Origin of the sequence: Oceanobacter sp. 3_MG-2023 (assembly GCF_030688925.1) — a bacterium.
Classification (GTDB): domain Bacteria; phylum Pseudomonadota; class Gammaproteobacteria; order Pseudomonadales; family Oceanobacteraceae; genus Oceanobacter.
The window spans coordinates 1-40,648 of the sequence record NZ_JAUYVX010000021.1; the positions used below are offsets into that span (position 1 = coordinate 1).

General features: G+C 53.3%; 43 protein-coding genes, 3 tRNA genes and 1 pseudogene. 38 read left to right on the plus strand and 9 right to left on the minus strand.

Annotation, left to right across the window (positions count from 1 at the left end; all coding sequences use genetic code 11):
* Positions 1-117 precede the first annotated feature (117 nt).
* Positions 118-552, plus strand: coding sequence for a universal stress protein (locus tag Q8W32_RS15805; RefSeq protein ID WP_303433619.1), 435 nt, complete (start codon positions 118-120; stop codon positions 550-552).
* 30 nt (positions 553-582) lie between these two features.
* On the opposite strand, the gene Q8W32_RS15810 is transcribed toward Q8W32_RS15805, so the two are convergent.
* Positions 583-1,158 carry a TetR/AcrR family transcriptional regulator gene (locus Q8W32_RS15810; protein WP_303433620.1) on the minus strand — a complete coding sequence of 192 codons (576 nt, stop codon included), beginning with the start codon at positions 1,156-1,158 and terminating at the stop codon, positions 583-585.
* An 80-nt stretch (positions 1,159-1,238) separates the two neighbouring features.
* Positions 1,239-1,739, minus strand: coding sequence for a winged helix-turn-helix transcriptional regulator (locus tag Q8W32_RS15815; RefSeq protein WP_303433622.1), 501 nt, complete (start codon positions 1,737-1,739; stop codon positions 1,239-1,241).
* A gap of 241 nt (positions 1,740-1,980) precedes the next feature.
* Here Q8W32_RS15815 and Q8W32_RS15820 point away from each other — a divergent pair, with 241 nt between their 5' ends.
* The 9 genes from Q8W32_RS15820 (at position 1,981) to Q8W32_RS15860 (ending at position 11,727) form a co-directional block, all read left to right on the plus strand.
* Positions 1,981-3,237, plus strand: a complete 1,257-nt coding sequence (locus Q8W32_RS15820) for a D-amino acid dehydrogenase (protein WP_303433624.1) — start codon at positions 1,981-1,983, stop codon at positions 3,235-3,237.
* 168 nt (positions 3,238-3,405) lie between these two features.
* Entirely contained in the window at positions 3,406-3,789 is a 384-nt protein-coding gene (locus Q8W32_RS15825) for a RidA family protein (RefSeq protein WP_303433626.1), read from the plus strand.
* Positions 3,790-3,823: 34 nt separating this feature from the next.
* Positions 3,824-4,912 carry an alanine racemase gene (gene alr / locus Q8W32_RS15830; protein ID WP_305415611.1) on the plus strand — a complete coding sequence of 363 codons (1,089 nt, stop codon included), beginning with the start codon at positions 3,824-3,826 and terminating at the stop codon, positions 4,910-4,912.
* A 265-nt stretch (positions 4,913-5,177) separates the two neighbouring features.
* Complete coding sequence (locus Q8W32_RS15835) at positions 5,178-6,299, plus strand: extracellular solute-binding protein (protein WP_303433629.1); 1,122 nt, start codon at positions 5,178-5,180, stop codon at positions 6,297-6,299.
* 156 nt (positions 6,300-6,455) lie between these two features.
* The gene (locus Q8W32_RS15840; RefSeq protein ID WP_305415612.1) at positions 6,456-7,223 is read left to right on the plus strand and encodes an ATP-dependent zinc protease; all 768 of its coding nucleotides are present in this window, start codon (positions 6,456-6,458) and stop codon (positions 7,221-7,223) included.
* Positions 7,220-8,749 carry an inactive transglutaminase family protein gene (locus Q8W32_RS15845; RefSeq protein ID WP_303433632.1) on the plus strand — a complete coding sequence of 510 codons (1,530 nt, stop codon included), beginning with the start codon at positions 7,220-7,222 and terminating at the stop codon, positions 8,747-8,749. The genes Q8W32_RS15840 and Q8W32_RS15845 overlap by 4 nt, the downstream gene beginning before the upstream one ends.
* The gene (locus Q8W32_RS15850; RefSeq protein ID WP_370693695.1) at positions 8,742-9,794 is read left to right on the plus strand and encodes an alpha-L-glutamate ligase-like protein; all 1,053 of its coding nucleotides are present in this window, start codon (positions 8,742-8,744) and stop codon (positions 9,792-9,794) included. Before Q8W32_RS15845 ends, Q8W32_RS15850 begins: the two co-directional genes overlap by 8 nt.
* 267 nt (positions 9,795-10,061) lie before the next feature.
* Entirely contained in the window at positions 10,062-10,952 is an 891-nt protein-coding gene (locus Q8W32_RS15855) for an NAD(P)-dependent oxidoreductase (RefSeq protein WP_305415613.1), read from the plus strand.
* A 31-nt stretch (positions 10,953-10,983) separates the two neighbouring features.
* Positions 10,984-11,727, plus strand: a complete 744-nt coding sequence (locus tag Q8W32_RS15860; RefSeq protein ID WP_303433635.1) for a hydroxypyruvate isomerase family protein — start codon at positions 10,984-10,986, stop codon at positions 11,725-11,727.
* 30 nt (positions 11,728-11,757) lie between these two features.
* Here the strand turns inward: Q8W32_RS15860 and Q8W32_RS16655 are convergent, their stop codons facing one another.
* Entirely contained in the window at positions 11,758-12,174 is a 417-nt protein-coding gene (locus Q8W32_RS16655) for a DUF1289 domain-containing protein (RefSeq protein ID WP_368501384.1), read from the minus strand.
* A 185-nt stretch (positions 12,175-12,359) separates the two neighbouring features.
* Entirely contained in the window at positions 12,360-12,569 is a 210-nt protein-coding gene (locus tag Q8W32_RS15870) for a cold-shock protein (RefSeq protein ID WP_303433637.1), read from the minus strand.
* A gap of 443 nt (positions 12,570-13,012) precedes the next feature.
* Between Q8W32_RS15870 and Q8W32_RS15875 the strand changes: the two genes are divergently transcribed.
* Positions 13,013-13,897 (plus strand): class I SAM-dependent methyltransferase, encoded by an 885-nt coding sequence (locus Q8W32_RS15875; RefSeq protein ID WP_305415614.1) that lies wholly within the window; start codon positions 13,013-13,015, stop codon positions 13,895-13,897.
* On the opposite strand, the gene Q8W32_RS15880 is transcribed toward Q8W32_RS15875, so the two are convergent.
* Entirely contained in the window at positions 13,885-14,835 is a 951-nt protein-coding gene (locus Q8W32_RS15880) for a bile acid:sodium symporter family protein (RefSeq protein WP_303433641.1), read from the minus strand. The genes Q8W32_RS15875 and Q8W32_RS15880 overlap by 13 nt on opposite strands.
* A gap of 191 nt (positions 14,836-15,026) precedes the next feature.
* Between Q8W32_RS15880 and Q8W32_RS15885 the strand changes: the two genes are divergently transcribed.
* Positions 15,027-15,638: a flavin reductase family protein gene (locus tag Q8W32_RS15885; protein WP_305415615.1), complete on the plus strand. Its 612-nt coding sequence runs from the start codon at positions 15,027-15,029 to the stop codon at positions 15,636-15,638.
* An 18-nt stretch (positions 15,639-15,656) separates the two neighbouring features.
* Here Q8W32_RS15885 and feoB read toward each other — a convergent pair whose 3' ends face one another.
* Together feoB and Q8W32_RS15895 are read right to left on the minus strand one after the other, a co-directional pair.
* Positions 15,657-17,957, minus strand: a complete 2,301-nt coding sequence (gene feoB / locus Q8W32_RS15890; RefSeq protein WP_303433644.1) for a Fe(2+) transporter permease subunit FeoB — start codon at positions 17,955-17,957, stop codon at positions 15,657-15,659.
* Entirely contained in the window at positions 17,954-18,190 is a 237-nt protein-coding gene (locus Q8W32_RS15895; RefSeq protein ID WP_303433646.1) for a FeoA family protein, read from the minus strand. Before Q8W32_RS15895 ends, feoB begins: the two co-directional genes overlap by 4 nt.
* Positions 18,191-18,576: 386 nt before the next feature.
* Here Q8W32_RS15895 and Q8W32_RS15900 point away from each other — a divergent pair, with 386 nt between their 5' ends.
* The 19 genes and pseudogenes from Q8W32_RS15900 to clpX all read left to right on the plus strand — a co-directional run.
* Positions 18,577-19,035: a hypothetical protein gene (locus Q8W32_RS15900; protein WP_303433649.1), complete on the plus strand. Its 459-nt coding sequence runs from the start codon at positions 18,577-18,579 to the stop codon at positions 19,033-19,035.
* 394 nt (positions 19,036-19,429) lie between these two features.
* The gene (gene nifE / locus Q8W32_RS15905) at positions 19,430-20,857 is read left to right on the plus strand and encodes a nitrogenase iron-molybdenum cofactor biosynthesis protein NifE (protein ID WP_305415616.1); all 1,428 of its coding nucleotides are present in this window, start codon (positions 19,430-19,432) and stop codon (positions 20,855-20,857) included.
* Positions 20,854-22,290, plus strand: coding sequence for a nitrogenase iron-molybdenum cofactor biosynthesis protein NifN (gene nifN, locus Q8W32_RS15910; protein ID WP_305415617.1), 1,437 nt, complete (start codon positions 20,854-20,856; stop codon positions 22,288-22,290). Before nifE ends, nifN begins: the two co-directional genes overlap by 4 nt.
* A gap of 28 nt (positions 22,291-22,318) precedes the next feature.
* Entirely contained in the window at positions 22,319-22,792 is a 474-nt protein-coding gene (locus Q8W32_RS15915; protein ID WP_303433654.1) for a NifB/NifX family molybdenum-iron cluster-binding protein, read from the plus strand.
* Positions 22,793-22,828: 36 nt separating this feature from the next.
* The gene (locus tag Q8W32_RS15920; protein WP_303433656.1) at positions 22,829-23,296 is read left to right on the plus strand and encodes a NifX-associated nitrogen fixation protein; all 468 of its coding nucleotides are present in this window, start codon (positions 22,829-22,831) and stop codon (positions 23,294-23,296) included.
* Positions 23,297-23,357: 61 nt separating this feature from the next.
* Positions 23,358-23,579, plus strand: coding sequence for a CCE_0567 family metalloprotein (locus tag Q8W32_RS15925; RefSeq protein WP_303433658.1), 222 nt, complete (start codon positions 23,358-23,360; stop codon positions 23,577-23,579).
* A gap of 190 nt (positions 23,580-23,769) precedes the next feature.
* A complete protein-coding gene (gene fdxB / locus Q8W32_RS15930; protein WP_303433660.1) occupies positions 23,770-24,075 on the plus strand; it encodes a ferredoxin III, nif-specific in 306 nt (101 codons plus the stop codon).
* A gap of 5 nt (positions 24,076-24,080) precedes the next feature.
* Positions 24,081-24,407 (plus strand): ferredoxin, encoded by a 327-nt coding sequence (locus tag Q8W32_RS15935; RefSeq protein ID WP_303433662.1) that lies wholly within the window; start codon positions 24,081-24,083, stop codon positions 24,405-24,407.
* The gene (locus Q8W32_RS15940; protein WP_303433663.1) at positions 24,398-24,808 is read left to right on the plus strand and encodes a hypothetical protein; all 411 of its coding nucleotides are present in this window, start codon (positions 24,398-24,400) and stop codon (positions 24,806-24,808) included. Before Q8W32_RS15935 ends, Q8W32_RS15940 begins: the two co-directional genes overlap by 10 nt.
* 437 nt (positions 24,809-25,245) lie before the next feature.
* Positions 25,246-25,569, plus strand: coding sequence for an iron-sulfur cluster assembly accessory protein (locus Q8W32_RS15945; RefSeq protein ID WP_303433665.1), 324 nt, complete (start codon positions 25,246-25,248; stop codon positions 25,567-25,569).
* A gap of 67 nt (positions 25,570-25,636) precedes the next feature.
* The gene (gene nifU, locus Q8W32_RS15950) at positions 25,637-26,557 is read left to right on the plus strand and encodes a Fe-S cluster assembly protein NifU (RefSeq protein ID WP_305415618.1); all 921 of its coding nucleotides are present in this window, start codon (positions 25,637-25,639) and stop codon (positions 26,555-26,557) included.
* A gap of 2 nt (positions 26,558-26,559) precedes the next feature.
* Positions 26,560-27,768 (plus strand): cysteine desulfurase NifS, encoded by a 1,209-nt coding sequence (gene nifS, locus Q8W32_RS15955; protein WP_303433669.1) that lies wholly within the window; start codon positions 26,560-26,562, stop codon positions 27,766-27,768.
* Positions 27,769-27,794: 26 nt separating this feature from the next.
* A complete protein-coding gene (gene nifV, locus Q8W32_RS15960) occupies positions 27,795-29,000 on the plus strand; it encodes a homocitrate synthase (RefSeq protein ID WP_303433670.1) in 1,206 nt (401 codons plus the stop codon).
* Positions 29,001-29,014: 14 nt separating this feature from the next.
* Positions 29,015-29,764 (plus strand): serine O-acetyltransferase, encoded by a 750-nt coding sequence (gene cysE, locus Q8W32_RS15965; protein WP_368501386.1) that lies wholly within the window; start codon positions 29,015-29,017, stop codon positions 29,762-29,764.
* Between the two features lie 5 nt (positions 29,765-29,769).
* Complete coding sequence (locus tag Q8W32_RS15970) at positions 29,770-30,297, plus strand: hypothetical protein (protein WP_303433673.1); 528 nt, start codon at positions 29,770-29,772, stop codon at positions 30,295-30,297.
* Between the two features lie 158 nt (positions 30,298-30,455).
* Positions 30,456-30,794 (plus strand): nitrogenase-stabilizing/protective protein NifW, encoded by a 339-nt coding sequence (gene nifW, locus Q8W32_RS15975; protein WP_303433674.1) that lies wholly within the window; start codon positions 30,456-30,458, stop codon positions 30,792-30,794.
* A gap of 21 nt (positions 30,795-30,815) precedes the next feature.
* A complete protein-coding gene (locus Q8W32_RS15980; protein WP_303433676.1) occupies positions 30,816-31,304 on the plus strand; it encodes a nitrogen fixation protein NifZ in 489 nt (162 codons plus the stop codon).
* Positions 31,301-32,170, plus strand: a complete 870-nt coding sequence (nifM, locus tag Q8W32_RS15985; protein WP_305415619.1) for a nitrogen fixation protein NifM — start codon at positions 31,301-31,303, stop codon at positions 32,168-32,170. Before Q8W32_RS15980 ends, nifM begins: the two co-directional genes overlap by 4 nt.
* A 58-nt stretch (positions 32,171-32,228) precedes the next feature.
* Positions 32,229-33,458, plus strand: a pseudogene (gene clpX, locus Q8W32_RS15990) (ATP-dependent Clp protease ATP-binding subunit ClpX); the annotation flags it as partial.
* 327 nt (positions 33,459-33,785) lie between these two features.
* On the opposite strand, the gene Q8W32_RS15995 reads toward clpX, so the two are convergent.
* Both Q8W32_RS15995 and Q8W32_RS16000 read right to left on the minus strand, forming a co-directional pair.
* Positions 33,786-34,328 (minus strand): flavodoxin, encoded by a 543-nt coding sequence (locus Q8W32_RS15995; RefSeq protein WP_305415621.1) that lies wholly within the window; start codon positions 34,326-34,328, stop codon positions 33,786-33,788.
* A gap of 951 nt (positions 34,329-35,279) precedes the next feature.
* On the minus strand, positions 35,280-36,275 hold the full coding sequence (locus tag Q8W32_RS16000) for an adenosine kinase (RefSeq protein ID WP_305415622.1): 996 nt from the start codon (positions 36,273-36,275) through the stop codon (positions 35,280-35,282).
* Between the two features lie 165 nt (positions 36,276-36,440).
* Between Q8W32_RS16000 and Q8W32_RS16005 the strand changes: the two genes are divergently transcribed.
* From Q8W32_RS16005 to Q8W32_RS16035, 7 genes are all read left to right on the plus strand, one after another.
* Complete coding sequence (locus Q8W32_RS16005) at positions 36,441-37,568, plus strand: potassium channel family protein (RefSeq protein ID WP_305415623.1); 1,128 nt, start codon at positions 36,441-36,443, stop codon at positions 37,566-37,568.
* A 210-nt stretch (positions 37,569-37,778) separates the two neighbouring features.
* Complete coding sequence (locus Q8W32_RS16010) at positions 37,779-38,735, plus strand: biotin--[acetyl-CoA-carboxylase] ligase (protein WP_305415624.1); 957 nt, start codon at positions 37,779-37,781, stop codon at positions 38,733-38,735.
* Positions 38,716-39,429, plus strand: coding sequence for a type III pantothenate kinase (locus tag Q8W32_RS16015; RefSeq protein ID WP_303433689.1), 714 nt, complete (start codon positions 38,716-38,718; stop codon positions 39,427-39,429). The genes Q8W32_RS16010 and Q8W32_RS16015 overlap by 20 nt, the downstream gene beginning before the upstream one ends.
* Positions 39,402-40,058, plus strand: coding sequence for a hypothetical protein (locus Q8W32_RS16020; RefSeq protein WP_303433691.1), 657 nt, complete (start codon positions 39,402-39,404; stop codon positions 40,056-40,058). Before Q8W32_RS16015 ends, Q8W32_RS16020 begins: the two co-directional genes overlap by 28 nt.
* Before the next feature lie 104 nt (positions 40,059-40,162).
* Positions 40,163-40,246 (plus strand) — tRNA-Tyr (locus Q8W32_RS16025).
* Positions 40,247-40,319: 73 nt separating this feature from the next.
* Positions 40,320-40,393 (plus strand) — tRNA-Gly (locus Q8W32_RS16030).
* Between the two features lie 13 nt (positions 40,394-40,406).
* Positions 40,407-40,482: transfer RNA gene (locus Q8W32_RS16035), tRNA-Thr, on the plus strand.
* Positions 40,483-40,648 lie beyond the last annotated feature (166 nt).

A 40,648-nucleotide genomic window follows, 5' to 3' on the forward strand; every position in this document is an offset into this window, starting at 1 on the left:
ACGAATTTGAAAAGGACTCGTCATTTCGCTGCATTCGTCGCCTTGCCCTGAACAACGGCAACACTCGCGCAGAGCCGCGCAGGATTAAATAGATGTCCCCATTAGGAAGAAGGGCTTATGTTTTACAAAGTATTGATTCCTGTGGATCTTGCCTATCCGCAGGAACTGCCGTTGTTGATTGAGGCGGCAAGAGAACTGACCAGTGACAATCCTCATGTGGATTTTATTTTTCTGTATATCGATGACAGCAAAGACAATAACGTGGTGGTGCTGTACCCGGATCAGCAATTTAACTCGTTGCGCCAACGTGATAACGAAGACAAGTTGCTGGCCTTGCTGCGTAATTTGATGCCAGCAACCCTGCATTACAGCAGTCGGGTTCGTCGTGGTGTGGTGCATCAAAAGATTCTTGAGGAAGCGGGTAGCCGCTATGCCGATATTATTGTGATGATGGCGCAGAAACCCGGTCAGGGTCGTTATAGTATCGGTTCGAATGCTGAGCGTGTGGTGCGTCATGCCAAGTGCAGCGTGATGGTGGTACGAGAAGGCTAGTGCCTGTACCGCCCAGGTTGTCGGCCAGTTCTAGAGCAGGCGATGGCCAATACCGTTGTAGATCATATCTGCCAGTTGCTGCGCCAGTTCGGCTGGTTGCTGGCGGATGTTACCGGAGATAATGCCGGAAATAATGCCGATGGTGGCGGAGCCATAGAAGGTAGAAATCAGCAGGATATCATCTTCGCTGGGTGGTTCGTTGAAGCTGCGACTGGCCCCGCGGCGGAAGAAATCGGTGTTCTGGTTCAGGATCCGCTGCAGGGCCTGCTCTCCGGCCCTGCCGGACAATGCCAGTTGTAGCAGGGTATCGTCCGGGCAAAGGGTTTCCAGCAGATGCTGGATAAAGTCTACCAGGCGATCCGGTTCCGGGGTGCCTTCATCTTCGAGAAAGTTCTGGAACAGTTGCTCGCGCCGCGCCAGCCACTGTTCAATATGTTCAATGATAATGTCCTGGCGATTTTGATAATTGGAATAAAAGGTCGGGCGGGTGACACCGGCCTTGTCGGCAATTTGTTCAATGCTGATCTGTTCCAGAGGCCGCTTCTTGAGTAGCTCTGCCAGTGCATTTCTTAACTTTTTTCGACTTTTTTCTCTGCGAATATCCATCCCAAACCATCCTGCGTAGCGGGTAAAAACGGGTCTGTCGGTAGCAACTGTGTGGGGTTGTCGGCACGGCACAACCAGAATCAGCTTTGTTGCAGTTGTACCGGTAATTGGGCTGTTTCTTTGACTTCTTCCATAACAATGTAACTTCTGGAGTTTTTTACGCCGGGAAGGGTCAGTAACATATCGCCGAGTAAGGCTCGGTATTCGGACATGTCATTGATACGTGCCTTGATCAGGTAGTCGGCGTCGCCGGAGACAAGATGACATTCGAGTAAGTAAGGCAGGGTATCGACGGCCTGATTAAAGCGCTGGAAGGCGTCTGGTGACTGGTAAGACAATGAAATTTCGACAAAGACCAGCATGCCGTAACCCATCAGCGCCGGGTTCAGTCGGGCGTAATAACCCTCGATATAACCGTCTTTTTCCAGGCGTTTGACGCGCTCGATACAGGGAGTGGAGCTGAGGCTGACTCGTTCGGCCAGGTCAACGTAGCTGATGCGGCCTTCTTTTTGCAGTTCTTGCAGAATGCGGCGGTCGAGCCTGTCGAGTGGTTTGCGCTTGTAATCACTGGTGGCTGCCATCGGGCTGATCTCCCTGAAATTAGATTGTCATGAATGTTATTTATTCAGGGTTATCTTCTGAATAGTCTTTAATTTCCAGTGGAATATACTGTATTTGAGTAAATATTAAAGGCTTTTTCTATGATTTTATCGCTAGAATTTCACCATTAAACGCGGTGATGTTTTCCTGTCGGTGTTGCTATCGCAGCGCGGAATAACGCACCGGACTTTGTGATGCAGTGATCTTGTGGGGGCAGTCGTTATGAAAATTCTGGTGTTGGGCGCGGGTGTGTTGGGCGTCTCGTCTGCCTGGTATCTGGCCAAGTCTGGGCATGAGGTGACGGTGGTGGAACGCCGCTCTGGTGTGGCAGATGAAACCAGTTACGGTAATGCCGGCATGTTGTCTTATGGCTATTGCAACCCATGGGCAGCACCGGGTATCCCTTTTAAGGCGGTTAAATGGATGATGCAGGATCTGGCACCGATTATGGTCAGTCCATCGGCATTTAATGTCAGCACCTCGGCCTGGATGCTGAAGATGCTCGGCCAGTGTGGTGAAGATGCTTATCGCATTAACAAGAATCGTATGCTGCGTATCACGGAGTACAGCCGCATTTGTTTTGATCAGTTGCAGCAGGACCGCCCGATCCATTACGACCAGCGCCATCAGGGCACGGTTGAGCTGTTCCGGGATCAGGAAAAAATGGATTCCATCGGTGCCGACCTTGAGTCCCTGCGTGAGTGCGGTGTGGAGCACCAGGTGATTGATCATGCGACTTGTATCCAGCATGAACCGGCGCTGGCGAATGTTTCCCAGAAGTTTGTTGGTGGCTTGATGTTCCCGAACGACGGTACCGGTGACTGTCGCAAGTTTACCCAGGGGCTGGCGGCGGCTTGCCGTGACCTCGGGGTGATTTTCATGATGGATACCGAGGTCAAGGGACTGGAAGCGTCTGGTGGTGAAATCCATGGGGTCGTGACTTCCAAAGGACGTTTGACCGCTGATAAGTATGTGGTTGCGATGGGCAGCTATTCTCCGATGTTGATGAATCCATTAGGCATCAAGTTACCGATCTATCCGATCAAGGGCTACTCACTGACGCTGCCATTGCTGGATGAAAGCAAGGCTCCCCAATCCACGGTGATGGATGAAGAGTACAAGGTGGCGGTGACCCGTTTTGATGAGCGTATCCGGGTTGGTGGTACGGCTGAGATTGCCTCCTTCGACCTGAGCCTGAAAGAAAGCCGTCGCAAGGCTGCGGATTTTGTTGTCAGCGATCTGTTTCCAGGGGCCGGGGATCTGGAGAAGGCCGAGTTCTGGTGTGGTCTGCGGCCAATGACACCAGACAGTGTGCCGATTATCGGTAAAACGCCGTTTAATAATCTGTATCTGAATACCGGTCATGGCACCCTGGGCTGGACCATGTCACAAGGCTCGGCACGTTTGTTGGCCGATATTGTGAATGAGCGTGATCCTGATATCAGCACCGAAGGCTTGTCAGTCCATCGCTATCTCTAGTCGCGCCCTGAGCGGGTATTTCCGAGCTGGCTCTGGCGCCGGTCTGCAGTAAGCAAGTTAACGGCCGTTACCTTGTTTTTACTGCGGCCGGTGGCTTTATGGCAGTACTATTTGTCCTGGTCGCCGGATGTTCGATCAGGCGACGTTCAATGAATAATGAGGTTTTTTATGAGCAACAAGAAGATTATTGCAACCAATCAGGCTCCGGCTGCCATCGGCACTTACTCACAAGCCGTTCAGGTGGGCGATACGCTGTACATGTCCGGTCAGATTCCGCTGGACCCTGCCACCATGGAAATGGTGACCGAGTCGTTTGAAGCTCAGGCTGTACGGGTGTTCGAGAACCTGAAAGCGGTAGCCGAAGCAGCTGGTGGTTCTTTGAATGATGCCGCCAAGCTGACCATTTTGCTGTCGGATATGGATTTCTTCCCGCAAGTGAATGAAGTGATGGCGCGTTATTTTGATGAGCCATATCCCGCTCGTGCGGCGTATGCCGTAAAGGCGCTGCCAAAAGCAGCTGATATTGAAGTTGAGGCGATTCTGGCGCTGTAACCAGCCGCTGATCGTCACTGTGGAGTAGTTATACATGTCTCGTCCTGCGCAGGCCCGGATTCGTCTGGATCATATTATTGCCAACTACCAGTTGGCGTGTTCATTACATCCCGCCGGTCAGGCGTTGGCAGTGGTCAAGGCGGATGCCTATGGTCATGGCGCTGTCCCGGTGGCTCAGGCACTGGCTCCTTACGCTCCGGCGTTTGCGGTGGCCTGTATTGAGGAGGCGCTGGAACTGCGTGCGGCGGGAATGACTCAGCCGGTCTTGTTGCTGGAAGGTTTTTTCAGCAATGACGAATTACCGGTGATCGCTGAACAGAATTTCTGGACCGCAGTTCATCGGTACGACCAGATCCAGGCGCTGGCAGCGACTCGTGTCGCTGAACCGCTGCATATCTGGTTGAAGGTAGATACCGGCATGCATCGCCTGGGGTTTGCGCTGGATGAGGTGGCTGATGTGAGTCGGCAGCTGTTGGCCTTGCCCCAGGTGGGGCAGGTCACATTGATGACCCACTTTGCCAATGCCGATACCCGGGTCACCCCCGGTATTGATGTACCGACTCAATTGACGGGTCTGACTGAAGTTGCTCAGGCGCTGGGTCTGGATATGAGTGTGGCCAATTCGGCGGCACTGATGGTGCACCCGATGGCGCACAAGCAGTGGCAGCGGCCAGGTATCATTCTTTATGGTGCTTCACCATTGGATTTTGATAACCAGACTGCGTTGCAGTTACAGCCTGCGATGTCGCTGGTTACCGAGGTGATTGCGACCCGCTGGGTTCAGAATGGCGACAGTGTCGGCTACGGCAGTCGTTTTGTGGCAACCAAACCAACCCGGATCGGGACGATTGCGATGGGTTATGCCGATGGGTATCCACGTCAGGCAGAAGAGGGGACGCCGGTGATCGTGAACGGTCAGCGCACGCGTCTTCTGGGTCGGGTGTCGATGGATATGATGACCGTTGATTTGACCGATGTGGACGGTGCGGCGGTAGGTAATGCCGTTGAACTATGGGGCTCTCAGCTGGATGCCAATGAAGTGGCCGCTCATTGCGATACCATTTCCTATCACCTGTTTACGGGTGTTACCCGACGTGTCCCACGTATTTATTTGACCAGTTAAAAACCCTGTTGCAGCGCAAGTTGGCTCTCTGACAGCCAACGGCTTGCGGCTTGGCGGCTTCCTGTCCCCGGCCTTTTCTGGCCAGGGGAAATATCTACCCTCTAGGGGGTATGTCTTTTTACCTGTCTGAGCCACAACACTTGGCTCCGGGTGGATAGAGGTCAAGTGCTGTGGTGTTGTAATCACACCGCTTGATCCTCTCTCTGTTCCATCTCTTGGTGCTATGCCAGCACCGGTAAAAACGATGAACCATGGAATAAAAATCATGATGCTAGCGAGATTGGCCGGTTGGCTGTTGGTGTGCGCTTTGTCATTGGGCGGATTGGCTGTACAGGCCCAGGAAGAAACACCAGTGTTACGGGTGTTGAACTGGAGTGATTATATTGAACCGGGTGTATTGGAAGCTTTTGAGAAAGAATTCAATATCGAGATAGATTACGTCGAGTTCGACAGTCTGGATAAGTTCGCTACTTTGTATTTTGATGATCGTCAGCAATTTGATCTGATTTTCCCACCCAGCCGTATCATGAACACGCTGGCTAGCAAGTCGCTGGTTCGGCCTCTGATGACTCAGCAGCTGCCGGACTGGGATTCATTGCGTCCGGATATTCTGAGTGACTACAGCCAGCAGGATGACGGTGTCTTGAACGGCGTGCCGTATATGTGGGGGACGACCGGATTGGGCGTGAACCGCAAGGCGCTGGCGGAGCTGGGCCTGGCTGATTATGAAAATTCCTGGGCCTTGCTGTTTGATCCGGATGTGCGGCAAAAAGTGGCCCAGTGTGGTATCGGGTTGCTGAATGAGCGGGATGAGATTTTTGCGGCAGCGCTGTCGTATCTGGGGTATTCCGTCAACAGTCTGAGTAAAGAGCAGCTGCAACAGGCTGGTCAATTGCTGAAAGATTCGTTGGGTGAGGTCAGCTATTTACACACAACCCAGTATCTGGATGACCTGGCCAGCGGCAAGATCTGTGTGGCTGTGGGGTATTCCGGTGATTTGCTGACAGCGGCAGCGGGCAATGCCGATTTGTCGTATTTTATTCCCCGGGAGGGGGCGGCGTTATGGATTGATGTGATGGCGATTCCGACCAACGCCAATTCGCCAGAGTTGGCGTACCAACTGATCCGTTTCCTGATGCGAGGTAACATCGCTGCAAAGAATTCCAACTATCTGGAATATCCCACCGCGATGGCATCGGCTAATCGTTTTGTGGAGCCGGAGATCCTGAACAATCCGGTGATCTATCCGGCCATGGCTCAATTGCACGAAATGGAAGCACTGGCCCCCCGAGGCCGCAGCAGTAGCCGGGTGATGCAGCGCTTATGGGTGGATGCCATTTGTGCCCGGGGTAACTGGTGTTCGGTGCCGATGAGCTCGATGTTCTGAGGCAAATATTTTGTGAAATAAAAACCGCACCGCGCGTGTGATACTGGCCAGCGGGTGGGCCAACGGTTATTTATGACAGTCTGGGTAACAGTAGAACGCAACTTTATCTGCCTTTATGGTTCAATACTGGATTTTTGTGCGGTGGAGTAGTTCTGTATGTCCAGCTGGGTCAGGCGGGTAGGGTTGATAGCGATGATCGGTGGGCTCTTGTCCGCTTGCAGTCATTGGCCGGGGCCTGAGCATCGAGCCGTTAACATGGCGGCGATTGAAGAGGTGGTTGCTCGACATAATCCGGATATTGACTTGAGCTGCCCGGAACTGGATCCGGTGCTGGCCGGGCAGCAGGAGCAACAGGCCCAGCTGAAGGCATTACAGCGGCAGGTGCGGCGTCTGACCGCCGCTAACCCGGCTCCGGTCAGCTGTCCAACCACTGGTGCTGAGACCACAACCGATACCCATACTGATAAGCTGGTCGTCGGCGCCACCGAATGGATTTATCTCACTCCGCCAGGGCATCATTATCGTGCCCGCGTTGACAGTGGTGCGGCGACGTCGTCACTGAGTGCTCGCAATATCACCCGCTTTGAACGTAACGGTCAGCCTTGGGTGCGATTTCTGCTACAACACGATGATGAATCGGAACCCCGGAAGATCGAAGCCAAACTGGTACGTAACGTGTTGATCCGGCAGGCGTCAAATGCCGATCTGGATCGGCGGCCGGTGGTGGAGTTGACGGTGCACCTGGGGCAACAACTACAGCAAAAAGCCGAATTCTCATTGGCTGATCGCTCGCAAATGACATATCCGATTTTGCTGGGGCGGTCATTTCTGCAAGATGTCACCTTGATTGATGTTGGGAAAAAATTTCTATTGGGTAAATATCAGCCCGATTTGCAGATACCTGTTGTGAGTGAAGAGCAATGAACGGATCTCGCTGGCCTTATATTGCATTGATACTGCTGCTGTTAAGTGCAGGAATTGCACAGATTCTTCATCGTCACTGGGTGTATGACGTGCCCCTGCTACCAGGGAAATCACAAGTGGTCTGGTCGGTTGAAGCCCGGGTTGAGCTCAGTACTGACGGTGATCCGGTGCGGGCTGTTCTGGCTCGGCCGTCCAATCAGCCCGGATTTATGCTGCTGCGTGAAAGTGGTGCTTCTCCCGGTTATGGCTTGAATTTTATCGATGGGGGCAATCCGGTTGCCGAGTGGACCAAGCGTACCGCCAGCGGGCGGCAGACCTTGTTCTATCGTGCGGATGTGCTGGAAAGTGATGCTTACGAATTGATGCCAGAGCCAGCACCGGCGGTAACGGAAAGCAGCTGGCCGGAACCTTACGCCAGTGCCGTGGGGCAATTGCTGGCGCTGGCACATCGGACGTCAGCGGATAATTTCAGTCTGGCGCGAGAGTTACTGAAAGCTTTTGCAGCGGAACCTCGTGCCCAGCATGTGGAGTTGTTGATCAGTGAATTTGATCAGAGCCTGCCGCAGTTGCTGGTAGACATGCTCAACAAGGCGGGTGTGCCAGCACGGCTGGTATATGGCCTGCGCTTGCAGGACGGTCGTCGACAACAGCAGCTGTTGCCTTATATTCGGGTCTGGCAAGACAACCGCAGCCAGGTGTTTGATATCCCCTTACAGGCCCGCAACCCGGCCTTGTTTGATCGGAATGCGCCGCTGCTGCTGTGGGAGCAGCGCGGGGAACCGGTGCTGGAAGTGTCGGGTGGTTATGATTCGCAGGTGCGTTTTGCCATGATTCGGCGCGAGGAGTCGACCTTTGCCAGTGTGGCCAACCGGTTGTCGGATCAGCACGAGTTACTGAATTTTTCCATACACAGTCTGCCGGTAGAAGAGCAGGCCATGTTCAAGACCATTCTGCTGTTGCCGATAGGGGCGTTAGTGGTGTGTCTGTTGCGCATTCTGGTGGGCATCCGTACTTCGGGTACTTTTATGCCGGTACTGATTGCGGTGGCCTTTATTCAGACCTCATTGGTTACCGGGCTGGTGGGATTCCTGCTGGTGGTGGCTACCGGGTTGGTGATTCGCAGTTACCTGTCGCGCCTTAACCTGCTACTGGTGGCGCGTATATCGGCGGTGATTATTACGGTGATTGCCATTATCGGCTTGTTCAGTGTGGCATCTTACAAGTTGGGTCTGACCGAAGGTTTAAAAATCACTTTCTTCCCGATGATTATTCTGTCGTGGACGATTGAGCGGATGTCGATTCTGTGGGAAGAAGAAGGCGGCAGAGAAGTGATGCGTCAAGGCGGAGGCAGCTTGCTGACCGCGGTTGTTGCCTATTGGGCAATGAGTGACCCGCTGATACGCCACCTGACGTTTAACTATATTGGTGTGCAGTTGGTGATTCTGGCACTGGTATTGATGCTGGGCACCTACACTGGCTATCGCCTGTTGGAGTTACGTCGTTTTGTGGCACTGCGCCATGAGTAAGCTGGCGTTTCGGCCGCTTTGGCAGGCACTGCGGCGACGCTTGATGCTGCCGTTGCAATTGCATCAGGCAGGGGTTCTGGGCATGAATGCCCGTAATCGTTTGTATATCAGCCGTTATAATCCACGTACGTTGTACCCACTGGTGGATAACAAATTAAAAACCAAGCGCCTGGCAGAGCAGGCGGGCATTGCGGTACCAGAGTTGATTGGCACCATTCAGTCACAACATGAAGTCGAGACATTGGGGCAGCAGTTATCCGGAATCCCGGCTTTTGTGATCAAACCGGCCAAAGGCTCTGGCGGTAAAGGAATTGTGGTGGTTCAGAGCTGTGAGGGGGATTATTGGGTGCGGGCCAATGGCAGTCCGATTATGCTGAGTGAGCTCAAGCGCCATGCCTCCAACATTCTTGCCGGCCTCCACAGTCTGGGCGGATCACCGGATGTCGCCATTATTGAGCGTTGCATCCAGTTTGATGACTCCTTGCAACGGTTTTCCTATGAAGGGGTACCGGATGTCCGGGTGATTGTCTGTCGTGGTTATCCGGTGATGGCGATGACCCGATTGGCGACCCGAGCCTCGGATGGCAAGGCCAACCTGCACCAGGGTGCCGTCGGTGTCGGTCTTGGGTTGGCAAATGGACAGGCGTTACATGGAGTACAGAATGGCCTGCCTATGATGCAACATCCGGATACCCAGGAGAAGCTGTCAGAGCTGTTTATTCCCCAATGGCAAGATCTGCTGGTACTGGCCGCCCGTTGTTATGATATGACCGGGTTGGGTTATCTCGGTGCCGATATTGTTATCGATCGCCAGCATGGCCCGTTATTGCTGGAGCTAAACGCGCGTCCGGGGCTGGCGATACAGCTGGCGAATGGTGCCGGGCTATTGCCTCGCTTGAAAGTTATTGATGCATTAGCTGCTGCAGATTTGCAGCGCCCGGCAGAAGAGCGGGTGGCGCTCTGTCAGCAGTGGTTCGGTGCTGGTCATCTAGGCGCCGCCTGCGGTATGGAAGATCACTTCGAATCAGGCACCGATAGACTGTAACATGCAGCAGGTACAAGCACATGACACACGGCTGAATGGCCTGTGGATCAGGCGGTAGCGTGAGTATGCCGGATGAACAAAGAGGTTGATTGTTCCGGCTTGTGATTGTTGAGTGCGGGTCGATCCGACGGCTGTCAAGAATGTTGAAAAGGGTCCTTTGACCGACACTGTTTTCAGATCAAGTCTGCTGATAATAATCCGTTGGAAGCGGGTTTAAACTCGATAAGTCTTTGATAGTATTGATGGTTATTTTTCGAGGATGAGGCAGTGAAGATCGGATTTGTCGGGCTGGGTCTCATGGGTACCCCTATGGTGTTACGGCTGCTACAGGCTGGCTATTCCGTACGGGTCTGGAACCGAACGCCTGAAAAAATGGCGACAGTGGTAGCAGCAGGTGCCCAGCAAGCGACATCGGTAGCAGAACTGACACAACAATGTGATGTGTTAATGGTCTGTGTCACCAATACCAGTGCCGTTCGTGATATTGTTTTTGGCCCCCAGGGGGTGACTGCCACCGGACGTCAAGGTCAGGTGTTGGTGGATTTCTCCAGTATTGCACCACAAGCAACCCGGGAAATGGCCACAGAACTCAGCTCTTGCTGTGGTATGAATTGGGTTGATGCTCCGGTATCCGGTGGTGTTGCTGGTGCCGAGCAGGGCACATTGGCAATGATGGCCGGTGGTGATGGAGCCGTTATAGATCAACTGCGGCCTGTCCTGGCTGTGCTGTCGCGGCAACTGACCCATATGGGAGCAACCGGTACCGGGCAGGTTGCCAAGATTTGCAACCAGATGCTGGTCAGCTGCAATGTGCTGGTGATGGCGGAAGTTTTTGCCCTGGCAGAGCAGGCCGGCGTACAAACATCGTTATTGCCGCAGGCTTTACAGGGGGGCTTTGCGGATACGACACCACTGCAACTGACGGGCCCGAAAATGGCAGTCCGCGATTTTGACAATATCAAATGGCGGGTCAACACTTTACTCAAGGATATGAATATGGCCAGTGATCTGGCGCAGTCGTTGGGTAGCGCCGTGCCAATGGCAGGGCTGGGCGTTGAATTATTACGCCAACACGCAGGTAGAGGGTTTGGAGAGCAAGATCCTGCTACATTGATTCACTTGTATATGGAGATATTGTCAGGTGAAGACAAGCGCTAATTTATCCACTTTATATACAGAATTACCCTTTATGAAACGGTTTACCGCGGCTCGTCGGGATGGCTTCCGAGCGGTTGAAATCCAGTTTCCGTATGACTATCCGATCGCTGATCTCAAGCGCCAGTTAAGTGACAACGACCTTGAATGTGTACTGATCAATGTGTCGGCTGGCGATCTGTTGAAGGGCGGCGAAGGCCTGGCCTGTGTGCCGGGCAAAACAGCAGAATACGCAGCAGCGGTTGTTGAATGCCTGTCGTATGCCCGAGCCTTGAAAATTCCTACCGTGAATGTGTTGCCAGGGCGCTGTCGCCATCCTGAGCGTCGCGATGAATATATGGCGACCTTTCTCCGCAATATGCAGGTAACCGCCGACAGCTTTGCTCCATTTGGTATTACCACGACATTTGAAGCGATTAACCGTTTTGATATGCCCGATTTTCTGGTCTGCACCGGGCGGGAAATGCTGGCCATTATGGTGGAACTGAAGCACCCCAACATCAAGGCCCAGTTCGATATTTACCATATGTCGCGTATGGGGGTGGATGTGGCTGGCTTTATCCGTCGTCATGGCCACAAGATTGGTCATATTCAGTTTGCCGATATGCCTGGCAGGCAGGAGCCTGGTACCGGGCGTGTCAAATTTGATGAGGTATTTGCTGCGATCGAGAACAGTCATTATGACGGCTGGGTTGGGGCGGAGTATCGACCCAGTCGGGCAACCTCGACGACTCTGGACTGGATGGCTCGATTTGAAGCCCTGCGCTTGCCGGGCTGAATCCGGGTCAGGATAAGGCGCTGGTGCTGTTTATTCCGTAGCAGATGGCTTCTGGCCATCAAACAGCCCAATCTGACTGGCTTGCTGCGGTGTGGTTCTGGAGGCGCGCTCCAGTGGTGGAGTCTCAGCCTCTACGGCGGGAGTCGGTATTGTGTGTGTATCATCCTGATACAAATTTGTCGCGCTGCTGGCGCTGGCAAACAGATCCTTTTGCGGAGTCTCTTCTGGCTGCGTTGCATCGACCGGTCGGGCTCGTCCGGCTGTTAATTTCAGACGGCGGCGTTCGCATAGATTGATAATCAGCTGTTTTTGAAAATGGGTGAAGTCATTCCAGTGGAAACGTTCCTGCCGGCTGCGTAGGCAACCCTTGCAGTATCCCTTGTTATTCACCGTACAGATGCCGCGGCACGGATTGGGAATGTCGAACAGTTCGCCTTGGTCAATCATGGGGACAATGCGTCACTGAGAATGGCTGGAGAGCGTGGTATGCGAGATAGAAAAGAGGGGTCTGCTGAAGCCAGAGGCTTCAGCGGACTTTTGGCCAGCGAATCTTGAAGGGTGACACGCCTGGTGAAAACACAAAGGGTGACCAAACAGATAACAGGGCCATGGCCGTAGAACGGCCCAGGATGTTACAGAGGGTTGACGTTTTCAGCCTGAGGACCTTTTTGACCCATGGTTACTTCCATGGTCACTTTTTGGCCTTCCTGCAGTGACTTACGGCCTGCACCGTTGATAGCACTGTAGTGAACAAAAACATCTTTACCAGATTCTTGCTCAATAAAGCCGAATCCTTTCTCATCGTTGAACCACTTAACAGTGCCCTGAACTTGATCTGCCATTTGTATTTCCTGAAATTGATGTTGGCCAAAGCCAATTTAATGCGATTTTGCTGGCACTGCGCTACTGGCCGTTCATCCGGTGAGCAATCAATGCCGATATCGACCAGTATCCTGCACACATTGGGTGAATTTGGAGCACTCGCCAATAGAGCTTGAAACGACAAGCTCACCGTCATAGTAGCTCAGTAAGTTCTGCTGACCAAGGACTGATGCAAAATAGTTGGCCATGAATTGAGCCTGAATTGAGAGATTGTCTATCAGAGGAATCTGATTGGCTCAAATTGCCTTGGATTATTGTCTTTTTAGCAAGATAATTGCCAGAATTGCAGCAGAAATGTCTTGTTTATCATGCCTTGGTCGCTGCCTCTCTGGGGTTACACGACAGGCTTTTGGCCTTGTTGCCGTGACCGCTTAAATGGATCGATCCGGATAAAACAGCCTTTATGATTCCTGATTTTCGTTTGCCAGTATCAAAAGAAGCCCAGCGCTTGTTTCATGGCCGGGGTCATAGTGAACCCGGTTTCGAACACATCAATATCGATTGGTATGCCCCTCTGCTGCTGGTGACTGTCTATCGGGAGCCGGCAGACGGCTGGATCGAGCAGTTGTCACGTTGGCTGATCGCCACTCTGCCCCAGGCCGAAGTCATCGGGATACAGTACCGCTGTCGTCCTATGGCACCGATGGAGGCGGTGGTGGGTGAATTGCCTTCCCGTCTGGAAGTGACTGAGCATGGCTTGCGTTATGAACTCAGTTTTGGCCAGTTCCAGAATACCGGCCTGTTTCTGGATATGGCCAATGGCCGTCGTTGGGTCATGGAGCACAGCGCGGGCAAACGGGTATTGAATCTGTTTGCCTATACCTGCGGTTTTTCAGTGGCTGCCGTCGCCGGAGGGGCGCAGCGGGTGGTGAATGTTGATATGAGCCGCCGGGCGTTGGCGATTGGCCGAGAGAATCATCGCCTCAACGGTCATGATCTTGGGGGAGTGGTATTTGAAGGCGTGGATATTTTTCGCTCATTCGGACGCCTGAAAAAACATGGCCCATACGATCTGGTCATCGCCGATCCTCCGACCTTCCAGAAAGGCAGTGTCGATATTCGCAAGGACTATCCCAGGTTATTACGTCGTTTGCGGGAAATGCTCGCCCCTTCTGCCGAGTTGCTGCTGTGTCTGAATGCTCCGGAACTGGGGGAAGCGTTCTTGCGTCAGCAAGTGGCTGATGAATGCCCGGAGTGGCGCTATATCGAGCGCTTGCCGAATCCGTCCGCCTTTATTGAGGTGGATGAAACGGCAGGGCTCAAGGTCTTACGTTATCAGTCGGAGTGACAGCGTTTGCCCGATTGTAGCTGGCGAATCCGGCGACGGGTCTGCCAGCTCCAGAACGACGCCAGCAAGGCACCACTGATGTTATGCCAAACGCTGAACAGAGCGGCGGGCAAGGCAGCCAGTGGGGTAAAGAACTGCAGTGCCAGTGCCGCCCCCAGCCCGGAATTTTGCATGCCGACCTCGATTGCTATGGTGCGGCATTCGACTTCGGTAAACCCGCGCCAGCGCGCCAGTCCATAACCCAGCGCTGTGCCCAGCAGGTTGTGTAGCATCACCGCCAGTAAGGTCATGACGCCTACGGTGGCGATTTCATCGGCATTAAGGGCAACCACAATGGCAATAATCGCGAGGATGGCAATGGTCGCAGCATTGGCCAGGTGTTTATTGACGGCCTGACGGAGTTCCGGCAGGTAATGGCTGACAGCAATCCCGGCGACAATGGGTAAAATAACGATTTTGGCCATGGTGAGCAGAATCGCCAGAATATCGATGCTGACACTCTCTGCGGCATAGAAAACCAGCAACCAGGGCGTGAGCACTACTCCCCATAGGGTCGACAGCAGTGTCATGCTGACCGACAGGGCAACGTCACCACCGGCCAGGTACGTCATGACATTGGAGGCGGTGCCGCCAGCGCAGACTCCTACCAGAATCACTCCCAGTGCAATCTCTGCTGGCAGGGCCAATAGATGCACCAGTAACCAGCCCAGTAGCGGCATCAGTAAATACTGCAGGGTGACCCCCATGGCAACGGGTTCCGGCTTGCGCAAGATACGGCGGAAATCCTGCACTCTCAGCGTTAGTCCCATACAAAACATAATAAACATCAGTAAGGGGATCACTGCGCCGCTCCAGCCCAGTAATGGTTGTGGGTCGCTCCAGGCCAGCCAGCTGACGGCGATAGCAAGGAGAGGAAAGACACTTTGTAATGACAGCATGCTGTGTACCTGAGTAACGCTGATTCAGAAGTCGCGACCATATCAGGAATCCTGGTATGGGTCTTGGTGACAGACGTGTTGCAAGGTGCCATTCTGCCGGTGTAAACCCGTCCGGCAGCGGTCTGCTGCCGGGCTTATGGCTCATTGTTCTGTTGTATTTACCTTATCGCTGCGACCAGAGTGGATCTGACATGATTATTGATTTTGCCGGGATAGAAGCATCACAACGCTATTTTTTAATGACCCAGGCGATACTGCCGCGTCCTATCGCTTGGGTAATGACCCGCAATCCTTCCGGTAGCCTGAACCTGGCACCGTATTCTTTTTTTTCGCCGGTTTGCTCGAACCCGCCAACCCTGGTGGTTTCGATGGGACAAAAGCCGACAGGGGTGGAAAAAGACAGCTATGAAAATCTGCGCAGAACAGGAGAGTGCGTGGTGCATATTCCCCGTGTTGCTGATCTGGATGCCGTGAATGCCAGTTCCGCAACATTGGCTCTGGGAGACAGTGAGGTCGATCAGTTGGGGTTGGCGGTGACTGGATTTGTTGCTGGCGGTTTACCGAGGCTGGTCGATGTTCCCCTGGCTTTCGCCTGTCATTACCAGCAACAAGTTGATCTGGGGCCGGGACCACAGCATCTGGTGTTTTTGCAAGTAGATCAGCTTTACGTCGATGAGGCGGTGCTGGAGACCGTCAAACAGAGGCAGCAAATCAATGCTGAAGCCCTGGATCCATTAAGCCGTCTGGGCGGCAAGGACTATGCCGGATTGGGCGAGCTGCTCAGCCGGGTCAGACCCGGCTGAGCATTCAGATAACCAGGCTCAGTTGATTTGGACAATGGGAATCAACAGCGCGTCGCGGCGTTTGCCGTGCCGCCGCATCAGCATTAAACACCCGGCAATAAAGCCCAAACAGCCGAGCGACCAGAGAGCGGAGCTGAGAGGGTGGCTGGGGCTGCTACCAATCTGGTACACCAGAACAGCGGCAGTGTACGCCAGGCCGGTACTCCAGCCTGCAACAAACAGCATCCACTTGATACCGGCCTCCCGCACCATGGCGCCCAGAGTGGCAACACAAGGTGTGTACAGCAAGACAAAGACCAGATAAGAGAAAGCAGCCAGCTGGCTACCAAACAGCACTTCCATCGCGCTGAAGGTACCGGAGTGTACACCTTGTTCTTCAGCCTGGTCGGCCCCGATCAGATTCAGTCCCAGGGGGTCGAGCAGGTTGTTGGCAACGTCAGCCAGGTTGGCAGGAATGGTTTGCAGGGATTCCAGTAATAACCCTGGTAAATAGTACGGACGATCATCTTCTTCGATGTCCGGGGTATACAGGGCGTCCAGCGTACCAACGACGGCTTCCTTGGCAAAAATACCGGTAATGATACCAACGGTTGCAGGCCAGTTATCCTGCTGAACTCCCATGGGCGCCAATACCGGAGTAGCTACTCGGGCAATGCCAGACAATACCGATTTTTCGTTATTCTGATTGCCGAAGGAACCGTCCGTACCGATGGAGTTGAGAAAGCTCAGTACAGTAACAACAATAATAATGGTTTTACCGGCTCGCATTGAAAAAGACTTCAGGCGCTCCCAGGTTTTAATCAATACACCTTTGGCTGTCGGGATATGGTAGGCCGGCAGTTCCATAACAAACGGGGTTAATTCCGGTTTGAACAGAGTGTTCTTCAAGGCCAGCCCGGTAATCAGGGCCATGGCGATACCTAATATATAAAGCGAAAACACCATTGTGGCACCGTTGTCAGCAAAAAAGGCCGCGGCGAACAGGGCGAATACCGACAGTCGGGCACCACATGACATAAAGGGAGCCATGGCAATGGTCAATAAACGATCTTTATGGGTATCCATTGTTCGGGCTGCCATTACGGATGGCACGTTACAGCCGAAGCCAACGATAAGCGGTACAAACGATTTTCCGGGCAGCCCAACCGCACGCATCAGACGATCCATAACAAAGGCGGCCCGCGCCATATAGCCTGAGTCTTCAATAATGGATAAAAACAGGTATAAGCCGCCGATAATCGGAATAAAGGTGGCAACCAGCTGGATGCCGCCACCAAGGCCGTCGGAGATCAGGGTGATAAGCCATTCCGGAGCCGATATGGCATGCAGCAGATAGCGACTGCCTTCAACAAAAATGGCAGAGGATGCCATGTCAAAAAAGTCAATAAAGGCACCTCCAAAATTAATGGCGAAAGTAAACATCAAATACATGACGCCGAGAAAGAAAGGGATACCAAGAAAACGGTTTACTACCCAGTTGTCGATACGCTCCGTTAATGATTGTCCGGTGTGATGCAGGCTGATGACCTGGTGGGTTAAACGCCGGATAGATTCAAAACGGGAATTGGCGATCAGGACATCAATGGGCTGGCCCTGTTGCTTTTCAATACGCTGACGCCAGTCGGTCGCCCGTTGCACAAAGGCATCCCGATAGGCTTCTCCGATATTGGCGCTGGCGTGAAAATCACTTTCCAGCGCCTGGGCAGCCATCCAGCGGGGGTTTGACAGGGTTTGTCCGGACACTTCGATCAGCTCATCCAGAGCCGTCTGGATCTCACCAGAGACTTTCCACATGGGGGTTGGCACGGCCGCATGCTGGAGCGCATGGCCGATTACACGGCGTAATTCTTCAATACCATCGCCGGTAGATGCAATAATCGGCACCACCGGTACGCCCAATAATGTCGAGAGCTGCTGGGTATCGACATGTATGCCTTCCCGTTCGGCGACGTCGAGCATATTGACGGCGCAGACAATGGGGACACCCATATCAAGTAATTGAGACGTCAGGTAAAGATTACGTTCCAGATTCGAGCCATCAAGAATATTGATAACCAGATCGGATTCGCCGCCGATGACAAAATCACGGGCGATTTGTTCATCAAGGGACAGGTCGTCATCCTGGCAGTCGAGTGCGTAAGTACCAGGCAGATCAACCAGCGTTTGATACTGCTCGCGAATCAGTACGATACCTTCCTTGCGTTCAACCGTGACCCCTGGCCAGTTGCCTACTTTTTGACGCGCCCCGGTCAGCTGGTTGAACAGGGTCGTTTTACCGCAGTTAGGGTTGCCAATCAGGCCGATTACAGCAGGTTTCACGTAATACTCTCCACCAAAAGAATGCTCGCCTCTTGTTTACGCAGGCTTACCGATGTGCCACGAAGCAGGATCTGAACGGGGTCACCAAGAGGGGCGACACGGCGGACTTCAATCTCGGCGCCAGGAACAACACCCAGTGCCAGTAGTTTGCGGCGGAACTGGGCTTCTGTCGCGGCGAATCCGGTTACTCGTACATGTTCACCCATACCTACCTGATCCAGTGTCATGGTCATAGAATTTTCCGTCCGAACGAAGCTCAAGGAGAAAAATGATAATGTGTATCATTTTGATGGGCAAGTGCTGTTTGCATGGTTTGCTGTTGTTGGATCAATTCAGCGGCTCGTATTATCTGCCAATATGGGTGGAACTTTTCTGGCGTCAATAAACTCATTCGATATTTTCTAAGCGGGAACTAATAATAAAATAAATAGGCTGGTCGTCTGGATTAAATAGGATATTTTATTACATATTCGGTGTAGAGTTCTGACAGTGGCGGGTCTATACTGGCGTTAACACTAACCAAAACACATAGAATGTACCAATGCACATGCCAGATTATGATTTTCAGGGTCATTCCGGGCGATTTTCTATGTGTTGCCATACCATAGCCGAGGTGAATGTGAGCATTCTGGATAACGATATCGATAAGAAAATTCAGCTGCATCAACAAAAAATTGTTGAACTTGAGCAGATGAAAAAAGAGCACGAGAAGAAACTCAAGGGTCTGGAGGCATTCGATGTCGAGATCAAGCGTTTGTGCGAGCAAAATGATTTGTCTGAGTCTGAGCTATATATTGCCCGTTCAGAACAAATTGAGAAATGGATTCTGGAAATGTCTCGCGAGGAATCACCATTAGCTATCTACAATAGCCTGCTCAAACATTTTGAGCGTGCTGCAGCGCGTGGTAGCAAACGAGAAAAGAAAGTGGTTCAAGCGAAGCCAAAACTGGAAGTTGGTACTTATCGTAATCCAAACACTGATGAGAGCGTTGACAAAATCAAACGTAATCCTCGTCTGTTGGATCAATGGATCGCAGAGTACGGTATTGATACTGTAAAATCCTGGAAAGAATCTTGATATAAGTGGGCAGCGGATATATTCGCTGCCCATTGTTTTTATTACCCACCGTAATATCCCTTCCTGATTCCATGTTTGATGACGATGGTAATTCCATACCTTGTATCACGTGGCCCTGAAACATTGCCTCTGAAACACTGCCCCTGTGCACATGTCCCAGAACGTTACTTTGGCGCTCCGGTGTCCTTGATAGGTGAACGACTACCGCCGGTGACACGCTTACGGTTGCCTGTCTGTCATTGTCATATCCCCTCCAATCGTTTTGTCTTGTTGTGTTTGCTACATCGTGGCTTGCTAATTAATCCATTTAAATCAATAGGTTAGGTGGTGGCCTCTGGTTTGCAGCTGGTTTTTTGGAACGCTAAAGACACCGATGCGCAGATGAGGGCAAAGCATGAAAGCCAAAGACATTGCCGAGTTGATGGACGAGCCAGCTTGTGAACACAACAAGAAGGAAAAGTCTGGATGTGCCAAGCCCAAGCCCGGTGCTACAGACGGCGGTTGTGCATTTGATGGTGCCCAGATTGCCCTGCTGCCAATTGCCGATGTCGCTCATGTGGTGCATGGCCCAATCGCGTGTGCCGGTAGCTCCTGGGATAACCGGGGTACCCGTTCCAGTGGCCCCACCCTGTATCGCATCGGCATGACCACCGATCTGACCGAGCAGGACGTGATCATGGGACGTGGTGAAAAACGTCTGTTTCACTCCATCAAACAGGCTGTCGAAGATTACAACCCACCTGCCGTATTTGTGTACAACACCTGTGTACCGGCTCTGATTGGTGATGATGTCGATGCCGTTTGCAAAACGGCCGAGGCCCGTTGGGGAGTACCGGTGATTCCTGTTGATGCCGCTGGTTTTTACGGCACCAAGAATCTGGGTAACCGCATCGCTGGCGATGCCATGGTCAAATATGTGATCGGGCATCGTGAGCCTGAACCATTACCGGAGTCGGTACAGCGTCCCGGTATCAAGGTGCACGACGTTAATCTGATTGGCGAATACAACATCGCAGGTGAGTTCTGGTACGTCTTGCCGTTGCTGGATGAGCTGGGTATTCGAGTGCTGTGTACCTTGTCCGGTGATGCCCGTTTCCATGAAGTGCAGACCATGCATCGTGCCGAAGTCAACATGATGGTGTGTTCAAAGGCGATGCTGAACGTGGCGCGCAAGCTCCAGGAACGTTTTGGTACCCCCTGGTTTGAAGGTAGCTTTTACGGCATTACCGATACCTCACAGGCCTTGCGTGATTTTGCACGGTGTATCGGTGATGACGACTTGATCCAACGCACAGAAGCCCTGATCGAACGGGAAGAGCAGCGCATCCGTAAAGCGCTGGAACCTTGGCGTCAACGGCTGGACGGCAAGCGTGTGCTGCTCTACACCGGCGGAGTGAAATCCTGGTCTGTTATTTCAGCACTGCAGGATCTGGGTATGAAAGTGGTCGCTACCGGTACCAAAAAATCCACTGAAGAAGATAAGGCCCGCATCCGTGAGTTGATGGGGGATGACGTCAAAATGCTGGACGAGGGCAACCCCAAAGCCCTGCTGACCACTGTGCGGGATTACCAGGCCGATATTCTGATTGCCGGTGGTCGCAATATGTACACCGCCCTGAAAGCCCGTATCCCGTTTCTGGATATCAACCAGGAGCGTGAATTTGGCTATGCCGGCTATGACGGCATGCTGGAGCTGGTACGGCAGTTGGCGCTAACGATAGAAAGCCCGGTGTGGCAATCGGTTCGTCGGCCAGCACCGTGGGAAGCTACTGCCAGCCAGGGTGATCTGTTATCGGTACAGGAAGCGGGGGCAGGATTATGAATAATATTGTCAAGATGGCACCAGGCCAGTCCGGCGTGATTAAAAAGCGTAAAAAAGCGCTGTCGGTCAGCCCACTGAAAACCAGCCAGACGGTTGGTGGGGCACTGGCGGTATTGGGTGTTGCACGCGCGGTGCCGCTGATGCACGGCTCTCAAGGCTGTACCGCATTTGCCAAGGTATTTTTTGTGCGCCACTTTCGCGAGCCGGTGCCACTACAAACTACCGCCATGGATCAGGTCAGCTCGGTAATGGGGGCCGACGACAATATTGTCGAAGCGCTAAAAGTGATCTGCGAAAAAAGTGCCCCCGCATTGATTGGCCTGGTGACAACCGGCCTGGCAGAAACCCAGGGAGCTGATATCAAGCGCGCCGTCGGGGAATTCCGGAAACAGTACCCCCAGTTTGTTGGCACGGCCGTGACCGCGGTGAATACCCCCGACTTCAGTGGATCTTTTGAAAGTGGTTTTGCGCTTACCGTTAAAGGGATACTGCAAACCCTGGTGCCTGAAGTCGACCCCGAGGCACCGCGTGCCGGTTTGCGTCACAAACAGATCAATGTCCTTTGTGGTGCTAATTTGTCACCAACCGACCTGGAATTTGTCGCCGAGAGTATCGAAAGCTTTGGATTACGGCCGCTGTTGATTCCGGATTTGTCCGGCTCTCTGGATGGCCACCTGGCCGATGAGCCTTTCAGCCCGGTCACTACCGGTGGGGTCACTGTTGCTGATATCGCTACGGCTGGTGAAAGCCTGGCCACACTGGCTGTTGGCGAAAGCTTGCACAGCTGTGCCCAATGGCTGGAAAAACACACGGCAGTACCGACACATTGTTTTGGTCATTTGATGGGGCTGGAAAGCGTCGATCAGTGGTTCCACACCTTGTCGCAACTCAGCGGCCGGCCAGTACCTGAACGCTGGGTGCGTCAGCGCAAACAGCTGCAGGATGCCATGCTGGATACTCATTTTATGCTGGGACTGTCACGGGTGGCGATAGCCTCCGACCCGGACATGCTGACCGGTTTCACGCGTCTGCTACAAGGCATGGGAGCTGAGGTAGTGACCGCCGTAGTACCGACTCAGGGACCGGCCTTGAAAACCTTGCACGATGTACCGGTGCAAGTTGGTGATCTGGAAGATCTGGAAATGGCTGCTGCCGCGTCCGGGGCAGAGCTTCTGCTCACCAACAGTCATGGTGCCGAGAGTGCCGAGCGACTGGGGATCCCGCTGTTCCGGATTGGCTTTCCCCAATACGACGTGGTGGGAGGCTTTCAGCGCTGCTGGTTTGGTTATCGCGGTACCAGCCAGGCGCTGTTTGATCTGGCTAATCTTGTCTTGAGTCAGCATCACGAGCTGGAGCCATATCATTCCCGTTATTCGCAAAAACACGATGCTGTACCAGCCGGGTCATACCCTGGTGATGTCTCGTCTCATTGAGTCGCTGATCAGTAAAGAGGACAGATGCATGAGTATTACTCGCAAACTGGCAGTGGTGGATGACAACGAAGACGGCACGCTGTTGAAAGTTGCCTTTGCAACATCAGACCAGATAACGGTTGATCAGCATTTTGGCTCAGCGCATGCCTTTTCGATTTATGGCGTGAATCCCGAGAATGCCTATTTGCTCGAGGTCAGTGAGTTTGGCGACCTGAAACAGGATGGCAACGAAGACAAGCTGGCTGAAAAACTGGAGATGCTCCGGGGGTGTGTTGCGGTGTATTGCCGGGCGTGTGGCGCATCGGCGGTGCGGCAGCTACTGGTGCTGGGCATTCAACCGGTCAAGGTCAGCGACGGCACCGAAATCAGCGAGATGCTGATCAACTTGCAGCAGGAGCTGCGAGAAGGGCCATCAGCCTGGCTGGCCAAAGCGATTCGTAGTCAGCAACACCTTAACCCCAACCGTTTTGACACCATGGAATCGGAAGGCTGGAGCGAATAATTCGCCCGCTACTATTTCATCCTCAGGAGAAACACCATGAACGACACAGTCATTGATGCTGATCACGAGCAGCTGGCCAACCCGCTGGTGCGTCAAGTTGTAGTGCAATTGCGCGCCATGGACAGCTACGGCACTTACGACACCTGGAGTGACGACAAAGTGCTGGACCCCATGATCCTGACCAAGGAACGCCGCCGCGAAATCCCGGTAGTGGGTGATCCGGACGAAACCACCGTGTCACGCATCAAGGCGTATTACAACGCCCTGGCGACAACCATTGAACAGGAAGCCGGATTAATGGCTGTCCCTGTTATCAATATTACTCACGAAGGTTTTGGTCGCGCCATGATCATTGTGGGCAAGCTGGTGGTACTGGATAAAACCCTGCGTGATGTGCACCGCTTCGGTTTTGATTCGCTTGAAAAAATGATTGCCGAGATCGAAAAGGTCAGCGGCAAGGCCGTCTCAATGATTAACAATCATCGGGATGTTGCCGAAATGTAACGAGGCCGGGTCACGGCCGAGCGTGGCCCGATGAACGTATTGGATAAATGGAGGCCGGTTTATGACTCCCGAAGAGATCAAGGCACTGAAAAAGAACGTGAGCGCCAAAAAACGTATGGCGACTGAAATAGCGTCAAAAATACACGACGTGGTTGAAGACACTTTCTGGACTGAGTACCAGACCTTGCCAGCCCTGGCCGAGGAAGCGATCGCGGCCTGTGAGGCCTGGAAAGCAGCTCAGGCGGAATATGAAACAAAAACCAAAGCGGCCGAAACGGCCTGAAGAATAGCGCTGGAATAACCGGACTTTCCTGGCTGTCGGGCTAACCGTCCCGGATCCATCAGTCGAGTAATGGGCCAGCAAGAGCTCGTCTCGTCTTGTTGTCATGTCAGGAGTCGTCATGGTGTTGGGGGAACCCGGCACAACAAAGCAACCGTGATTAGCACTTATAACCAGAGAGAGGAGATCGGCCATGACTGACACTATCGTTGGCCGCACGCGAGGCGGAGAAGAGTGGACGCCTGAATTTGTCACGGCACTGGACCCGATGACCTGCATCGGCTGTGGCCGTTGTTACAAGGTATGCCCACGAGATGTATTTGATCTTGTTGATCGTGCGGATGTGGTCGATGCCGAAGAGGATGACGACGACTTTTACGATGATGATGACGAGATGAAGGTAATGACTATTGCCAATGCAGATGACTGTATTGGCTGTGTCTCCTGCGCTCGTGTTTGTCCAAAAAGCTGTCACACACATGAAGCACTAGCGGGGTAATCGTCATGCCAAAACCAGAATATCATGTCTTTGTTTGTGGTCAGCAGCGCCCAGCGGGGCATCCCCGTTCCAGTTGTGGAGAAAAAGGCGCTGCGCCCTTGATGCAGGCTTTTTCTGAACGCCTGATTGCCAAAGGCTTGTTCAGCAAAGTGTCGCTGGTCGCGACAGGCTGCCTGGGACCATGCCGGGCTGGAGCCAATGTATTGGTGTACCCGGGCGGTACACTTTATATACAGGTTGCCCCGGAGGATATTGACCAGATCATCGACCAGCACCTGATCGGTGGCGAGCCATGGCTCGACAAGGTTGCCCCGGATGAGGTATGGCAGTGAGCCTGCTGGCCAGCTCGTTACAGCACGACGCTGTCTCCGGGACAGCGGCCGAGCGCCTGGTCGAGGAAAAGGCTCGCATCAACGCCGTTCAGCAGGCGTTACTGGCGGAACTGGGCAAGATCGGCCTGGCTGAGCATTGTCCGGGTATTACGGCGGCGTTTGATGCTGCCGAGATCCGCATCGATCCGTTTGATCAGAGTGAGTCGCTGCAATGTTACTGGAAAACCCCCTTGGGGATGAATCAGGGAACGGTGCAGTTACTGCCAGATGATCAATTGTTCGCAGAATACGATGTGTTGTGTGTTCATCCAGACAAACCGGCCTGGTTTGTCGAAGCGGTGACGGCCTGGGGGCAAGCGAGCACGCTCAAGACTGAATTACGACTGATCCCGGTGCCCTGAGCAATGCTCAGAACGTTATAAAACAAGTGGCCAGGAAAGCACTCACTGGCCCTTGTTCCCTGCTTCCATTTTCCCTTCCTGATACATCCCTGCCATTTTTGGTTATTCATCATTCCTCTTGCCCGATTGCGCAACTTCCTGGTGGCTATCTTGTGCCGGGATATACGCCAGTTGCCAAGCGCGAGGTCTGGCAAAGGTTCGCTTTCGCTTGTCGTATAAACCCAACACAAGCGCTTGTAGTAACTACGACAAAGCCTTGCCTGCGTTGTGTTCGCTACATCGTTTCATTCCCGACATTGTCTTTAACTGACTGAATTATAAACATTTTTTTATACGTATTTGGCGTGGCATATCGATTGCACTTTCTCTTCAGGCAACCCTTTCCAGCCGGCTCCAGTCATTTGCCGGGAGCGGCCGTAGCCACAGGAGGCAACATCATGATCACAATGACCGATAGTGCAATTTCCGCAGTTCGCCGTTTTATGCAGTCCAGCGAGGCCCCGATGGCGGGTCTGCGCATCAAGGTCGAAGGTGGCGGCTGTTCCGGCTTTCAATATGGCATGAAGCTGGAAGAGAACGTTACCCAAGGGGATGAGGTACTGGATTTTTCCGGCCTTACCGTACTGGTTGATGAAAACAGTGCAGCGCTGCTGGAGGGCGTGACGGTGGATTTTGTCGACGGCTTTGAAGGCAGTGGCTTCAAGTTTGAAAACCCGAATGCATCCAACAGTTGTGGTTGTGGCAAATCATTCAGCGCCTGAATGCAATCGCTGATTTATATCCGATCCAGACTCGCCGCAATCCGGCATCGATACCAGGAGCAGAATTATGTGGGATTACTCTGAAACCGTTAAAGAACACTTCTACAACCCTAAAAACGCCGGATCGGTCACTGAGGCCAATGCGGTTGGTGACGTCGGTTCCATCAGCTGTGGTGACGCCCTGCGCCTGACACTGAAAGTTGAACCCGATACCGAGATTATTCTGGACGCCGGGTTCCAGACCTTCGGTTGTGGCTCCGCCATCGCCTCTTCTTCTGCCCTGACCGAAATGGTGAAAGGCAAGACCCTGGATCAGGCGCTGGAAATCAGCAATCAGGATATCGCGGATTTCCTCGACGGCCTGCCTCCGGAAAAAATGCACTGTTCCGTGATGGGGCGTGAAGCCTTGCAGGCGGCAGTGGCCAATTATCGAGGCGAAGTCTGGACCGATGATCATGAAGAAGGTGCATTGATCTGCAAATGCTTTGCGATCGATGACGTGATGATCCGTGACACCATCAAGGCCAATAACCTCAGCACCGTGGAAGAAGTCACAAACTACACCAAAGCCGGTGGTGGTTGCTCCTCTTGTCACGAAGGCATCGAGAATATTCTCTCCGAAGAGTTGGCTGCTCGTGGTGAAACCTTTGCGCCAGGTGCAATCGGTAAAAAAGAAGGCTTTGTGAATCTGGCAGAAACAAAGGCCGAGCCAACGCCGCCCGCCAAGTTAAGCACGGTGCAACGTATCCTGAAAATTCAGCAAGTCCTGGAAGGATTGCGCCCGGCCTTGCAGGCCGATGGCGGTGATGTCGAGCTGCTGGATGTGGAAGGCAAAAACGTTTACGTCAAGCTGGTCGGAGCCTGTTCCGGGTGCCAGATGGCCGCCATGACACTGGGTGGCGTGCAACAGAAGCTGATCGAAGAACTGGGTGAATTTATCAAGGTTATCCCTCACACCGAACGTCCCGTTGAAATTGCAGGAGTCTGATCATGGCTGATATTTACCTCGACAATAACGCCACTACCATGTGCGATCCCGAAGTGGTTGATGCGGTGATGCCGTATTTCAGTGAGCAGTTTGGTAATCCGTCCTCCATGCACAGTTTTGGCAACAAGGTTGGATTTGCCCTCAAGGCTGCCCGCAAAAGTGTACAGAACATTCTGGGGGCAGAGCACGATTCGGAAATCATCTTCACTTCCTGTGGCTCTGAATCGGACTCCACCGCTATCCTGTCGGCACTGAAAGCCCAGCCGGAACGCAAGGAAATCATCACTACGGTGGTGGAACATCCTGCGGTACTGAACCTGTGCGATTACCTCGCCACCGAGGGTTACACCGTCCACAAGCTGGCCGTCGATGACAAGGGCCGACTGGATCTGGAAGAGTACAAAAAGCTGCTGACAGACCAGGTCGCCATTGTCTCCGTGATGTGGGCCAATAACGAAACCGGTACCATTTTCCCGGTACTGGAAATGGCCGAGCTGGCTGATGCCGCCGGTGTGTTGTTCCATACCGATGCGGTGCAGGCCGTGGGCAAGATCCCCATGAACCTGCAGGATACCTGCATCCATATGCTGTCGTTGTCCGGGCACAAGTTGCACGCGCCCAAAGGCGTAGGCGTGTTGTATCTGCGCCGTGGTGTACGTTTTCGTCCACTGCTGCGGGGTGGCCATCAGGAGCGTGGTCGTCGTGCCGGCACCGAAAATACAGTGGGAATCGTTGGGCTGGGCAAAGCCTGTGACCTGGCGATGGAGCACATGGAGTATGAAAATACCGAAGTGGCCAAGCTGCGTGACCGTTTGCAGGCCGGCATCCTTGCCGCTGTGCCGCATTCCTTTGTGACCGGAGATCCCTCCAACCGTCTGCCAAATACGCTGAACATTGCTTTTGAATACATCGAAGGCGAAGCCATCCTGTTGCTGATGAACAAGGCTGGTATTGCGGCGTCGTCTGGTTCTGCCTGTACCTCTGGTTCGTTGGAACCATCCCATGTGATGAAGGCGATGGGCATTCCTTATACCGCAGCTCATGGCACGGTGCGTTTCTCCCTCAGCCGTTATAACACTCCGGAAGAAATCGAACGGGTGATCGAAGCTGTGCCACCGATTGTCGCCAAGTTGCGCAAGCTGTCACCTTATTGGGATGAAAACGGTCCGGTGGAGAACCCTGAACAAGCCTTTGCGCCTGTTTACGCCTGAGTTTGACTGAGCACAGGAGCGCGACCATGACCACAGAACTTCCTGCCATTGTTATTGATGACACCACGTTACGTGATGGCGAGCAAAGCGCCGGCGTTGCCTTTACCGCAGATGAAAAACTGGCCATTGCCAGTCATCTGTCGGCGATGGGTGTGCCGGAGCTGGAAATCGGCATTCCGGCGATGGGAGATGAAGAACGAGAGGTGATGCAAGCCATTGCCGAGCTGGGACTGTCGTCGCGCCTGTTGGCCTGGTGCCGTTTGTTTGATCAGGATCTGGATGCGGTACGGGGTCTGGATGTGGATATGGTGGATTTGTCGATTCCGGTATCGGATCAACAGATTACCCACAAGCTGGGTCGCGACCGGCGCTGGGTCGAAGGCCAGGTCGAGCGTCTGGTAGCCACCGCCGGTGATGCCGGTTTCGAAGTCTGCCTGGGCTGTGAAGATGCCTCCAGAGCCGATGCCGACTTTGTTGCCCGCCTGGCCGATATCGCCGCCAATGCCGGTGCCCGGCGTCTGCGGTTTGCCGATACGGTTGGCATCATGCAGCCATTCTCGGTACTCGACAGCATGCGCACTCTGCGTCGTCGTACTGACCTGGAACTGGAGATGCACGCCCACGACGACTACGGCCTGGCCACCGCCAATACCCTGGCGGCGGTGATGGGTGGAGCCACTCATATCAATACAACGGTGAATGGTCTGGGTGAACGGGCAGGGAATGCGCCGCTGGAAGAATGTGTCCTGGCGCTGAAGCACTTGCACCAGCTTGAAACCGGCGTGAATACCCTGTTGATGCCCGGCTTGTCTGCCCTGGTTGAACAGGCTTCAGGACGTAGCGTCAGCTGGAACAAAAGCATTGTGGGGGCAGGCGTCTTCACTCATGAAGCCGGTATTCATGTTGATGGTCTGATCAAGGATCCACTGAATTATCAGGGCCTTGATCCTCTGGAGCTGGGCCGCCAGCACCAGATGGTACTGGGCAAGCATTCCGGTAAACATGGGCTGATCCGGGCCTACCAGGACATTGGTATCGAGCTGCTGAGCTGGCAGGTTCCGGTGTTACTGCAACAGCTTCGCATTTGGGTCACTCGTTCCAAGCAGGTGCCATCGGCCAGCCAGTTGGTGGACTTGTATCTTGCGTTGGAGCCAGTCATGGGCCATGGCCATAGCGCCAATGGCCCGACAGAGGAGATGAACGTATGTCAGCTACATCCAGTCGCCAGCTAACGGCTCGCCAATCGTTGTGGTCGCAATGGCGTGAAGACATTGCCAGCGTGTTTGAACGAGATCCGGCAGCCCGCACGACCTTCGAAGTGTTGACCACATATCCTGGTGTACACGCGCTGATTTTTCACCGTATCTCGCACCGGTTATGGCTGCGGGGCTGGTGTTACGCTGCCCGCTGGCTGTCCTGTTTTGCCCGCTTGCTCAGTAATGTGGATATTCATCCTGGAGCGACAATCGGCGCCCGTTTTTTTATCGACCACGGCGCTTGTGTGGTGATCGGCGAAACCGCCGTCGTTGGTGACGATGTTACGCTTTATCACGGCGTGACGTTGGGAGGCACCAGCTGGAACAAGGGCAAGCGTCATCCAACCTTGGGAGATGGCGTGATGGTAGGAGCCGGAGCCAAGATTCTCGGCAATATTACCGTCGGTAGCGGCAGTCGGGTTGGGGCCAATTCCGTTGTGGTCGAGGACGTTCCTGAACAATGCACCGTGGTAGGGATTCCAGGCAAGGTAGTCAAACTGCGCGAAGCGGGCTTGCTCAACCCTTATGGCATCGATCTGGACCATCATTTGATACCAGACCCTGTTGGTAAAGCGATCAGCTGTTTGTTAAGCCGGATTGACCTGTTGGAATCCCGCCTTGATAGCCGGGATGCCGAAGAACGCTACAGCCATTGCGAGACAGATAATCAGATTTGTGAACAGGACTGCCCTGGTGGCCAGGTGATCAAGGCCCGGCAGTCATTGGGGACGGTGAGGTAAGCAGCATGGACTTGCAGGATTTCAAAGGCCAGATGATGTATTTCGACGAGCCGCTGACCGCGGAAGTTGAAGAGCTCATGAACCGGGCAGCATATGCATACGGCGATGGGGATGCAGAAGGCTACTTGTTAAAAGCCTATGCCCGGGCTCCTGCTCATATGACGGTTCTGGTTGGCCTGTACCGGTTTTATTACTACCAGCATCGTTTGCCTGAAGCGATTGCCGTCGCCCATGAGGTGATGGCTGAGATTGCCCCTGGAATCGGCTTTCCGGACCATTGGGAAAAGCTCACCTCCGACGATTTGAAACGGGGTGTGCTGGAATCTTTTACCCGGGTGCGCTTTTACCTGCTGGCCTTGAAAGGAGCCGCCTATCTGACACTGCGGCTGGGTGATATGGCCGAAGGGATACGGATGCTGAACAAGGTGGTGGAGTTTGATACCAGCGACCGGTTGGGTGCCCGATCGTTACTGCAATCGATTGGCCCGGCCGTGGTGGTCAATAACCAGCCAGCCACCCCGGCAGTATCATAAGAATAGAGAAGAACGGACAGCAAGCGACTGACTTGCTGCGACCATCGGCGGGTGTCCGGCCATTGTGCGACGACCCGACGATGAGCTGACAAGACGTGATGAATAACGTGATTGATGACGAGAGCTATCTAACAGCGACCTAACAGAGGGGTAACGCTATGGAACTGCAAGACGAATTGAGCCTGGAAGACGCATTGGATGAATTGGTGTCGGCGGAGGACTTTCTGGAGTATTTCGGCGTACCTTTTGATCCGGCTGTGGTTCATGTGAACCGGCTGCATATCATGCAGCGTTATCACGACTACCTGAGTCAGAGTGAAGACTCCATGGCAACACATCTGGGTAATGACGAAGCCTTGCGCTCTGTCTATCGGGCACTGCTTGAACGTGCTTATTCCGATTTTGTGGAATCTGATGCCCTGACCGAAAAGGTATTCAAAGTGTTCCGTATGCACGAGCCACAAACCGGCTTTGTACCATTGGATAGCCTGCTGTAATTCAAGCAAAAGGAGGAGCCTGTGAAACCTGCCTATGAGTATGGCGATGAAGTAAGGCTGATTCGCAACGTCCGTAACGATGGTACTTACCCCGGCAAGGACGTCGGGGAGCTGCTGATTCAGCGAGGTGCCATTGGTTGTGTTTACGACGTCGGCACCTACTTGCAAGACCAGCTGATCTATCGGGTGCACTTTCTGGATACCGGCTGCACGGTTGGCTGCCGCGAGGAAGAGTTGATCCCGGCGGATGCATACTGGATCAGCAACCGTTTTGAATTCCGGGATGCGGTGGTGGCGACTGTGTCGATGTCGAGTCAGGGTGAGGCGGTGGTTCAGCCAGGGGATCTGGGAGAAATATCCCGGGTGATCCGTGAAGACGGCAAGTTGTTTTATCACGCTCGTTTTCATGGTCGTACCTTTCAGGTTCCAGAAGCGGCACTTGAAGCTCCGGATGATGATCGTCCGCCGGTGGAGCATGAGGATTCACAAATAGCAGGGGGAGCAGCATGAGTGCACTGGCCCGATCTGTCGAGCATGAGGACAGACCACTGAATGGTTACCGTGAGCTGCGGATTGCTGGCGAGCAATTCGGTTGTTCACCTCATGAGCTCACGCCTGAGCAGGCGCGCAAATTACAACGTATCGCCAGTAATGAGCTGGCGTTGGAACAGTTGATACTGTCCAGCCCGGAAGCGGCACAGGTGAGTGTTCCGACCTCACAACTGGACGCGGCTCTGGATCAGATTCGCCAACGGTATGAGTCCGATGCGCAATTTGAAGAAGCATTGGAGCATAACGGGCTGGGGACTGATGACTTGCGTGACGGTCTGTTGCGGGAGTTAACGGTCGAAGCGGTGATGGAGTTGGTGGGTAGCCGGGGAGTGCATGTTGATGCGACCGAAGCGACCTTGTTTTATTACCTGCATCCGGAACGTTTTGCCAAGCCCGAAATCCGTACTGCCCGACATATTCTGATTACCGTGAACGAAGGCTTTGCCGAGAACGAACGCAACGCGGCTTTTCAGCGTCTGGAGGAGATCACGCGTCGGGTGAAGCGTTCGCCCAAGCGTTTTGCTGAGCAGGCACTGAAACACTCCGAGTGTCCGACCAGCCTGAATGGCGGTTTGTTGGGGGAGGTTCGTGCCGGCACCCTGTTCCCTGAGCTGGACAAGGCCTTGTTTTCGATGTCGGAAGACGAGTTGCGAGGTCCGATTGAAAGCGAATTGGGCTGGCATTTATTGTGGTGTGAAAAAATCCACCCGGCCACCCTGATGCCTCTGGATGAGGTATTGCCTCGCCTGCAAGAGGAATTGCAACAGCGTCAGAACAAGCGTACCCAGAAGCTCTGGCTGAAACAGCGCGCCGCCAGCGTCTGAGTCGATTACCTGCCGCGCCGGAGACTGTCGGCGTGGCGCACTGATCCAGGAGGTCACCATGGCAGACAGCCCAAGCTCCGCACAGCCTACATGTTCATTTTGCGGGATCGAAAAATCCCCTCAAGTTCCCCTGATAGCCGGTAACGACGGTCATATTTGTGAGCAATGCGTCAAGCTGGCCTATCAGGTTGTTAGCAGTTGGGGGCGTCGTACCCAGAATCCGTCCGAGCCGGAATTAAAAACGCCACTGGCGATCAAGGATTTTCTGGACGAATACATTATCGGTCAGGATGAAGCGAAAAAAACGCTATCGGTCGCCGTCTATAACCACTATCTGCGTTTGAAGTTCCAGGACAGCCAGGCCGAAGCCAGAATACCGGTTAACGGTGGCAGCGATATGGTCGAGCTGGAAAAATCCAATATCCTGCTGGCCGGGCCATCTGGTACCGGTAAAACCTTGCTGGTCAAAACCCTGGCACGAATTATTGGTGTGCCTTTTGTGATCGGTGACGCCACTACTCTGACCCAGGCCGGTTATGTCGGTGAAGATGTTGACAGCCTGCTCAAGCGCCTGCTGGAAGCTGCTGAAGGGGATGTTCAGCAAGCCCAATGGGGCATTGTCTATATCGATGAAATCGACAAGATTGCCAGCCGCGGCAGTGGTGGTGCCAGTGCCCGGGACGTATCCGGGGAAGGTGTGCAACAAGCATTACTGAAAATGGTTGAAGGCAGTGAAGTTCGCATTTCCAAATCCGGCCGCAGGGAAGGGGGCGAGGAAGTGGTGCTGAATACGCAGAATATTCTGTTTATTGTTGGTGGGGCTTTCCCTGGACTGACAGAGCTGATCAGCAAACGGTTGCAGCCACCCAAGTCCGGGATTGGTTTCAGTGCCCCGATCAATACCGCCTCAGCAATCAGTAATGAGCAGTTATTGGTGGCTCTGCAGCCGGATGACTTGCTGCAATTTGGCCTGATTCCTGAATTTATCGGCCGTTTCCCGGTGATTACCTTTTTGCAGGATCTGGATGTCGACAGCCTGAAACGGATTTTGACCGAACCCAGAAATGCCCTGACCAAGCAGTACCGCCAGCTGTTTGCCTTCCAGAATGTCGGATTGGACTTTACCGAAGAGTCGCTGACCTTTATTGCCAAGGAAGCCGTGAAGCGGGGGACGGGAGCCAGGGGATTGCGAGGAATGATGGAATCCATGCTGCTGTCGACCATGTTTGACTTGCCATCCCGTACTAATCTGGCTTCGTGCACCGTTCAGGTGTCGGGAGAAGAGGAGTCGGCGCAACTCAGCGTGCGGGAAGAATATGGTGATGGTGAAGTGGTGCAGGAGCCTTTACCGACACCGACGGCAACCGTTGACGTTGCAGATAAATCTGAAGCTCTACCCGCAGCATCCCAATGCGTTTGATGATTTGACGGAAGCTGTTGTTTTGTTTTTTTGGTCGCCTCTGGCGGCCTTTTTTTATGGTTTGGGGATAACCAGTTACCGCTTGTTGGCCGCAAGGGTCAGAAACAAGGCTTGAAAGGTTTGATCAGGACTAAAAAAAGGCACGGCCAGTGGGGATTACTGGCCATGCAAGGCTTTGAGGAAGGAAAAGCAAATTTACAGCGGCAAACCAAATTCAGGGGCAATCTGGCCTAACCAGGCATTCAGGCGTTCTTCGGTCAGTCCGGTCTGGTTGTCGAGGTCGAGCGCCAGACCAACAAATTTATCGTCCAACAAGGCGGCGGACTGTTCAAATTCATAGCCATCGGTTGGCCAGCTGCCAACGAATTTGGCACCACGCTCGGTGAAAAACTCGTACAGCTCTCCCATGGCGTCCAGAAACTCATCCGGGTAACCCACTTGATCACCCAGGCCATAGATGGCTATGGTTTTGCCGCTGAAATCCATATCTTCGATTTTGGGTAAAAATTCTTCCCAGCTTTCTGCATCGCAGTCTGATGACAGGCCTGGCAATTCGCCGTCGCCCAGAGTCGGAGTGCCGATCAGCAGATATTCGTAGCTGGCAAAGGCATCAGGCTCGGTTCTGTTGACGTTGAGCGGTGCGGCCATGATGTCGTCGTCGAATTTCTTTTTGATCATTTTGGCAACCTTACGGGTCTTGCCTGTGTTGCTGCCGAAAAACAGCCCTATTTTGGCCATGCGTGTTCTCCTTTTGGGACGGTAAATAGGCACTTGCCGTTGATCATTTTCGATATCATTAACGGCTGTTGCTCATACCGGGGTTTTGCAGGCGTTGTGCCAGTTTGTCGGAGCTGTAACATTATGAATTTTCTGGTTTTTTTTATTTTGTGTCGGTATGTGTCGGAAACCAGACAAGCGTAATCGGTAGATCTTTGCTGCTTTGTAGCTTTTCCAACAAACCCTGCTATTGACTGCTCAAGCCGTCTCTGACTGTCGGGTACATCTATTTACTCCTGCACGGCGGCAACCCGTGCCCTTCGGGGCTGCCGGATGATCTCGACTCGGTGTCGCCGACGTTTGACTTGACCCGTCAGGCCTGCAAGTCGGCTTCGTGATTCGAAACCATCCGGTGGCCAAGAGTGAGCACCGGGTTAAATAGATATCCCCTGTTATATATACAGAGTTATAAGGCTTTGATCCTCAACTTAATCAATGTTTATCCACAGATCTTGTGTATAAAATTTTTGATATGGCATGCTTTTTGTCAGCTAATGAGGGACGATGATATGGATTAACCGTGTTGTCTTTTAATCTGTTGGTTTTTTATTTTTTTGTTTAAAAACAAGGTGTTATTTGTTTTTTTATTGGCTTTTGAATAGCTTTTAGCAGCAAGAGAATCAGTTGGTTATCATATAATCTGAGTGATTATTACTGATATCGCTTATAGGCTCCGGTAAAAATGAAAATAACATGACAGATTATCCACAGATTTTGTGGATAACTTTGGGTGTAAGTTGAAGAAAAATACGTTCAGGCATGATGAGTGGGCGGGCACTGTCAGATTGTACAAAAAATAACCAGGTGGTGGGGCATCGTGCTGCCGTGCAGGTGGAATCCGGGGAGCGTGCAGGGCAACAGGATTGCCAGGCAAACAACATAATGATCCCCGGAGCCTGGGTCTTTGGCGGATTATTGAGTCAGTGATGCTTTTAAGGGTTCGTGCTGTGCCGCTTCAAGGCGCGGTCCAAACTGGCTGACAACCTGTGCTGATGCCGCGGATGCCAAGCGGCCGGCAGCCGCAAAGTCATGGCCATGGGTCAATGCATAGAGGAAAGCTCCGGCAAACATATCTCCGGCACCGTTGGTGTCGACGGCGGTGACGCTGTGTGGCGCAATGCGGTGCAGTTGTTCGCCATCCCAGGCCAGGGCGCCGTCTTTGCCACAGGTAACCGCAAAGGTGTGGGCCTTGGTTTTTAAAGCCGTAATGGCGTCATCCAGATGGCTGGTTTCTGTTAGCAGTTGGGCTTCCTGCTCATTGCAGAACAGCAGGTCAACACCGTCGCCCATGATTTCCAGAATACCGTCACGAAAGTATTGCACCATGGCTGGGTCAGAGCAGGTCATGGCGACCTTGACGCCATGTTGGCGCGCCAGTTCGCGTACCTGAACGGCGGCTGCCCGCGAGGTATCTCCTGTCACCAGGTAGCCTTCTATATAAACGTACTCAGAACTGGCGATGGCGGTTTCGTTGATATGTCGGGCGTGCAGGTCTGAGGTAATGCCGAGGAAGGTATTCATGGTGCGTTCGGCATCCGGGGTAACCATAACCAGGCATTTGCCGGTGGTGCCGGTTTCACGATCGTCGCCCAGATTGGTGTCTACGCCAGCTGCCTTGAGGTCGGTGACATAAAAATCCCCTGATTCGTCGTTGGCGACATTACAGGTGTAGTAGGTTTTGGCACCGAAATAGCTGGCTCCTATAATGGTGTTGGCAGCACTCCCTCCACAGGCACGTTTTTTCAGTCCATAGGTGTCGGTCAGTTGCCCGAGCAGCCCGGTCAGTTGCGTTTCGTCAATCAGGGTCATCAGGCCTTTTTCTATGCCCGCTTTGGCAAAAAAGGCGTCATCCACCTCAAATTCCTTATCGACCAGTGCGTTACCGATGCCGTAAATGTGGTATCCCATTGTGTATCTCGTGTTATGTCAAAGAGGCCGCAGTGTAACAAATGACAGCGACAACGGACGATGGGCCGCGGCTCTCTGCCGCTGCTGGTTCTGGTGTGGCTGACCCGGTGTTCGACCGTCGGTTTATTGATGCCGTCGGTTGAGGTTTGCGTTTATGATACGGCGATGAATCCTGTTTCCCGCTTTATCCGTCAGCATCAGCGTGTTCGTCATGCGGTGTATCAGACTGAGTCGAATATTTTTCGTTCAATGACGCGTACAGCATCAACCTTGCTGTTGTTTGTGGGTGTTCATGCGTTAGCGATGATGTGGCTGGAGTCCATGACCCCTTGGCAGGCGGTGTGGTTGACGCTGACCACGCTGGCGACGGTGGGTTATGGGGATGTGTCGGCACAAACCCCGTTGGGGCAGCTGATGACGATTGTGCTGATGTATGGCTGCGGCATCACACTGATGACTTTCCTGATCAGTGATTATGTCGATTTTCGAATGGCGCGGCGGGAACGTATCCGCACCGGACACTGGGACTGGAATATGGCTGACCACATTTTGATCATCAATTCACCGAAGTACAATTATGAAGCCTATTTCTTGAGGATGGTCAGCCAGATACGGGAAAGTGGCGAGTATACGGATACGCCGATCATGCTGTTGAATCAGGACTTTGCCAATGGTCTGCCTGACAGTTTACGACGGCTGGGGGTGGTGCATGTGACCGGGTTGGCCAGTCGTCCGGAAGATTTGGCCCGGGCCGGTGTTGAGCGGGCACGGCATATTGTGGTGCTGTCGCGGGATGAATATTCTCCGGATAGCGACAGCTATTCTTTTGATGTCTGCTATCGTCTGTATGAGCGCCATCTGGGGCCGCGGGTGATTGCCGAAGTTGTGGACGACGCCAATCGGGCGCGTTTGCGGGACTTGAAGATCAAGGCATTGTTACGACCCATTCGTTCATATCCGGAAATTATTGTCCGGGCGATGGTGGCCCCCGGCGTTGAGCGGATTATTGAAGATATGTTCACCCATGAGGATGATCATGCCGTGCGTTATCCCGTTTGGCTGGAGGGAGAACGTTGGGCTGATGTGGTGAATGCGGTGGTACAAAATAATCTCGGTACCCCGTTGGCGTTTGTCTCAAAAGAAGGGGAGGTATTTACCCACCCGGATGGAGATGAACATGTCCAGGCGCAGTCGATTATCGTCCTGGTTCACACGGAAAAACCTCCTACCGTGAGCGATATCCAGCACGCGATCGAAATCCATTTTAATCAGGGCCTGGCTGATATCGAATAACTTTTCTGTGGTTCCCACAGTGCGTTGTCAGGGCCGTTTATCCTGTTCTGAATGTGTGTGGTAACGGAGGGATGCGATTGTTGTTGTCTCACCGATGCCTGGCTGTCTTTCTGTTTCCGGCTGACTGTCTTGTTTCCCGATGAGGCTTGACGTTCTGGCGCCGCGAACCTTCTGCTATAGTCGCCCGGTTATTTAGCGGGAGTTGTGCCAATGCTCAGTCAGTTACTGGCGTTACTGTCCGATGGTCGTTTTCATTCCGGGGACGACTTGGGGCAGATATTGGGGGTCAGTCGGGCCGCCATATGGAAGCAGATGAAAAAGCTGGATGAGCTGGATATTCCCTATTCTTCTGTTAAAGGTAAAGGTTATCGGCTGCAGGATGCCATCGAGCTGCTCGATCAGGCCAGTATCGAGCAGCAGATGTCAGATCGGCTGGATCGGCTGGATATCTTGCTGGATGTGGATTCCACCAACAGCTGGTTGTATCAGCGGGCGCCGGATCATTTGGGCAAGCGTTATGCGGTTCTGGCAGAGAAGCAGCATCAGGGACGCGGTCGACGCGGTCGCCACTGGGTCAGCCCGTTTGGAAAAAATATCTACCTGTCTTTTCTGGTGACGCTGCCAGGTACCTTGGCTGAACAGGAAGGCTTGAGCCTGATGGTGGCCATTGCCCTCGAGAAAGCACTGCTGGCGCTGGGTATTGAAGGGGCTGGGCTGAAATGGCCGAACGACGTGTATATCGAGGATAAAAAAGTAGCTGGTATTCTGTTGGAAGGTTGCCAGACACAGCCTGGTTTTTGTCAGATTGTTATTGGTATTGGTCTTAATCTGGCGCTGAACCAGCAGGATGCGGAGCGTATCGAACAGCCCTGGACCGCCTTGCGACATTATCAACCAGGTCTGTCACGCAATACGGTTGCCGCGGTGCTGTTACAACAACTGAACTGGGCGGTGGATGAATTCCAGCGCGATGGCTTTGGTCCCTGGATGGCGTATTGGGCTGAACGGGATGTCTTTTACCGCAAGGAGGTTGTTTTGAGCGGATTGGCCGAGCCACGTTATGGTGTCGTAAAAGGTGTGAATCGCAAAGGGGAATTGCTGTTGCAAACCACCCGCGGTATTGAAGTGGTTATTGCAGGAGAATTGAGTGTCCGTCCTGTTAATTGATGCGGGGAATACCCGTATAAAGTGGCGTTATCAGGGCGACGGTGGTGTTGTTCATCGTGGTGGTTGCGCCCATGCGGACGTGGCTGCCCAGCAATGGCCTGCGGTTGGACGTGCGCTGGTGGCCAGTGTGCATGATAACCCCGGACTGCATCAGCAGCTGCAGCAGCAATTTGCCGATCGACTGGTGTGGTTGTCTCACCCACTACTGGACTATACGGATTTCCAGCATTGTTACCCCAACCCTGAGCGCCTGGGCGTTGATCGTTGGCTGGCGATGCTGGGTGCTCGCAAGCACAGCGATGCTGATGTACTGGTCGTTGATGCCGGGACTGCGATGACGGTTGATTTTCTGTTGTCAGACAATCAGCATGAAGGTGGGTTTATTGTGCCGGGGCTCACATTGGCGCAACAGATGCTCTGGCAGAATACCGAACGGGTACGCCCGTACCTGGACGAAATGGCCAGCGAACAACTGCAACCCGGTCGTGATACGGTGCAATGCGTCACCGCCGGGGTGCGGCGTCAGCAGGTTGCTTTTGTGCGTAATGTGCTGGAAGACTATGAGGGGTATATCCCCTTTTTTACCGGTGGTGATGGAGAATGGCTGGCCGTCGCACTCGACGTTCCTTACTGGCCTGAGCTTATCTTTGACGGACTGGATACCCTATGCGCTGGATATTTTTCTGCCTGGTGACAGGTAACTTGCTAGCTCTGGCTGTGTTCTGGCAGCAGGAGTCGGTGCCGGTTAAGACAACCACTGGTCTTGAAATAGCCTCGGGACAGCGGCTGACATTGATTTCTGAAGCCGCGGTGACTCTGCCGAAGGCGAAAGACATCCGTAGTCAGGAGACCAGGAGCAACAGGCACTGCTTTGTTCTTGGCCCTTATAAGGATGAGCTGAGTGCGCGCCATGCAAAAGCCCGTGCGGCTGCGCTCGGCATGAATGGCCGGACCAGCAGAACCGAGTTGCCGGGCGGGGAACCTCGTGAGTTCTGGGTGCACGTACCGCCCCGGGCAAGCCGGGATGCGGCGATGCGGATCCTGAAAGAGTTACAGCGGCGTGGTATCGACAGCTACATCATTACCAAGGGTGAGTTGTCTGAAGGGGTGTCATTGGGATTGTTCCGGCAACGGGAGTCTGCAGAAAGGCTGGTGGAACGGGTCAAGCAATACAATATTCCGGTTGCCCTGCGTGAAGTGTTGGATGTTGTAGAAGAGTTCTGGTTGGAAATCCCTGTCAGTGATGAGATGGGCGAGCGGTTACGACAACGTATCATGGCAGACGATAAAGCGGTCAGCTGGCAAATGAGCCAGTGCCAGTAGGGACGTCCATCCGGGTGTCATAACCGGAGAAGACAAAAAAATGGATATAAATAACAAAAAGTGTTGACAGCTATCGGTTCCAGTCATATATTACGCGCCACTTCGGTGGGGTTCCCGAGCGGCCAAAGGGATCAGACTGTAAATCTGACGCGAAAGCTTCGCTGGTTCGAATCCAGCCCCCACCACCAAATTCAGAATCAGCGCTATGTCGATGATTTGACAGGAGCGAGGCCTACAGTCCCGGCTTCGGCCTGAAGGTTCGCGGGTATGGTACAATGGTAGAACCTCAGCCTTCCAAGCTGATGATGCGGGTTCGATTCCCGCTACCCGCTCCAGGTTACAAAATTTGCTGATATAGCTCAGGCGGTAGAGCGCATCCTTGGTAAGGATGAGGTCCCCAGTTCGATTCTGGGTATCAGCACCATTGATTAAATTGCAGAAAGGTAGGCTAATGCCTGCCTTTTTGTGTATCTGACGGTCTGAAATCTACTACCACGTAAGAGAGAGAAGGTCATGGCTAAGGCAACGTTTGAACGTTCCAAACCCCACGTAAACGTAGGTACTATTGGTCACGTTGACCATGGTAAAAC

Coding starts and splice junctions, on each gene's coding strand:
- Q8W32_RS15805 (WP_303433619.1), top strand. CDS start 118: ATGTTTTACAAAGTATTGATTCCTGTGGATCTTGCCTATCCGCAGGAA.
- Q8W32_RS15810 (WP_303433620.1), bottom strand. CDS start 1,158: ATGGATATTCGCAGAGAAAAAAGTCGAAAAAAGTTAAGAAATGCACTG.
- Q8W32_RS15815 (WP_303433622.1), bottom strand. CDS start 1,739: ATGGCAGCCACCAGTGATTACAAGCGCAAACCACTCGACAGGCTCGAC.
- Q8W32_RS15820 (WP_303433624.1), top strand. CDS start 1,981: ATGAAAATTCTGGTGTTGGGCGCGGGTGTGTTGGGCGTCTCGTCTGCC.
- Q8W32_RS15825 (WP_303433626.1), top strand. CDS start 3,406: ATGAGCAACAAGAAGATTATTGCAACCAATCAGGCTCCGGCTGCCATC.
- alr (WP_305415611.1), top strand. CDS start 3,824: ATGTCTCGTCCTGCGCAGGCCCGGATTCGTCTGGATCATATTATTGCC.
- Q8W32_RS15835 (WP_303433629.1), top strand. CDS start 5,178: ATGATGCTAGCGAGATTGGCCGGTTGGCTGTTGGTGTGCGCTTTGTCA.
- Q8W32_RS15840 (WP_305415612.1), top strand. CDS start 6,456: ATGTCCAGCTGGGTCAGGCGGGTAGGGTTGATAGCGATGATCGGTGGG.
- Q8W32_RS15845 (WP_303433632.1), top strand. CDS start 7,220: ATGAACGGATCTCGCTGGCCTTATATTGCATTGATACTGCTGCTGTTA.
- Q8W32_RS15850 (WP_370693695.1), top strand. CDS start 8,742: ATGAGTAAGCTGGCGTTTCGGCCGCTTTGGCAGGCACTGCGGCGACGC.
- Q8W32_RS15860 (WP_303433635.1), top strand. CDS start 10,984: ATGAAACGGTTTACCGCGGCTCGTCGGGATGGCTTCCGAGCGGTTGAA.
- Q8W32_RS16655 (WP_368501384.1), bottom strand. CDS start 12,174: ATGATTGACCAAGGCGAACTGTTCGACATTCCCAATCCGTGCCGCGGC.
- Q8W32_RS15870 (WP_303433637.1), bottom strand. CDS start 12,569: ATGGCAGATCAAGTTCAGGGCACTGTTAAGTGGTTCAACGATGAGAAA.
- Q8W32_RS15875 (WP_305415614.1), top strand. CDS start 13,013: ATGATTCCTGATTTTCGTTTGCCAGTATCAAAAGAAGCCCAGCGCTTG.
- Q8W32_RS15880 (WP_303433641.1), bottom strand. CDS start 14,835: ATGCTGTCATTACAAAGTGTCTTTCCTCTCCTTGCTATCGCCGTCAGC.
- Q8W32_RS15885 (WP_305415615.1), top strand. CDS start 15,027: ATGATTATTGATTTTGCCGGGATAGAAGCATCACAACGCTATTTTTTA.
- Q8W32_RS15895 (WP_303433646.1), bottom strand. CDS start 18,190: ATGACCATGACACTGGATCAGGTAGGTATGGGTGAACATGTACGAGTA.
- nifE (WP_305415616.1), top strand. CDS start 19,430: ATGAAAGCCAAAGACATTGCCGAGTTGATGGACGAGCCAGCTTGTGAA.
- nifN (WP_305415617.1), top strand. CDS start 20,854: ATGAATAATATTGTCAAGATGGCACCAGGCCAGTCCGGCGTGATTAAA.
- Q8W32_RS15915 (WP_303433654.1), top strand. CDS start 22,319: ATGAGTATTACTCGCAAACTGGCAGTGGTGGATGACAACGAAGACGGC.
- Q8W32_RS15920 (WP_303433656.1), top strand. CDS start 22,829: ATGAACGACACAGTCATTGATGCTGATCACGAGCAGCTGGCCAACCCG.
- Q8W32_RS15925 (WP_303433658.1), top strand. CDS start 23,358: ATGACTCCCGAAGAGATCAAGGCACTGAAAAAGAACGTGAGCGCCAAA.
- fdxB (WP_303433660.1), top strand. CDS start 23,770: ATGACTGACACTATCGTTGGCCGCACGCGAGGCGGAGAAGAGTGGACG.
- Q8W32_RS15935 (WP_303433662.1), top strand. CDS start 24,081: ATGCCAAAACCAGAATATCATGTCTTTGTTTGTGGTCAGCAGCGCCCA.
- Q8W32_RS15940 (WP_303433663.1), top strand. CDS start 24,398: ATGGCAGTGAGCCTGCTGGCCAGCTCGTTACAGCACGACGCTGTCTCC.
- Q8W32_RS15945 (WP_303433665.1), top strand. CDS start 25,246: ATGATCACAATGACCGATAGTGCAATTTCCGCAGTTCGCCGTTTTATG.
- nifU (WP_305415618.1), top strand. CDS start 25,637: ATGTGGGATTACTCTGAAACCGTTAAAGAACACTTCTACAACCCTAAA.
- nifS (WP_303433669.1), top strand. CDS start 26,560: ATGGCTGATATTTACCTCGACAATAACGCCACTACCATGTGCGATCCC.
- nifV (WP_303433670.1), top strand. CDS start 27,795: ATGACCACAGAACTTCCTGCCATTGTTATTGATGACACCACGTTACGT.
- Q8W32_RS15970 (WP_303433673.1), top strand. CDS start 29,770: ATGGACTTGCAGGATTTCAAAGGCCAGATGATGTATTTCGACGAGCCG.
- nifW (WP_303433674.1), top strand. CDS start 30,456: ATGGAACTGCAAGACGAATTGAGCCTGGAAGACGCATTGGATGAATTG.
- nifM (WP_305415619.1), top strand. CDS start 31,301: ATGAGTGCACTGGCCCGATCTGTCGAGCATGAGGACAGACCACTGAAT.
- Q8W32_RS15995 (WP_305415621.1), bottom strand. CDS start 34,328: ATGGCCAAAATAGGGCTGTTTTTCGGCAGCAACACAGGCAAGACCCGT.
- Q8W32_RS16000 (WP_305415622.1), bottom strand. CDS start 36,275: ATGGGATACCACATTTACGGCATCGGTAACGCACTGGTCGATAAGGAA.
- Q8W32_RS16005 (WP_305415623.1), top strand. CDS start 36,441: ATGAATCCTGTTTCCCGCTTTATCCGTCAGCATCAGCGTGTTCGTCAT.
- Q8W32_RS16010 (WP_305415624.1), top strand. CDS start 37,779: ATGCTCAGTCAGTTACTGGCGTTACTGTCCGATGGTCGTTTTCATTCC.
- Q8W32_RS16020 (WP_303433691.1), top strand. CDS start 39,402: ATGCGCTGGATATTTTTCTGCCTGGTGACAGGTAACTTGCTAGCTCTG.